This window comes from Priestia megaterium (assembly GCF_046599315.1).
Classification (GTDB): domain Bacteria; phylum Bacillota; class Bacilli; order Bacillales; family Bacillaceae_H; genus Priestia; species Priestia megaterium_F.
This window is the reverse complement of sequence record NZ_JBKIKC010000001.1, coordinates 222,181-279,851: the sequence shown is the minus strand read 5'-3', so window position 1 is coordinate 279,851 and position 57,671 is coordinate 222,181. Positions and strand designations below refer to the sequence as shown.

At 37.3% G+C, this 57,671-nt stretch carries 55 protein-coding genes and 3 pseudogenes (1 of these 58 running past the window's edge); 44 read left to right on the top strand and 14 right to left on the bottom strand.

Translation table 11 applies throughout. From position 1 onward, the window contains the following. Window positions 1-107: 107 nt before the first annotated feature. Window positions 108-635, bottom strand: coding sequence for a cupin domain-containing protein (locus ACLHDF_RS01645; RefSeq protein WP_413917302.1), 528 nt, complete (start codon window positions 633-635; stop codon window positions 108-110). Window positions 636-969: 334 nt separating this feature from the next. Here ACLHDF_RS01645 and ACLHDF_RS01640 point away from each other — a divergent pair, with 334 nt between their 5' ends. The 3 genes from ACLHDF_RS01640 (at window position 970) to ACLHDF_RS01630 (ending at window position 2,091) form a co-directional block, all read left to right on the top strand. After that, on the top strand, window positions 970-1,158 hold the full coding sequence (locus ACLHDF_RS01640; RefSeq protein ID WP_013058178.1) for a hypothetical protein: 189 nt from the start codon (window positions 970-972) through the stop codon (window positions 1,156-1,158). 159 nt (window positions 1,159-1,317) lie between these two features. Continuing rightward, window positions 1,318-1,494 (top strand): aspartyl-phosphate phosphatase Spo0E family protein, encoded by a 177-nt coding sequence (locus tag ACLHDF_RS01635; protein ID WP_413917301.1) that lies wholly within the window; start codon window positions 1,318-1,320, stop codon window positions 1,492-1,494. 207 nt (window positions 1,495-1,701) lie between these two features. Continuing rightward, window positions 1,702-2,091: a MerR family transcriptional regulator gene (locus ACLHDF_RS01630; protein WP_413917300.1), complete on the top strand. Its 390-nt coding sequence runs from the start codon at window positions 1,702-1,704 to the stop codon at window positions 2,089-2,091. Between the two features lie 80 nt (window positions 2,092-2,171). On the opposite strand, the gene ACLHDF_RS01625 is transcribed toward ACLHDF_RS01630, so the two are convergent. Then, window positions 2,172-3,227 carry an NAD(P)-dependent alcohol dehydrogenase gene (locus ACLHDF_RS01625; RefSeq protein WP_413917299.1) on the bottom strand — a complete coding sequence of 352 codons (1,056 nt, stop codon included), beginning with the start codon at window positions 3,225-3,227 and terminating at the stop codon, window positions 2,172-2,174. Window positions 3,228-3,425: 198 nt separating this feature from the next. Next, window positions 3,426-3,686, bottom strand: coding sequence for an HPr family phosphocarrier protein (locus ACLHDF_RS01620; RefSeq protein ID WP_413917298.1), 261 nt, complete (start codon window positions 3,684-3,686; stop codon window positions 3,426-3,428). A 934-nt stretch (window positions 3,687-4,620) separates the two neighbouring features. Between ACLHDF_RS01620 and iolE the strand changes: the two genes are divergently transcribed. The 16 genes from iolE to ACLHDF_RS01540 all read left to right on the top strand — a co-directional run bounded on the left by iolE (window position 4,621) and on the right by ACLHDF_RS01540 (window position 21,913). Further along, entirely contained in the window at window positions 4,621-5,514 is an 894-nt protein-coding gene (gene iolE / locus ACLHDF_RS01615; RefSeq protein WP_251392047.1) for a myo-inosose-2 dehydratase, read from the top strand. A gap of 20 nt (window positions 5,515-5,534) precedes the next feature. Continuing rightward, window positions 5,535-6,953 (top strand): sugar porter family MFS transporter, encoded by a 1,419-nt coding sequence (locus ACLHDF_RS01610; RefSeq protein WP_413917297.1) that lies wholly within the window; start codon window positions 5,535-5,537, stop codon window positions 6,951-6,953. A 22-nt stretch (window positions 6,954-6,975) separates the two neighbouring features. Next, complete coding sequence (gene iolI / locus ACLHDF_RS01605; protein WP_413917296.1) at window positions 6,976-7,833, top strand: 2-keto-myo-inositol isomerase; 858 nt, start codon at window positions 6,976-6,978, stop codon at window positions 7,831-7,833. 46 nt (window positions 7,834-7,879) lie between these two features. Beyond that, entirely contained in the window at window positions 7,880-8,722 is an 843-nt protein-coding gene (fba, locus tag ACLHDF_RS01600; protein ID WP_413918242.1) for a class II fructose-1,6-bisphosphate aldolase, read from the top strand. Window positions 8,723-8,862: 140 nt separating this feature from the next. Next, window positions 8,863-8,997, top strand: a complete 135-nt coding sequence (locus tag ACLHDF_RS01595) for a hypothetical protein (RefSeq protein ID WP_413917295.1) — start codon at window positions 8,863-8,865, stop codon at window positions 8,995-8,997. Window positions 8,998-9,172: 175 nt separating this feature from the next. Next, a complete protein-coding gene (locus ACLHDF_RS01590) occupies window positions 9,173-9,928 on the top strand; it encodes a DeoR/GlpR family DNA-binding transcription regulator (protein ID WP_413917294.1) in 756 nt (251 codons plus the stop codon). A gap of 598 nt (window positions 9,929-10,526) precedes the next feature. Next, window positions 10,527-12,449: a 3D-(3,5/4)-trihydroxycyclohexane-1,2-dione acylhydrolase (decyclizing) gene (iolD, locus tag ACLHDF_RS01585; RefSeq protein WP_413917293.1), complete on the top strand. Its 1,923-nt coding sequence runs from the start codon at window positions 10,527-10,529 to the stop codon at window positions 12,447-12,449. A 95-nt stretch (window positions 12,450-12,544) separates the two neighbouring features. Beyond that, a complete protein-coding gene (iolB, locus tag ACLHDF_RS01580; RefSeq protein WP_413917292.1) occupies window positions 12,545-13,363 on the top strand; it encodes a 5-deoxy-glucuronate isomerase in 819 nt (272 codons plus the stop codon). A 15-nt stretch (window positions 13,364-13,378) separates the two neighbouring features. Next, a complete protein-coding gene (gene iolC, locus ACLHDF_RS01575) occupies window positions 13,379-14,386 on the top strand; it encodes a 5-dehydro-2-deoxygluconokinase (protein ID WP_413917291.1) in 1,008 nt (335 codons plus the stop codon). Between the two features lie 24 nt (window positions 14,387-14,410). Then, the gene (mmsA, locus tag ACLHDF_RS01570) at window positions 14,411-15,868 is read left to right on the top strand and encodes a CoA-acylating methylmalonate-semialdehyde dehydrogenase (RefSeq protein ID WP_413917290.1); all 1,458 of its coding nucleotides are present in this window, start codon (window positions 14,411-14,413) and stop codon (window positions 15,866-15,868) included. A 112-nt stretch (window positions 15,869-15,980) separates the two neighbouring features. Further along, window positions 15,981-17,168 (top strand): MFS transporter, encoded by a 1,188-nt coding sequence (locus ACLHDF_RS01565; protein WP_413917289.1) that lies wholly within the window; start codon window positions 15,981-15,983, stop codon window positions 17,166-17,168. Between the two features lie 77 nt (window positions 17,169-17,245). After that, a complete protein-coding gene (locus ACLHDF_RS01560; protein WP_413917288.1) occupies window positions 17,246-18,283 on the top strand; it encodes a Gfo/Idh/MocA family protein in 1,038 nt (345 codons plus the stop codon). A 102-nt stretch (window positions 18,284-18,385) separates the two neighbouring features. Further along, entirely contained in the window at window positions 18,386-19,267 is an 882-nt protein-coding gene (locus ACLHDF_RS01555; RefSeq protein ID WP_251392060.1) for a sugar phosphate isomerase/epimerase family protein, read from the top strand. Window positions 19,268-19,522: 255 nt separating this feature from the next. Further along, window positions 19,523-20,575 (top strand): LacI family DNA-binding transcriptional regulator, encoded by a 1,053-nt coding sequence (locus tag ACLHDF_RS01550; RefSeq protein WP_413917287.1) that lies wholly within the window; start codon window positions 19,523-19,525, stop codon window positions 20,573-20,575. A 131-nt stretch (window positions 20,576-20,706) separates the two neighbouring features. Next, window positions 20,707-21,012: a hypothetical protein gene (locus tag ACLHDF_RS01545; RefSeq protein WP_413917286.1), complete on the top strand. Its 306-nt coding sequence runs from the start codon at window positions 20,707-20,709 to the stop codon at window positions 21,010-21,012. 169 nt (window positions 21,013-21,181) lie between these two features. Continuing rightward, on the top strand, window positions 21,182-21,913 hold the full coding sequence (locus ACLHDF_RS01540) for a nucleotidyltransferase domain-containing protein (RefSeq protein ID WP_413917285.1): 732 nt from the start codon (window positions 21,182-21,184) through the stop codon (window positions 21,911-21,913). Window positions 21,914-22,019: 106 nt separating this feature from the next. Here the strand turns inward: ACLHDF_RS01540 and ACLHDF_RS01535 are convergent, their stop codons facing one another. Further along, window positions 22,020-22,763 (bottom strand): SDR family NAD(P)-dependent oxidoreductase, encoded by a 744-nt coding sequence (locus ACLHDF_RS01535; protein ID WP_413917284.1) that lies wholly within the window; start codon window positions 22,761-22,763, stop codon window positions 22,020-22,022. 117 nt (window positions 22,764-22,880) lie between these two features. Between ACLHDF_RS01535 and ACLHDF_RS01530 the strand changes: the two genes are divergently transcribed. From ACLHDF_RS01530 to ACLHDF_RS01480, 11 genes are all read left to right on the top strand, one after another. Beyond that, window positions 22,881-23,723 (top strand): LysR family transcriptional regulator, encoded by an 843-nt coding sequence (locus ACLHDF_RS01530; protein ID WP_413917283.1) that lies wholly within the window; start codon window positions 22,881-22,883, stop codon window positions 23,721-23,723. 224 nt (window positions 23,724-23,947) lie between these two features. Further along, on the top strand, window positions 23,948-24,367 hold the full coding sequence (locus ACLHDF_RS01525; protein WP_413917282.1) for a GNAT family N-acetyltransferase: 420 nt from the start codon (window positions 23,948-23,950) through the stop codon (window positions 24,365-24,367). Between the two features lie 175 nt (window positions 24,368-24,542). Beyond that, a complete protein-coding gene (locus ACLHDF_RS01520) occupies window positions 24,543-24,854 on the top strand; it encodes a hypothetical protein (protein ID WP_413917281.1) in 312 nt (103 codons plus the stop codon). A gap of 149 nt (window positions 24,855-25,003) precedes the next feature. Then, on the top strand, window positions 25,004-25,531 hold the full coding sequence (locus tag ACLHDF_RS01515) for an RNA polymerase sigma factor (RefSeq protein ID WP_413917280.1): 528 nt from the start codon (window positions 25,004-25,006) through the stop codon (window positions 25,529-25,531). Next, window positions 25,515-26,594 (top strand): DUF4030 domain-containing protein, encoded by a 1,080-nt coding sequence (locus ACLHDF_RS01510; RefSeq protein ID WP_413917279.1) that lies wholly within the window; start codon window positions 25,515-25,517, stop codon window positions 26,592-26,594. Before ACLHDF_RS01515 ends, ACLHDF_RS01510 begins: the two co-directional genes overlap by 17 nt. Before the next feature lie 67 nt (window positions 26,595-26,661). Continuing rightward, window positions 26,662-26,925, top strand: coding sequence for a YesK family protein (locus ACLHDF_RS01505; RefSeq protein ID WP_413917278.1), 264 nt, complete (start codon window positions 26,662-26,664; stop codon window positions 26,923-26,925). 73 nt (window positions 26,926-26,998) lie between these two features. Further along, complete coding sequence (locus ACLHDF_RS01500; protein ID WP_413917277.1) at window positions 26,999-27,724, top strand: ABC transporter ATP-binding protein; 726 nt, start codon at window positions 26,999-27,001, stop codon at window positions 27,722-27,724. Beyond that, window positions 27,721-28,548, top strand: a complete 828-nt coding sequence (locus ACLHDF_RS01495; RefSeq protein WP_413917276.1) for an ABC transporter permease subunit — start codon at window positions 27,721-27,723, stop codon at window positions 28,546-28,548. The genes ACLHDF_RS01500 and ACLHDF_RS01495 overlap by 4 nt, the downstream gene beginning before the upstream one ends. A 17-nt stretch (window positions 28,549-28,565) precedes the next feature. Next, window positions 28,566-29,336: an ABC transporter permease gene (locus ACLHDF_RS01490; RefSeq protein WP_413917275.1), complete on the top strand. Its 771-nt coding sequence runs from the start codon at window positions 28,566-28,568 to the stop codon at window positions 29,334-29,336. 7 nt (window positions 29,337-29,343) lie between these two features. Then, window positions 29,344-30,021: a response regulator transcription factor gene (locus tag ACLHDF_RS01485; RefSeq protein WP_413917274.1), complete on the top strand. Its 678-nt coding sequence runs from the start codon at window positions 29,344-29,346 to the stop codon at window positions 30,019-30,021. Next, the gene (locus tag ACLHDF_RS01480) at window positions 30,009-31,481 is read left to right on the top strand and encodes a sensor histidine kinase (protein WP_413917273.1); all 1,473 of its coding nucleotides are present in this window, start codon (window positions 30,009-30,011) and stop codon (window positions 31,479-31,481) included. The genes ACLHDF_RS01485 and ACLHDF_RS01480 overlap by 13 nt, the downstream gene beginning before the upstream one ends. Window positions 31,482-31,705: 224 nt before the next feature. Here the strand turns inward: ACLHDF_RS01480 and ACLHDF_RS01475 are convergent, their stop codons facing one another. Beyond that, window positions 31,706-32,572, bottom strand: coding sequence for an alpha/beta fold hydrolase (locus ACLHDF_RS01475; RefSeq protein WP_413917272.1), 867 nt, complete (start codon window positions 32,570-32,572; stop codon window positions 31,706-31,708). A 255-nt stretch (window positions 32,573-32,827) separates the two neighbouring features. Here ACLHDF_RS01475 and ACLHDF_RS01470 point away from each other — a divergent pair, with 255 nt between their 5' ends. The 3 genes from ACLHDF_RS01470 to ACLHDF_RS01460 all read left to right on the top strand — a co-directional run bounded on the left by ACLHDF_RS01470 (window position 32,828) and on the right by ACLHDF_RS01460 (window position 35,527). Continuing rightward, window positions 32,828-34,285 (top strand): S8 family serine peptidase, encoded by a 1,458-nt coding sequence (locus ACLHDF_RS01470; RefSeq protein WP_413917271.1) that lies wholly within the window; start codon window positions 32,828-32,830, stop codon window positions 34,283-34,285. 528 nt (window positions 34,286-34,813) lie between these two features. After that, window positions 34,814-35,140, top strand: a complete 327-nt coding sequence (locus ACLHDF_RS01465; protein WP_413917270.1) for an FxLYD domain-containing protein — start codon at window positions 34,814-34,816, stop codon at window positions 35,138-35,140. 60 nt (window positions 35,141-35,200) lie between these two features. Further along, on the top strand, window positions 35,201-35,527 hold the full coding sequence (locus ACLHDF_RS01460) for an antibiotic biosynthesis monooxygenase family protein (protein WP_413917269.1): 327 nt from the start codon (window positions 35,201-35,203) through the stop codon (window positions 35,525-35,527). A gap of 636 nt (window positions 35,528-36,163) precedes the next feature. Here ACLHDF_RS01460 and ACLHDF_RS01455 read toward each other — a convergent pair. Continuing rightward, window positions 36,164-36,466, bottom strand: coding sequence for a TM2 domain-containing protein (locus ACLHDF_RS01455; protein WP_413917268.1), 303 nt, complete (start codon window positions 36,464-36,466; stop codon window positions 36,164-36,166). 399 nt (window positions 36,467-36,865) lie between these two features. Continuing rightward, the gene (locus ACLHDF_RS01450; protein ID WP_413917267.1) at window positions 36,866-37,141 is read right to left on the bottom strand and encodes a DUF4190 domain-containing protein; all 276 of its coding nucleotides are present in this window, start codon (window positions 37,139-37,141) and stop codon (window positions 36,866-36,868) included. 671 nt (window positions 37,142-37,812) lie between these two features. Between ACLHDF_RS01450 and ACLHDF_RS01445 the strand changes: the two genes are divergently transcribed. From ACLHDF_RS01445 to ACLHDF_RS01425, 5 genes are all read left to right on the top strand, one after another. Further along, on the top strand, window positions 37,813-38,070 hold the full coding sequence (locus ACLHDF_RS01445; RefSeq protein ID WP_413917266.1) for a hypothetical protein: 258 nt from the start codon (window positions 37,813-37,815) through the stop codon (window positions 38,068-38,070). A 90-nt stretch (window positions 38,071-38,160) separates the two neighbouring features. Then, window positions 38,161-38,466 carry a hypothetical protein gene (locus ACLHDF_RS01440; protein ID WP_413917265.1) on the top strand — a complete coding sequence of 102 codons (306 nt, stop codon included), beginning with the start codon at window positions 38,161-38,163 and terminating at the stop codon, window positions 38,464-38,466. Between the two features lie 342 nt (window positions 38,467-38,808). Then, complete coding sequence (locus tag ACLHDF_RS01435; protein WP_413917264.1) at window positions 38,809-39,021, top strand: hypothetical protein; 213 nt, start codon at window positions 38,809-38,811, stop codon at window positions 39,019-39,021. 329 nt (window positions 39,022-39,350) lie between these two features. Then, window positions 39,351-40,613: a SulP family inorganic anion transporter gene (locus ACLHDF_RS01430; RefSeq protein ID WP_413917263.1), complete on the top strand. Its 1,263-nt coding sequence runs from the start codon at window positions 39,351-39,353 to the stop codon at window positions 40,611-40,613. A gap of 176 nt (window positions 40,614-40,789) precedes the next feature. Beyond that, on the top strand, window positions 40,790-41,707 hold the full coding sequence (locus ACLHDF_RS01425; protein WP_413918241.1) for an iron-hydroxamate ABC transporter substrate-binding protein: 918 nt from the start codon (window positions 40,790-40,792) through the stop codon (window positions 41,705-41,707). A gap of 135 nt (window positions 41,708-41,842) precedes the next feature. Here ACLHDF_RS01425 and ACLHDF_RS01420 read toward each other — a convergent pair. The 3 genes and pseudogenes from ACLHDF_RS01420 to ACLHDF_RS01410 all read right to left on the bottom strand — a co-directional run. Further along, window positions 41,843-42,628 (bottom strand): annotated as a pseudogene (locus ACLHDF_RS01420) (phosphotriesterase); the annotation flags it as partial. A gap of 15 nt (window positions 42,629-42,643) precedes the next feature. Then, window positions 42,644-42,787 carry a hypothetical protein gene (locus ACLHDF_RS01415; protein ID WP_413917262.1) on the bottom strand — a complete coding sequence of 48 codons (144 nt, stop codon included), beginning with the start codon at window positions 42,785-42,787 and terminating at the stop codon, window positions 42,644-42,646. Window positions 42,788-43,016: 229 nt separating this feature from the next. Next, window positions 43,017-43,523, bottom strand: coding sequence for a CcdC protein domain-containing protein (locus ACLHDF_RS01410; protein WP_413917261.1), 507 nt, complete (start codon window positions 43,521-43,523; stop codon window positions 43,017-43,019). Between the two features lie 518 nt (window positions 43,524-44,041). Here ACLHDF_RS01410 and ACLHDF_RS01405 point away from each other — a divergent pair. Continuing rightward, a pseudogene (locus ACLHDF_RS01405) lies at window positions 44,042-44,818 on the top strand (SDR family NAD(P)-dependent oxidoreductase). Window positions 44,819-45,082: 264 nt separating this feature from the next. Here the strand turns inward: ACLHDF_RS01405 and ACLHDF_RS01400 are convergent. Next, window positions 45,083-46,482: pseudogene (locus tag ACLHDF_RS01400) on the bottom strand (MDR family MFS transporter). Window positions 46,483-46,661: 179 nt separating this feature from the next. Further along, window positions 46,662-47,333, bottom strand: a complete 672-nt coding sequence (locus ACLHDF_RS01395) for a MarR family winged helix-turn-helix transcriptional regulator (RefSeq protein ID WP_413917260.1) — start codon at window positions 47,331-47,333, stop codon at window positions 46,662-46,664. 598 nt (window positions 47,334-47,931) lie between these two features. Here ACLHDF_RS01395 and ACLHDF_RS01390 point away from each other — a divergent pair. The 4 genes from ACLHDF_RS01390 (at window position 47,932) to ACLHDF_RS01375 (ending at window position 54,143) form a co-directional block, all read left to right on the top strand. After that, a complete protein-coding gene (locus tag ACLHDF_RS01390; RefSeq protein WP_413917259.1) occupies window positions 47,932-49,146 on the top strand; it encodes a threonine synthase in 1,215 nt (404 codons plus the stop codon). 335 nt (window positions 49,147-49,481) lie between these two features. Beyond that, the gene (locus ACLHDF_RS01385; protein ID WP_413917258.1) at window positions 49,482-50,387 is read left to right on the top strand and encodes a TauD/TfdA dioxygenase family protein; all 906 of its coding nucleotides are present in this window, start codon (window positions 49,482-49,484) and stop codon (window positions 50,385-50,387) included. Between the two features lie 1,249 nt (window positions 50,388-51,636). Next, window positions 51,637-53,043: an MFS transporter gene (locus tag ACLHDF_RS01380; RefSeq protein WP_413917257.1), complete on the top strand. Its 1,407-nt coding sequence runs from the start codon at window positions 51,637-51,639 to the stop codon at window positions 53,041-53,043. Between the two features lie 224 nt (window positions 53,044-53,267). After that, on the top strand, window positions 53,268-54,143 hold the full coding sequence (locus ACLHDF_RS01375) for a YitT family protein (RefSeq protein ID WP_413917256.1): 876 nt from the start codon (window positions 53,268-53,270) through the stop codon (window positions 54,141-54,143). A gap of 201 nt (window positions 54,144-54,344) precedes the next feature. Here the strand turns inward: ACLHDF_RS01375 and ACLHDF_RS01370 are convergent, their stop codons facing one another. Beyond that, entirely contained in the window at window positions 54,345-54,518 is a 174-nt protein-coding gene (locus ACLHDF_RS01370; RefSeq protein ID WP_413917255.1) for a hypothetical protein, read from the bottom strand. A 599-nt stretch (window positions 54,519-55,117) separates the two neighbouring features. Between ACLHDF_RS01370 and fbp the strand changes: the two genes are divergently transcribed. Next, window positions 55,118-57,046 carry a fructose-1,6-bisphosphatase gene (fbp, locus tag ACLHDF_RS01365; protein ID WP_413917254.1) on the top strand — a complete coding sequence of 643 codons (1,929 nt, stop codon included), beginning with the start codon at window positions 55,118-55,120 and terminating at the stop codon, window positions 57,044-57,046. 56 nt (window positions 57,047-57,102) lie between these two features. Here the strand turns inward: fbp and ACLHDF_RS01360 are convergent, their stop codons facing one another. Further along, on the bottom strand, window positions 57,103-57,671 hold the 3' portion of the coding sequence (locus ACLHDF_RS01360) for a M48 family metallopeptidase (protein ID WP_413917253.1). 139 nt of this gene lie beyond the right edge of the window; 569 of the gene's 708 nt are visible here — the last part of the coding sequence; its start codon lies beyond the right edge, outside the window; the stop codon is at window positions 57,103-57,105.

Sequence of the window (57,671 nt, the reverse complement as noted above, 5' to 3'; positions counted from 1 at the left end):
CACCGATTTTCTAGCCAGCTTCTTTTAGTCAATATCCTATCTATTTACGCAGCATTAGCTCTGAAAAAGTCTTCCAATAATGCATAACCATAAGGCCTTGTTCATCTTTAATGTTCTTCAGCTAAGGCATTTGCTTTTGTCACATGAACCGTACCAAATGGATGGTTTGGAGGAGCATATATGGAGTAAAGTTTTAGCGGGGTGATACCGGTATTGGTGACATCATGCCATGTTCCGGCGGGTATAAATATGGCATCATCATCGTAGACCTTTCGCTTAAAAGTTAGATTGTTTTTACTTTTGCCCATTTGAACAATTCCTTGTCCTTGTTCAATACGTAGGAATTGATCAACGTTAGGATGGATTTCTAAGCCGATATCTTCACCGGGTTTGAGACTCATTAACGTCACTTGTAAATGTGTCCCAGTCCATAAAGCAGTGCGGTAGGTATTGTTTTGCTTTGATGCTTCATTAATGTTAATAACAAATGGTCTTGGTCCGTAGTCCTTTAATTTACCATTTCTTTGCTGAAAATGTTCATTGTTGTGATAGTGATTCGGCAAATAATAGCTATATGGCTGCCAGCTGTAATACACTGGATTTTGCCACTGGTGATAATAAGGTGTATAGTGCATACTGATTCTCCCCTTCTCGTTTAATTTTCTTTTCATCCTATGCTTTTGTCAAAACGGTTGATACCATTTGCCTTTTTGTCCATGGTCTTTATCCACCTATTTTTGTTGAAATCATATGAGTAAAGAAGAAGCGCCGAATGAGTGGTATAAGAGCAAGAGTTGGAACGTGGAGATTCTGTGATTAACGATTTATCTGAGCCTTTTGATTGTTGTAAGACTATTAAAAAATAACGTTATCACTTTAATGCAATAATTCATTAGATTTATATCGTATGAAAACGTTTTATTTGATATAATTTTAGTAGATGAAAATTATTTTAAAGGGTGACGTTCATTGAAAGAAAAAAAACTTCAAGAATTAACTGAACATCTTAATAATTTATTCAACAATTTAATTCATGGATCTATCACAGAAGGTGAATTTAATGAGCTGTCTGAAGAGCTTTATAGGAAGCAAACGAGGCTGCGCTATGAAATAGAGTGTGAGAAAGGTTCGTATTACAGAGAATATTTTAGAGGCTAAGGATTTGCATGAGGATTTATAAGTATAGTAATGTATTTACTTCATAAAAAAACACAGCTGTTAAAGCGTTAAAACTCGCTATTCACCCCCAAAAACCTGTATGATAGGTTTAGGATTACCGCATATGAGCAATATGTATAGTAAAAAGGGTGTTGAGCTGTGAAGTGGTATAAAGGCGTTGTCATGCAAGTCTTAATGGCGGAAATCGAAACAGCAAGAGAGCATATGGTTATGTTAGGACTTACAGAAGGTTCTACAAGTCGTAATACAGTTCAAATCAGTCAAACCCTGGATTATTTGTTAAATGAACTAAGTAAAGTGACGGCCGCAGATTAAATAGTATTCTTTATATAAAAATGAAAAGAGCTGCCGAGTTCAAGGCGGCTCTTTATAAGTTGCCTTAACGTTTACTTTAATGTTTATAATACTATTAAAGCGAAATATATAGTTAAAAGAGACTCAGTTGAAAGAGCCCGTAAAATGGGAAGCTGAGATACATAAAGAAAACAGCGTATCAAGAATAGCGATGGAGGGTATAGTGAAATGGAATATCATATTAAAGAGGCTGCTGCAAAGGTAGGGCTACCTACGCATACGCTTCGATACTACGAGCAGCAAGGGCTTTTACCTTTTATAAAAAGAGATGAGAACGGAAACCGTATTTTTAGTGAGTCCGATATAGAGTGGCTGGAATTTATTATTTGCCTACGAAAAACGGATATCGCTCTTTTAGAATTACGTAAAATTGTTGAATTAACACAAGAAGGCGATGATACAATCGGTTTACGCAAGCAGATATTTGAAAAGCATAGAGAGAAAATGATGGAAAAACAAAGAGAGCTGGACGCAGCTTTTAGAAAAGTTGAAACGAAAATTGATTACTACGATAAATTAGAGCAAAAGTATCAAGACGAACTTTCATCTAAAGCTTAATTTAACATTTGCTTTTCTTATTTTATAAAGACGCAAAAAGCGGGCAGCTAATTCAATTAGCTGCCCGCTTTCTCTTAGGCTTACAGTGTAGAGATATCAATAACAAATCGATAGCGAACATCGCTGCGAAGAACGCGCTCGTACGCTTCATCTACTTGATTAGCATCGATAACTTCAATCATAGGAGCAACACCGTGTTCAGCCGCAAAATCAAGCATTTCTTGTGTTTCACGAATGCCGCCTACAAGTGAACCAGCAATGCTGCGACGTCCCATGATGAGGGAGAATACGCTGTATTGATCTGGGTTAGCAGGTGCGCCAACGTTGACAAGCGTTCCATCTACGCGAAGTAAAGATAAATATTGATCCACGTTTAAATTAGCCGACACCGTGTTCAAGATAAGGTCAAAGCGACCGGCTAATTCAGTGAACGTCGTCTCATCACTTGTCGCAAAATAATGATCTGCGCCAAAGCTTAGAGCTTCTTCTTTTTTATTGTTAGAACGGCTCAATACTGTAACTTCAGCACCCATTGCATGTGCAAATTGAATCGCTACATGTCCAAGACCGCCCATTCCCACGATCGCAACTTTTTTGCCAGGACCAGCATTCCAGTGCTTTAATGGAGAAAATGTCGTAATCCCCGCACATAGAAGCGGACTTGCTGCATCCATACTCAAGCTATCAGGAATACGAACCACGAACCCTTCTTTTACGACGATTTTTTGGCTGTATCCGCCGTATGTAGGGTTTCCATCGTAATCCAACGAATTATACGTTTGAACAACGCCTTTTGTACAGTATTGCTCGTCTCCGTTCAGGCAGTACTCGCACTCTCCGCAAGAGTCAACGAAGCATCCAACGCCCACGCGATCACCAACCGCGTATTTTGTTACGTTTTCTCCCACGGCTTCAACTACTCCCGCGATTTCGTGACCAGGAACCATTGGGAACATTCCGCCGCCCCACTCATCAAATGCGCTATGAATATCAGAGTGACAGATACCGCTAAACTTAATATCAATTAAAACGTCGTCTGGTCGCAGTTCTCTGCGTTCAATTGTCGTGTTCTCGAATTTTGCCTTTGCATGTGGCGCACTTAGAACACGTGATGTTGTTGTATGTTGATTACACATAATTAAAAACACAATCCTTTCGTACTAAACATAATCAGTTTGCTCATACAATAAAGTTCACCGACTATATTTGATATATTTAAAAGCTACAAGATTAGCTTAAACGTTAAAGTCGACTTTAAAGCAAGACCTTTTTTGAAAATATTTTTTTCTATGATTTTATAAAAAAAGGAGAGGGAGAAATTGCAAAGCAGCTTCCTATCTATGTTTAGTTAAAAGAAATTTTTCAAGGGTGCAGGCGGCGGCCTGTTCATCAACTCCATCTGTCAGTAACGTTATTTCATCTCCTTTCTTAACAGCCAAAGCCATTACTTTCATGATGCTTTTTCCATTTGCAGATTTTCCATCTTTCGCAAGAAAAATTTCACTTTGAAACGAACAAGCTTCACGCGCAAATAAAGCCGTATGTCTAGCTTGAAGTCCACCGGAAAGCTGCACCGTCATTCTTTTAATCAGCATACTGTTTCTCCTTTTTTTGGGTTTTTAAAAGCTATAAAACTAGCTTAAACGTTAAAGTTGACTTTAATGCAAGAGGTAATTTTAATAAAAAGGGAAGAAAAGCTGAACCTGATGTCAATATCCATAGTCATTCCACTGCGGGTATGAGAGGATGGGAAAAGAGCCTGATGCCGCTTTTAAAGAACAGCTTCCATCACTCCTTTTGTTGGATAAGCAAAACGTGTGAGAAGAGATTCTGAAAAACAAAGAAAAATGATGAAATACTAAGCAAATGAGAATATTTGCCGCTTTTAACAGACATGTGTACGTTTTCATGCTGAATGTTTCCGTTTCCACTGACTTTGTCAAACGCTAGACAATTGTTGATAATAGAGCTATATAAGAGGCAAAGGGGACGATGAAATGAAAAAATCTATTTCAAAAGTAGAACAGTTCATAACTGAATTCAAAACGTCAATGACAAGCTACGGAGAAGCCATTATAAAAGTAAAAGGAAACTGATGATAAAAAGAGTAGGCTATTCTTTTTATATATTTATTCCATAAAGTCATATTAAATAATAATACTATTAAAATAAGAAATATAACTTTGCTGATAAAAGCTTTGTCTACTGTTAGAATAACGGTAAATAAAGCTTTTTTGTATGGTTATATAAGTGGATGCTATCTCTTTTATAAGTGGCATTTTTAGGCTGAATAAACTTTTAGGGCGATGCGGTATATAAAAAATTCTGAAATTTTATTATTGACTGAAAGCGTTTTTAATATTAATATTAATTCAAACTTAACCAATATTTAACCAAAACATAACAAGGGAGTTCGTTTATCTGCAAATGAAATCGATTTCATTTGTAAAGTTATAAGATTGGTAAGTTTTACTACTATCTATTGTTAGTGAGGCAACATTACACAATAAGGGGAAAAGAGGAATCAAAATGGGAAATGAAAATATTCTGTGGGGAATTGCTCCAATCGGCTGGAGAAATGATGATATTCCTGAAATTGGTGCAGAAAACACATTGCAGCATCTTTTAAGCGATATCGTCGTAGCGGGCTTTCAAGGAACAGAGGTGGGAGGTTTTTTTCCTGAACCAAGCATATTAAACAAGGAGCTTAAGCTTCGAAATTTAAGAATTGCAGGACAGTGGTTTAGTAGTTTTATCATTCGTGATGGCATACAGGAAACGTCAAGTTTATTTCATAAACATTGTCAGTATCTGCAGGAAGTTCATGCTGACGTGGCGGTCGTATCAGAGCAAACTTATAGTGTTCAAGGAATTGAAAAGAATGTTTTTGCTGAAAAACCATATTTCAGTGATCAAGAATGGGAAGCATTGTGTACAGGATTAAATGAGCTCGGAAAAATCGCAGCAGAATACGGTTTACATCTTGTCTATCATCACCATATGGGAACAGGTGTACAAACATTAGCTGAAATTGATCGGTTAATGGATGGAACGGACGCAAATCATGTTCATCTCCTATATGATACAGGACATATTTATGTTTCTGACGGAGACTATATGGAGCTATTACATAAACATATAGATCGTATCAAGCACGTTCACTTTAAGGATGCAAGAAGAAACGTACTGGAGCAATGCAAAAAAGAAGGGAAATCATTTTTGCAATCATTCCTAGCAGGTATGTTTACCGTGCCAGGTGATGGATGTGTAGATTTTACAAACGTGTATAAAGCGTTAGTTGATTATAATTACAAAGGATGGATTGTAGTTGAGGCTGAACAGGACCCTTCAATTGCGCATCCACTGGAATATGCTTTAATGGCCCGCAAGTACATTAACGAAAAGTTAGTTATTCATTCTTAAAATAAGACGGGGGAATTAGCATGGGTAAACAGGGAAATCAACATTCATTTTTACGTACGATTATTTTAGTCTCTACGTTTGGTGGACTGCTTTTTGGATATGACACGGGAGTTATTAACGGGGCATTGCCTTATATGTCTGAATCTGATCAATTGAATCTTAACTCTTTTACTCAAGGTCTTGTAACGAGCGCTCTTTTATTTGGTGCTGCATTCGGTGCGGTAGTAGGGGGGAGGCTATCAGATTATAACGGGCGGCGAAAAACGATTTTGTATCTTGCTATTCTGTTTTTTGTCTCCACAATTGGATGTGCGATTTCACCAAACGCAGCCATTATGATTCTTTGCCGTTTTCTATTAGGACTTGCTGTAGGCGGCGCATCTGTTACCGTACCGACATATTTAGCTGAAATGTCACCGGCTGAAACCCGAGGGAAAATGGTAACTCAAAATGAACTCATGATTGTTACTGGCCAGCTTCTAGCTTTTACGTTTAACGCGATTATCGGAAATATGCTAGGCGAAACCCCTCACGTTTGGCGTTATATGCTGCCAATTGCTGCAATTCCAGCTGTCTTTTTATTCTTTGGCATGCTTAGAGTACCAGAAAGTCCCCGCTGGCTTGTGTCAAAAGGGAAAAATAATGAAGCGCTAACGGTTCTTCAAAAGATAAGGGAAGGTAAAAGAGCCAAATCAGAGCTGCAGGAGATTGAGAGCGCTTACGATCAAGAAGCAAAAGTGGAAAAAGCAACGTTTAAAGACTTAACAACACCATGGGTGCGAAGAGTCGTTTTCCTTGGTATTGGAATTGCTGTCGTGCAGCAAATTACCGGCGTAAACTCCATTATGTATTACGGCACTGAAATTTTAAAAGATGCAGGTTTTCAAACAGAAGCGGCTCTTATTGGAAATATTGGAAATGGTGTGATATCTGTTTTAGCAACTTTTGTAGGGATTTGGCTGCTAGGTAAAGTTGGACGCAGGCCAATGCTTATAACGGGATTGGTGGGAACTACCACTGCCCTACTGCTGATTGGTATATTTTCTCTTGTATTTGAAGGATCTGCGGCACTTCCATATATCGTATTAGCCTTAACGATTACGTTCCTCGCGTTTCAGCAGGGAGCTATATCTCCGGTAACGTGGCTAATGCTTTCAGAAATCTTCCCTTTACGACTAAGAGGCTTAGGGATGGGTGTTACCGTATTTTGTCTGTGGGGAATTAACTTCCTTGTAGGCTTAACGTTTCCTGTTTTACTAGCCAGCATTGGCTTATCCACTACGTTTTTTGTCTTTGTAGTACTCGGAATCGGAGCGATTCTATTTGTTAAAAAGTTTTTACCAGAAACGAAAGGGCTTACACTTGAAGAATTGGAGCAAAGCTTCCGAAGTTATGATAATGAAGGCTCTGACGTAATGAATGATAATAAAATTATTTAAGTGAAGAATGGAGAGAATGACTATGAAATTATGTTTTAACGAAGCGACAACATTAGAAAATTCAAATCTAAAAAAAGACCTGGAGTATTGTAACAAGCACGGATATGATTATATCGAAATTCGTACAATGGATAAACTGCCTGAGTATTTAGAAAGTCACTCAATGGATGATTTAGCGCAGTTTTTTAATACAAATCATATCAAACCACTAGCGCTGAATGCTTTAGTCTTCTTTAATAACCGCAGTGAAAAAGAGTATAAGGAAGTTATAGAAGAGTTTAAAAGTATGCTAGAAACTGCTCAAAAGATAGGTGCTCAATATATCGTAGCCGTTCCTTTAGTAACAGAACAAAAAATAGTAAAAGCAGAGATTAAAGATAGCTGCGTACAAGTGCTGAATGAATTATCGGAATTGGCTGAACCTTACGGAGTTAAAATCGCCGTTGAGTTTGTAGGTCATCCTCAGTGTACAGTTAATACGTTTGGTCAAGCTTATGATATTGTTCAAGCTGTAAACCGAGATAACGTAGGCTTAGTTTTTGACTGCTTCCACTTCCATGCGATGGGGTCAAAATTAGAAGACTTAAAACAAGCGGATATTTCCAAAATATTTATCGTTCATATCGATGACACGGAAGATTTTCCTATTGGCTTCTTAACAGATGAAGATCGAGTATGGCCAGGTCTAGGAGCAATTGATTTAGACGCTATTTTCTCAACATTAAAAGAAAAAGGCTATAAAGACGCGGTATCTGTGGAGCTATTCCGTCCTGAATATTATCAATTAAGTGCGGAAGAAGCAATTAAGACAGCTAAAGAGACAACCATCAAGGCTATCTCGGCATATTACAGCTTTGAAGCAACAAAATCATATTCATGATAAGGAGTGTCAGTCGGTGACGTTAGTATCTTCAAAACTAGTATCAATGAAGGATATGCTTCATGCTGCTAAAAAAGGAAACTACGCGGTTGGTCAGTATAATATTAACAGTCTGCAGTGGGCACAGGCTATTTTACAAGCTGCCCAAGAGGAAAAAGCTCCTGTCATTGCAGCGGTTTCAGACAGGCTTGTAGATTATTTAGGCGGTTTTAAAACCATTGTGGGGATGATCGAAGGTCTGTTAGACGAAATGAACATTACCGTTCCTGTCGCGCTTCACTTAGATCACGGTATGAGTGTAGAAAGATGTAAAAAAGCTATCGACGCTGGATTTAGCTCGGTCATGTTTGACGGTTCTCACTATCCAATTGATGAAAATATTGCAATGACTAAGCAAGTAGTAGACTATGCTGCTGCTCAGTATGTCTCCGTTGAAGCTGAAGTTGGAACAGTCGGAGGCATGGAAGACGGGCTTGTTGGCAACATCGTGTACGCTGATCCCGCTGAATGTCTGCGTCTTGTAAAAGAAACGGGAGTCGATGCTTTAGCGGCTGCTTTAGGTTCAGGTCACGGACAGTACCAAGGTGAACCACAGCTAGGCTTTGATGAAATGAAAGAAATAGCTGATTTAACAGATGTGCCGCTAGTTTTACACGGCGGTTCCGGTATACCAAACTACCAAATTCAAAAAGCAATAGCTCTTGGACATGCGAAAATTAATGTGAATACTGAGTGTCTTCAGGCCTGGACGCGTGCTGTTCGTCAAACATTGGAAAGCGACAGTGTAGTGTATGATCCGAGAACAATTCTTACACCGGGAAAAGAAGCGGTTATAGCGACTGTAAAAGAGAAAATGAGAGAGTTTCATACAAGTAATAAAGCTCAATAAAAAAGAGACTGGGCAAAAGCATTTTAGTTGAAGCAAGATCCGAACGATGAATGGAGATTCTTGATAGAGAATCCAACTCGTTCGGATTTTTTCAGGGTGATGGTGAACGTAGGTTTCAGGTCTGTAGTTGCTTCTAGCTGTTGGTTGGAGGGCAAGGCGAAGACTCCTGCGAGAAAAGCGGAAGAGGTGAGACCCCGCAGGAGCGTACGCTACGAGGAGGCTCACCGGCCGCCCGCGGAATGCGAAGCCTTGCACGGAAATCAACAGCGGTGTAACAAGCGATCTATACTAGCTCATGTATCCAATTTGTTTGTCTTTAGCTAAGAATGATTTAGTTATGTCTCAATCTCTCTTTGTTTTAGCAGTTACTCTTCTAGAAAACACCTTTTGTAAGGGTTATAATAGTAAGTAACAAAAAAACGAAAAGAAAGATAAACGAAGGAGGTAGAAATGTTAAAAACGAAGCGAATTCAACAAATTCAAGAGTATGTTTTTGAACATGAATCTGTCTCATTAGATGATTTGGTTTCGGTGTTTGAAGTCTCTAAAAATACGATTCGACGCGACGTTCAAAAGTTAGTCGATGAAGGATATATAAAAAAAGTATACGGCGGAGTAGCTGTTAACCATGTGAAGCTTGAATCATTTAATGAGAGACAAACAAGAAATCAGTTTCAAAAGCGTTTAATTGCTAAAAAGGCGGCTCAGTATGTAGAAGACGGAGATGTCATATTTATTGATTCAGGAACTACTACGTTAGAAATGATTGAATTTCTAAAAGACAAATCGATAACGATTGTTACCAATAGTTTAGATGTTATCATCAAAGCCTTGCCTTTTGATACGCTAAAGGTAATTTCCACGGGTGGTTATCTTGAGCGTGAAACTCAATCATTTTCTAGTTTTAACCATGCCAATCCTGTAAAGAACTACAACTTCGATAAAGTATTTATGGCTTCTACGGGTATTTCCATATCAAATGGCGTTACCAATTCATCGTCCGTTGAAAGTGAAATTAAAGAAACCGTCATAAAAAGAAGTACAAAAGTGTTTTTATTAGCGGATCATACGAAATTTGATAAGTATGCAATGATTACGTACTGTGAGCTGCATGAAGTTGATTATTTAATCACAGATAAAGTGGACGTTAGCTATCAGCACTATGCACAAGAAAATGAGATTAACCTTATCATTGCGCAGGAATAACTGTTTTTCAGTTACTGTACATATGCTTAGATCTAGAGCCAGTAGGCATACAAAGAGGTATGCCTAGTCTCTTTTTCCTCTGTTCGCGCCCATCTATAAAGCGATTACAATTAATAAAAATATAAACTAACAAAATTTTTAAAAAAGTGTTTACAAAGTAAACTGAATATTATAAACTAGGTTCATAGATAAGAAAGCGCTTTTAAAACTTGATGAAATCGATTTCATCAAGTGGAGTTAAATAGTTTAATAGAATTGATTTTACAGGTAAGACAGAGTATGAAAAAATGATGGGAAAGTTAAGAATGAAGTTTGGAAAATATTTTTTTAACACCAAATGAAATCGATTTCATTTGAAAGTGGAATTTATGATCAATTTTCGATCTTTTTTCAATCTTCAAGCGTTAAAAAATGCAGGGAGTAAAAGCATTTTTCTCCTCCCTAAATAGCAGCTGAAATCAAGGAGAAAGCTAGGAAGCAAGAGGGTAGAACCCCATCTATCAAATTTTATGAAATCGATTTCATTTAAAAAAGAAGAAATAGTGTAAAAAAATCAATCTGTTAATGATTAATTTCAGAAGATAAGGTAGGAAGGTATATGAAAACGATAAGGTTAACAACAAGTCAAGCTTTAGTAAAGTTTCTAAATCAGCAATATGTAGAGTTTGATGGAAAAAAAGAACGTTTCATCAAAGGAGTATTCACCATTTTTGGACATGGAAATGTGGTGGGTATCGGGCAAGCGCTGCAGGAAAACCCAGGGGAGCTTGAAGTATATCAAGGAAGAAACGAACAGGGAATGGCTCATGCTGCAGTAGCTTTTGCAAAACAAAAACATCGAAAACAGATCATGGCCTGCTCTTCTTCCGTTGGTCCAGGCTCAGCGAATATGGTTACATCGGCTGCGACAGCTACTGCAAACAATATTCCGGTGCTGCTTTTGCCAAGCGATGTGTTTGCGACTCGCCAGCCGGACCCGGTTCTTCAACAAATTGAACAAACACATGATTTATCTCTTTCTACAAATGATGCTTTCCGGTCCGTCAGCAAGTACTGGGATCGAGTCAGCCGTCCAGAACAGCTGATGTCGGCTATGATCAATGCGATGCGTGTATTAACAGATCCGGCAGACACAGGGGCCGTTACAATCGCACTGCCGCAGGATGTACAAGGGGAAGCGTGGGATTTTCCAGAAAGCTTCTTCCGCGAGCGTACCCATCTTATTGAACGCCGCGAACCTTCGCGAGAAAGTATAAGAAATGCAGTGGAGCTGATTAAAACGAAGAAAAAGCCTCTTCTTATTTTAGGCGGCGGTGTTCGTTATTCAGAGGCTGCGGATGCATTTGCTGCATTTGCCGAAAAGTTTCATATTCCATTTAGCGAAACGCAAGCTGGAAAAAGCGGGCTTGAAAGCAACCATCCTCTAAATCTAGGAGGAGTCGGCGTAACAGGTAATAGTGCTGCTAATAAAATAGCACAATCGGCGGATTTAATTATTGGTGTTGGAACACGCTTCACAGATTTTACGACTTCTTCAAAGCTGTTTTACGCTGAAACGGATGTGTTAACCATTAACATTTCTGAATTTCACGCGTCAAAACTGGAGGCTACTAAAATTGTCGCGGATGCCAAAGTGGGTCTTGAAGCTCTTTCGGCTGAGTTAGAAGGCTACAAATCAGGCTATGAAACTGAAATTGAAGAAGCCAAATCAGAGTGGAATCAAGAGCTGAATCGTCTAAAAAATATTGCATACACAGGTGAAGAATTTATTCCGGAAATCAAAGGGCATTTTGATCAAAGCCTGTCGGAATATAAAAATAGCCTGAGCACAGAACTTGTCCAAACGACTGTGCTTGGCAAGGTAAACGAACTAATTGCACCTGATTCTATTATTACATGTGCAGCAGGAAGCCTCCCGGGTGACCTTCAGCGTATGTGGATCTCAAATGAACGTAATACGTATCACCTTGAATACGGATATTCATGTATGGGCTATGAAATTGCCTCTGCCTTGGGTGCTAAGATGGCTGAGCCGAATAAAGAAGTGTATGCGATGGTAGGAGACGGAAGCTACTTAATGCTTCATAGTGAGCTGGTAACCAGCATTCAAGAAGGAATTAAAATAAATATTGTTCTTTTTGATAATTCCGGCTTTGGCTGCATCAATAACTTGCAGATGGATAACGGAATTGAAAGCTTTGGCACAGAATTCCGTGTTCGTAATCCACGGACGGGGCAGCTTGATGGAGATATTATGCGCATCAACTTTGCTCAATCTGGAGCTGCGTACGGAGCAAAAACATATGAAGTGTATACAATGGAAGAGCTTGAATATGCCATTGAAGATTCCAAAAAGCAAAGTGTTAGTACATTGATTGACATTAAAGTTCTTCCAAAAACAATGACGGACGGCTACGATTCTTGGTGGCATGTAGGAGTAGCAGCCGTATCTGAAAGCTCAGATGTTCAAACGGCGTTTGAAGGCAAAGAAAGCCAGTTGCAAAAAGCAAGAAAATATTAATTCCTTAAAAAGATAGGAAATTCAGTTCGCTTGATTAAAGAGCGTCCCTGACATAAACACGTTAAAAAATAAGAAATAGAAAGGTGTGGAAACGAATGGCGGATTTAATCGTACCAACAAAAACAGCTGACAGCGATGGAAACGTACTAAGCATCACGCCAGAATCTGCGGGATGGGAGTACATTGGCTTTGAAGTTTATTCATTAAAAAAAGGTCAAACACTTAAAAAGAATACGGAAAATCAAGAAGTTTGTATTGTAATCTTGACCGGTAAGTCCAACGTTTCTACGAAAGAAGAGAAATGGGAAAACATCGGACAGCGAATGGATATCTTTGAAAAAATTCCTCCGTACTCCGTATATGTATCGAATGATGATCACTATGAAGTAGAAGCTGTAACCGACTTAGAAATTGCGGTGTGTGCAGCACCTGGAAAAGGTACATACCCTGCTCGTTTAATTACGCCGGAGGATGTGGGTGCAGAACATCGCGGAGCAGGAAATATCGCGAGACAAGTCCATAATATTCTTCCTGAACAAAAGCCGGCCGATAGTCTGCTAGTAGTGGAAGTGTTTACGCCGGAAGGAAACTGGTCAAGCTATCCGCCTCATAAGCACGATCAAGATAACTTGCCGCATGAATCGTATTTAGAGGAGACGTACTATCATAAAGTCAACCCAGGACATGGATTTGCAATTCAACGAGTATATACGGACGATCAATCTCTAGATGAAACAATGGTCATTAAAGATGGAGATGCAGTCTTGGTTCCTAAAGGGTATCACCCGGTATCTGCTCCTCCAGGTTATGAAGTTTATTATTTAAACGCCATGGCTGGTCCTGTTCGAACATGGAAATTTAATAATAGCAAAGATCATGAATGGATTATGGATGAAAAATTAGCATTAAAGTAAGGAGACGACGTGATTATGAGTTATTTAACATTCGATTCACAAAAGCGATTTGACCTTCTTGCAGTAGGAAGGCTTTGTATCGACTTAAATGCAAATGAATTTAATCGCCCGATGGAAGAAACGATGACGTTTACAAAATACGTAGGAGGATCTCCTGCTAATATCGCTATTGGTCTTTCTAGGCTTGGAATGAAGACAGGCTTTATTGGAAAAGTGTCAGATGACCAAATGGGCCGCTTCAGCACCAGATATTTAAATCAAAATAACATTAACACTGAAGGTATTGTAGTTGATCAAACAGGAGCCGTAACGGGGCTGGCCTTTACTGAAATTAAAAGTCCTGAAGAGTGCAGCATCCTGATGTACCGTGATAATGTGGCAGACTTAAAGCTTGATCCAACAGAAGTTTCTGAAGAGTATATTAAGCAATCAAAAGCGCTGCTCATCTCTGGAACGGCTCTTGCTAAAAGTCCTTCAAGAGAAGCCGTGTTTCTTGCTCTTGAATATGCGAGAAAACATAGCGTGGTTGTATTCTTTGATGTTGACTACCGCCCGTATACGTGGGAGTCAGAGGCTGAGACTGCCGTCTATTATAATTTAGCAGCTGAGAAATCAGACGTGATTATCGGTACGCGAGAAGAATTCGATATGATGGAAAAGCTTTTAAATTATGAAGAATCGAATGATCAAGTTACAGCTGAACGATGGTTTTCTCATCATGCAAAGATTGTCGTAATCAAGCACGGAGGAGAAGGATCGATTGCTTATACAAAAGACGGTCAGTCTCATCGAGGCGGCATCTTTAAAACGAAAGTGCTTAAAACATTTGGAGCTGGTGACTCCTATGCATCTGCCTTTATCTACGGGTTAATGCAAGAGTTTACAATTCCTGAAGCTATGAGATTTGGCGGTGCTTCTGCTTCCATTGTTATTTCGAAACACAGTTCTTCAGATGCGATGCCAACTGTAGAAGAAATTAAGCAGTTTATGGATACAGCTGAAGAAGTTCTGCAACAAGCGTAATCGAAAATTGAGAGGAGAATGAACATGACACAAACAACAGTAAAAACAGTGAAAAACTATATTGGCGGCGAATGGGTGGATTCATCTACAAGTCTGACAGAACCAGTTTATAACCCTGCAACGGGTGAAGTCATTGCAGAGGTGCCTCTTTCAACAAAAGCAGATGTAGATCAAGCTGTACAAGCTGCGAATGAAGCATTCAAAGGATGGTCAAAAACAGCGGTGCCAAAACGTGCGCGTATCTTATTTAAATATCAGCAGCTACTAGTAGATAACTGGGACGAATTAGCGAAGCTTGTGACGATTGAAAACGGAAAAAGCTTTAATGAAGCGCGCGGAGAAGTACAGCGCGGAATTGAATGCGTAGAATTTGCAGCAGGTGCTCCTACGTTAATGATGGGAAAACAGCTTCCTGATATTGCAACAGGTATTGAGTCTGGCATGTATCGTTATCCAATTGGTGTTATTGGCGGGATTACACCGTTCAACTTCCCAATGATGGTTCCTTGCTGGATGTTCCCTCTTGCGATTGCTTGCGGTAATACATTTGTATTAAAGCCTTCTGAGCGTACGCCGCTTTTAGCTGCAAGATTAGTAGAATTATTTGAAGAAGCTGGATTGCCAAAAGGCGTATTAAACATTGTAAACGGCGCGCATGATGTGGTAAATGGCCTTCTTGAGCATAAATTAGTGAAAGCAATTTCGTTTGTAGGTTCACAGCCAGTAGCTGAATATGTGTACAAAAAAGGTACGGAAAACTTAAAACGTGTTCAAGCATTAGCAGGTGCTAAAAACCACTCAATCGTATTAAACGATGCTGACTTGAACGTAGCAACAAAACAAATTATCGGAGCTGCTTTCGGCTCAGCAGGTGAACGCTGCATGGCAGCATCTGTCGTAACGGTGCAAGAAGGCGTGGCAGATGAATTAATTTCACGACTCGTTCAAGAGTCAAACAACATCGTCATTGGAAACGGATTAGAAGAAGATGTTTTCTTAGGACCGGTTATTCGTGAAAACCATAAAGAACGTACGCTTAGCTATATTGAATCTGGTGTAGAAGAAGGAGCTCGCTTAGTTCGTGACGGTCGTGAAGATCATGCGGTAAAAGAGAATGGCTATTTTGTTGGACCAACTATTTTTGATAACGTTACACAAGAAATGAAAATCTGGCAAGACGAAATCTTTGCACCGGTGCTTTCTATCGTACGTGTAAAAACGTTAGAAGAAGCAATTGACGTTGCCAATAACTCTCGATTCGCAAACGGAGCTTGTATCTATACAGACAGCGGCGCAAGCGTACGCGCGTTCCGTGAAAATATTGAGTCGGGCATGCTAGGAGTGAATGTAGGGGTGCCAGCACCTATGGCGTTCTTCCCATTCTCAGGCTGGAAAGACTCTTTCTACGGCGATCTTCATGCCAATGGTACAGACGGCGTAGAGTTCTATACAAGAAAGAAAATGGTTACGGCACGCTACTAAGAATTCACTTATCATACTATGGGATACTAGCGACATTTGCTAGTCCCCTGTAGTACAATCTAATGAAAAATAAAAGTCGGTTTTTTCGTAGTAACAAAATGGAAGTGATTAGTTGAATGCTATAAGTACCGTCAAAAATAAGTATCTTTTTGCAGCTGTTTCGTTTATCTTTTGGTTCTCGCAGTTTATTTACGTACCTATTTTGTCTCCTTATATGGAAGGGCTAGGAGGCACGTATGCCTTTATTGGTTTAGTGTTAAGCAGCTATGGACTCATGCAGCTGTTATGTCGCCTTCCGTTAGGGATCTTTTCAGACTTTGTGAAAATGAGAAAACCGTTTGTTATCTTCGGCATGGTAGCCAGCATGTCAAGCTGCCTGCTATTTTCGTTGACTGATAGCTTAATAGGCGTGTTTATATCACGCTGTTTGGCTGGATTGGCAGCGGCAACGTGGGTTGCCTTTACGATTTTATATTCAAGCTACTTTGAACGTGAAAAAATAACCCGTGCTATGAACATCATTTCGTTTATAGTGGTTTTGGCCCAGCTTTTAGGCATGAGTTTAAGCGGTTACATTGTAAGTGAGTGGGGATGGCACGCTCCGTTTTGGATAGGAACGATTTTGAGTATAATAGGCGCCGTTCTTTCCCTTTTCATTTACGAACCTAAAGAGAGCGTAAGCCGCTCGCCTATAAAGCTTAAGGAATTAATCAGCGTAATGAAAGAGCCGTCGCTATTAAAAATTTCGCTGCTGTCTATTTTAGCACACAGCGTTATTTTCACTACCATGTTTGGTTTTACTCCTACGTACGCATTAAGCGCAGGATTTAGAGAGAGTGAGCTGAGTTTGATTGTCTTTTCCTTTATGATCCCTCATGCAGTTGCTCCTCTTATTATGGAGAAGCTATTTGTTTGGCGATTTGGAAAATGGACGATCTTGAAGGCGGCATTTTTTCTGGCTGCATTCTTTACCTGTATGATACCTATGACAGAAAATAAAATCTTGCTTTGTGTCATTCAAAGTTTGAACGGGTTTTCATTAGGATTAGTATTTCCTCTTATGTTAGGAATGTCTATTGAAAAAATAGCTGTAGAAAAGAGAGCTACGGCGATGGGAGGATACCAAGCGCTGTATGCGTTAGGAATATTCGGGGGTCCTTTTGCTGCGGGAATATTAAATTCTTGGATGGGACTTAAAGCAGGCTTCTTTTTTGCAGCAGCATTAGGGTTAACCGCTACCGTTTTTGCAGCGGCATGGGGTAAAAAAACAGCGTCATATAAAATGTTTAAAGCAAAATAAAACGTATGGCAGTAAGAATCTATTTCTATTTTTGAGCACTATTTTTTAAGTTCACATATTAAAGGAGGCCATAGATTATGGTATTAAAAATTGGCGTTATTGGAACAGGAGCAATCGGACAAGATCATATTAGAAGAATTACCAATACATTATCAGGCGGCAAAATTGTTGCGGTTACGGATGTAAATCAAGAACAAGCAAAAGCTGTTGTAAAAAATCAAAACTTGGATGCCGTTATTTATGATGACGGACATGAGCTGATTAAGTCAGAAGATGTAGATGCAGTTATTGTTACTTCTTGGGGACCGACGCACGAGGAGTTCGTGCTTGCAGCGATTCAAGCTGGAAAACCTGTATTTTGCGAAAAGCCGCTTGCTACGACTGCTGAAGGCTGCAAAAGAATCGTTGACGCTGAGATTACACACGGCAAGCCATTGGTGCAAGTCGGCTATATGCGCCGCTATGATACAGGGTATCGTGCTTTAAAGAAAGTGATTGAAAGCGGGCAAATTGGTGAAGCATTAATGGTTCACTGCGCACACAGAAATCCTACGGTACCTGATACATATACAGGCGATATGTCAATCGTTGATACATTCATCCACGAAATTGACGTTTTGCGCTGGTTATTAAATGACGATTATGTATCTGTTCAAATCGTGGCACCGAGAAAAACGAGCAAGGCACTTGAACATCTGCAAGATCCAATTATGGTGCTACTAGAAACAAAGCAAGGCGTTCGAATTGATGCTGAGGTCTTTGTAAACTGCCAGTACGGCTATGATATTCAATGTCAAGTAGTAGGAGAAACAGGAATTGCCTACTTACCTGAACCTTCAAGCGTCGTTTTACGCAGCGAAGCAAAGAAATCTACTGAAATTTTAGTAGATTGGAAAGATCGATTCATCGACTCTTATGATACAGAACTTCAAGACTGGATTAATTCAACGCTTAAAGGCGAAGTGAATGGACCAACAGCATGGGATGGTTACGTTGCGGCCGTTACTTCAGATGCTTGCTTAGAAGCGAAAAAATCAGGGAATATTGTTCCTATTTCTTTAGGCGAACGTCCTGGTTTCTATCATAAAACATTAAGCGCAGCAGGCAAAATGTAAGCGTAAGAACGCTCTGTTTATGAAACAGCTTACTTATAGATCACATTAAAATACTGGGGGATGGGCACGTCTAGTGTGCATAAAAGAAAGGGGAGCTTTAAATTGCGTTTAGCATATGATCCGTCACATTACCGTGACAATACAAGTTTAAAAGATACGATTGATACAGTTGCAAGATTAGGTTATGAATACGTAGAGTTATCACCGCGCAAAGATTTTATTTGGTTTTATGAATACCCAAAAGTTGATAAACAGCGTATAAAAGACTTAAAAAGATATTGTGCCGATGCCGGTGTGAAAATTTCTTCTGTGCTTCCGGTGCAGCAATGGTCTTCACCAAATGAGCAGGAACGTGAAGCAGCAGTAAGGAACTGGAAGCGTACAATCGAAATTACTTCTGAGCTGGAAGTAGATTTAATGAACAGTGAATTCAGCGGAGACAAGAGCCGGCCTGTTGAAAGCGAAGCGGCTTTTGTTAAATCAATGGAAGAGCTGATGCCGATTTTTGAAAGAGAAGGAATTAAGCTTAACCTCCAATCGCATCCAAATGATTTTATCGAATTAAACACAGAAGCTATTGCAATGATTCGTGCGCTGGATAAAGACTGGATTAAATTAGTTTATTCTGTCCCTCATGCTTTCTTTTATGACGATGGCATTGGCGATGTAGCGAAGCATATCGATGAAGCAGGTGATTTGCTTGCACACGTTCTGATTGCTGATACGCTTAACCATAAAGCAGCGTTTGGACTTCGCTATATTGTAAATCCGCCTGATGCGAATGTAACGATTCACCAGCATTTAAATCCTGGTGAAGGAGAAATTGATTTTGATGCATTGTATCGCAAGTTAAGAGAAATTAAATTTGATGGCATCGTAACAAACTCTGTATTTGCCTACCCTGATCGACCAGAATGGTCAAACGAAGTAACGTTAAAGTCGATTAGAGAAGGATTAAATATTAAAGAAGGCCTAAACATTTAACGTGATCGACTGAAGTGATGCGAAACATAAAAAGATATGTTTTGCATCACTTTTCATGGTTTATGCTTGAAATAAGATCAGAACTTGTGGGCATAGCTAGTTTAAAATAGTCTTAATTGTGTTCTATTCAGACCCCCACCATAATGATAAAGAGAGGCTTTATTATGCCAGTAAGGTATAATAGAGATGGATGCAAAACGGATAGAACTTTTCATTATAAAATGTTAATTACTACAGATAAAGGTGAGTGAATGTATGTCAGTTAAAATGAGTGATGTGGCCAAACTAGCTAATGTAGCTCCAGCTACTGTCTCGCGAGTTCTTAGTCAGCCCCACCTAGTAAGCAAAGAAACGCAGGAAAAAGTCTTAAAGGCCATTGAAGAATTAAATTATCAGCCCCATATTATCGCTAGACAGTTCAGGAAAAAAGAAACAAAAACCATTTTAGTAGTTGTTCCTGATATTACTCACCCGTTTTTTTCGGAAGTTCTTAAAGGAATTCAGCATACGGCCATTAAAAGCGGCTACCGAGTGATTTTAGGAGATACAGAAAACGATATTGAGCGAGAAGGAGAGTTTGTTGATTTATTATTCCAAAAGCAAGCGGACGGCATGATCTTGTTAACAGCCCGCATGGATAAAGATAGAATTGAACAAGTCTCCAGACAGTTCCCTACGGTTCTTGCGTGCGAATACATTGACGGCTTAGATATCTCTACCGTATCTATTGATAATATTAGCGGGGCGCGAAAAATAACGGAGCATTTAATAAGCCTTGGGCATACCAAAATCGCGCATATCACGGGCCCTATGAATGTTATCTTAAGCCGTGACCGATTAAAAGGGTACCGCCAAGCTATGATTAGTCACGATTTACCCGTGGATTCCGCTTTTATTCAAGAAGGAGATTTCAGCTTAGAGTCCGGTTATCATCAAATGATTCGCTTATTATCGTTGGAACAACGACCAACTTCCGTATTTGTTTTTAACGATGAAATGGCGATAGGAGCGATAAAAGCCGCAAAAGACAGCGGGTTAAAAGTGCCTGAAGATATAGCTGTAGTAGGGTTTGATAACTCAAAAATGTCGGATATCATTGAACCTCATATTACAACGATTGAGCAGCCTAAATATGAAATTGGAAAAAAAGCGATGGAATTATTGCTTGGATTAATGAGCGGAAAAGCGTTAGAACGAAAAAAGTTTGTATTAAAAGATGAACTAATCGTACGCGAGTCTTGCGGAAGTAAATCTACAGTGAAAAATTTTATACAGCTTGAAGGCCCAGCTGCGAAACTTAAGAGTTAAATAGTGTGATTCAAGCGCTATGCTATGACGTTTTCTGCTGAAAAGTAAACAAGAGAAACAATCATTTTTGCCTTCTCTTGTTTACAGCAAAGTGAAATTAATAATCTGATAAAAAAGAGAAGGTGGCTTTAGTGAGGGTTACGGGAACGGTATTCAAAAAAAGAACATATCCAAAGCATCACTATAAAAGAATGGATCACCTCTCTTTTTTGGAGGTGAAAGATAACATCCAGTTTGATGGCGATGTGCTGAAGATCATTCCTGTTCTTAGTCAAAAAGCCATGGAATCTTGGAATATAGGAGATGAAATTGATGTGGAAGGTGAAATGAAGTATATTCGCATCATTACTTCATTAGGAAAGCTCAGCCTGCTGCCTGTCCCTGTGTTTATTGTAAAAACAATTAGGGAAATAAAACCTTCTTCTGTAACTAGTTAAGTTGTCAGCCATTAAACAGTTGTTGGGGATCATAAACCGCATTTACATTTGAATGGAGATTGAATTCTGAAATTTCTTACAAAATATATATTCATTCAAGTCTATTTTTAAAAGGGATTTCTACCTTCTAGCCAGAAAAATAATACATATCATTTTCTGGAGGAATACGATGAAAGAGCTAAAAAGAGTAGGGCCACTACAAGCAGCTAAACAATTTATTTTCGCCCATTATCCTAATTGTCAAGGCGCATTACTCGCCGGGAGCGTAATTAGAGGAGAAGCTACGCACACGTCTGATCTTGACCTTGTTATTTTTGATGAGAGTCTTACTTCTTCTTTTAGAGAGTCTCTCATTGAATTTGGATGGGCAATAGAGGTTTTTGCCCATAATCTGACTTCATACCAAGCTTTTTTTAAAAGCGACTTCGAAAGGGCTAGACCTTCACTACCGAGAATGATTTCCGAGGGAATTATTTTAGTGGATAATGGGATTGTCCAATCTATAAAAAAAGAAGCGAAACAATTACTAGAAAAAGGCCCAGAAAAATGGACAAAAGAGACAATTGAACTAAAAAGATATTTTATAAGTGATGCCTTGGATGATTTAATTGGTTCTTCAAATAAAAGTGAAGCACTTTTTATTGCCAACACGCTCGCTTACATAACGCATGAATTTGTTTTAAGAACAAATGGTCATTGGATTGGGGATTCTAAATGGATTGTACGATCTTTGAATCACTATAATGAAAGCTTCAGTAAAGAGTTCGTAGAGGCATTTGATACCTTTTATAAAACAAGGAATAAAGATAAAGTGATTCAACTAGTTGATAAAGTGTTAGAACCATATGGAGGCCGGCTATTTGAAGGATTTTCACTTTGGAAAAAGCGATTAAATGAGTAGCATAGTGCTTGTTAAAAGCTAAGTTTATATATCGTAACCCCACTACTGTTTCTTGCTAGTAGCGGGGTTTGTGGTTTAGGAATATTCACGTATGCTATGTGTGATATTAAAGAGTTTGTCCGTTATCAATCGTGAACACTTGGCCCGTCACAGATTCTTGCTTTAGCTGAAACAAAATAGCATCTGCAATATCTTCAGGGGAAGAAATGCGCTGAAGAGGTAAATTTCCTGCAAGCTGATACATCTTATCTTCGTTACCAGACCACCATCTTGTGTCGACTGCACCAGGAGAGATGCAGTTTACACGAATATCGGGTGCCAGTGCAATTGCTAACGACTTAGTCATCGTATGAATCGCAGCTTTACTTGCTGCATAGGGAATAGATGACCCGATTCCAGTTGTACCCGCAACACTTCCTACATTAACAATCGCTCCTGACTTTTGCTTTTTCATATGTGGAGCGACTGCTTTTACACAGTGAAACATGCCTTTTACGTTTACAGCATATAAGGAGTCCCATACATCATCAGTTGCAGACTCTAAGTCATTCATAGGAATTTGAGCTGTAATACTAGCGTTATTCACCAATCCGTCTAACCGTCCGAATTGGACAATCGTTTGATGGATCATTTCATTGACTTCGTGCTCGACGGCTACATTCGCTTTAAAAGCAAATGCCATATTTCCTTTTTCTACAATTTCCTCCACAACTTTTTTGGCTTCTTTTTCTGAGGCACTGTAGTTTATAACAAGTTTTGCGCCTTTGTCGGCTAACTTTAAAGCCGTTGCTTTGCCAACACCAGTGCCACCCCCGGTAATAATAAATACTTTATTTGTAAAATCATTCATTTCTTTAAACCTTCCTTTCTCTTAACATCTTTTATTATATATTCGATCAAAAAAAGGATATAATAGGTAATACTAAGAGAGGTATCATTTAAAATGATATCAACGGAGGAATTAGGAGTGGAAAGCCCAGACTTACGAATTTTTAAATGTGTTGCAGAAACAAAATCACTATCAAAAGCTGCAGAGGTATTAGGATATGTTCAGCCGCATATCAGCCAGCGAATGAAAAACTTAGAGGAGGAGTTAGGTACTAAATTATTGACACGTACGAATAGAGGAGTCACGTTAACAGATGAAGGGGAAGCTTTGTTTAACTATGCCCAGCGTATTTTACGTTTAATGGACGAAGCTAAAGCAGAAGTTAATCCAAATAAGTTTAGAAAATCTTTAGTCATTGGCGCTTCGCAGACGGTCTCTGCTATTAAAGTTCCTTCTTTATTTTCGTCTTTTCTTAAAGAATATCAAAATATTGAGGTTAAAATAAAAACAGATAGAAAACAAGTCTTACAAGAAATGCTTTCGTACGGAGAAATTGACGGACTTTTTCTTAGCGGAACTTATAACGAGGCGCAGTTTGATTCAGTTTATCGCTATGTAGAAAAGATGGTACTCATTTTACCTCCATATGAAGATAGAGAAGAAAACGCCCAACCAACGCTACTCATCAATAGTGATGTGAACTGCATCTATAGAAACAGACTATTAGCATTTTCTAGAGAACATCATATAAACAAGGGAAATATCATGGAATTTGATTCATTAGAAGCTATTTTACAAGGTGTCCGTGATGGACTTGGAATGAGTGTAGTGCCAGCTAGTATAGTAAATTCTCGTAGTGATATGCAAAGCATTCAATATCAAGAGCTTTCAGAAGACGTTCAAATTGATTTTGTGGTAAAGAAAGGGAAGCAGCGCTCGCAAAGTCTTAAAAAGTTTATTAGCTTTTTAGGCAGTCTATAAATCGAGTATTTATCTTAGGTTCAAATCGTATATGATTTGAACTTTTATTTTTGTCTACATTTTGATTAAAGGTAACTCCTTTTAGAATCTACTTATATATATTGAATATATGTTTTTTATAGCCTGAATACTCGTCATGATTTGAAAGATAAATGGATGATACACCAAGGACTTGTATTTTAAAGACCGAAATAGTTTATATAAAAAGAAAAGGAGTAGGTTCTATGAAGGTTTCCCTGTCAAATCGTATAGAAAATGTTGAATGGTCGAGGATGAAAGAAATTTATCACTCCGTAGGGTGGAAGAAACATGATGAAGAAAAGATCAAAAAAATATTTCAATCAAGCCATGCGGTAGCGATCGCTTATGACGAAGATAACATAGTAGGGTTTGGCAGAGCTCTTTCAGACGGTGTGTTTAATGCTGCCATCTATGACGTTGTGGTTGAAGAGCATTATCAGAATAAAGGAATTGGACAGCAAATTATAAGAAACCTGCTTACTCAGCTCAATGATATTTCCTGCGTTCATCTTGTTTCTACAGCGGGTAATGAAGAGTTTTACAGAAAAGAAGGGTTTCGTAAAATGAAAACCGGCATGGCTCGCTATTTAACCCCTGCCTTAGCCGAAGAATATTTAGAATGAGTTATGTCTAAGATTATCAACCAAGTGATATTTTTGAGTATGTGCCAAATGAATAAAGAAGGGGGCGTAGAAAAATTTATGTCCTCTCTTTCTTTTTGAGGGTGAGACTTTGTAATCTTTGTATTTTAACCTAGTAATATATGGTATTATTTTCTTTGGTTAGGAGGTATTTAAAATGAGTATCCCAAAGGAAATTAAGCCGATTGTATTAACGGTTATTTTGCTAGCAGCTGCGTTTGTTGTGTTTTTTGCGAACTGGCTGTTTCCGCAAAATTCAATTTTTCCAAGCAGGACGGGTGACTTGACCATTCCGCTGTGGCTGTTTTTGGCGATAGACATGGGCTTTATTGTTGCGTTAGTTTTAGGAGTTCGAACGAAGAAGCCAAGCGTTGTGTGGTTTAGCATTATCGCTAACAGTATCTTTTTTGTTTTGCTTTCTGGCGTGATGTTTTTATTAGCGATTGCAAATGGAATTTCTGAGCCGTAAGCCGTTGGTTAACTAAAAGTTTTATAGATTGTGATAGTAAAAGCTTTCTTAATTAGGAGAGCTTTTTTATTTTTGTAAATAAAAACCACAACTTTTTTCTCTAGATTACGTCTAAGTAACGAATATTAGTTAAAAGGATGGTCAGGACATTGGAAAATACGAAAAAAGAAGAAATTGAGCGTTGGTATGATGAACATAGTGACGCCTTATTAAAATTTATTTTGATGCTCGTAAAAGATTATCAGCAAGCTGAAGATTTGACCCATGAAACATTCGTAAAAGCCTATCTTTCCTATGATTTATTTCAGCAAAACGCTAGTGAAAAAACGTGGTTATTTCGTATTGCTCATAATGTAACCATTGATTATTTTAGAAAACAAAAGCCTACTAGTCTTTTAAAAGACTTTCTTCTTTCAAAAAAGGATCATGCTCGTTTACCTCAAGAAATGATTGAGCTTAAAGAAACCTCTTTAGAACTGTATCAAGCGTTAGGAAAGCTCAAAGATTCACATCGTAAAGTTATTTTACTGCGCAAAGTTCAAGATTTTTCCGTTAAAGATACAGCTACTATTTTAGGCTGGTCTGAAAGCAAAGTGAAATCAGCGCAGTTCAGGGCAATTCCTGCTTTAAGAAAGCAGTTAGTAAAGGATGGATATGTATATGAAAAAACCGTTTAATTCTTATATAGATGACAATTTACTAGAAAAATTAAATGAGGAGTTGATTTGGAAACCAACGAGAAAACAAAAGCACAAGCAAAGGCTTTTAGAAACAATAAATCAATTAGAATCTTCACAACCCGTAAAGTCTAAAAGCAATCTATTTTCTATAAAACAAAATCATCTTCTAAGAAATGTTATATATTTTGTTATTGCATTTTTTATTTTGAGCGGTGCATTCATTAGTTCAGCATTTGTTTTTCCAGCAATGGCGCAGGTGGTTGCTAAAATTCCTTATTTAGGACAGCTTTTTAAGCAAGAGCCTGTATCAGATGTATTGTATCAAGAGCTTGAGAAAAAAGGATATAAAACGGCTAGCGTGGGGCAGACTTATTATGGAGGAAAAAAAGAATTAATTGTATCGGTAGAAGGGTCAGAGAAGTATTTTAATAAAGTACGAGGAGATATCACTGACATTGCAACCAACATTTTATCGAAAAGGCAATATGATGCCTATACTTTTAAAACTGAAAGAATGGAGCCCTATGTCTATACAGAACCGAATGCACAAGAGAAGAAAATTGAAAAGATTCAAACCGATATTTCTACACAGCTAAAGAAGCATCATTATGACTTTTTAGTAGCTAACATTAGTTTTAGCTCTCCACCAAGGGTAGAGGTGGAAATTCCTAATACAGAAAAGAGAGTGGAAGAAATAAAAGCCGTTATTCACGCTGTTTTGGCTGAAAATAAGACAGAGAATGCTTCAATAAAAATAAAGAAAATAAACCTTCAGAAACGTGACCAAGACAATCGGTGGGGAAATATTATTACTGATGTGGGTGAAGATTTACTAGGAAAAGAGAAATATCATGTAAAGATGGTAGGCTATTCTGTTCATCCTGAACCACAAGTGCTTATCTACACTTCATTAAGCATTTCCCAGGACAATAAAAAATTTGCGAGTGAACTTGAAGAAATGATTAATGAATTTCTTGAAACAAAAGAAATGAAGAATAAAGTGAAAGATGATTCTTATCAGGTGTTGATTTACGGAAAAGGGAAGAAAAAGCTAAATTAAACACAGTATCTAAGTATCTTTCTCTATACGTTGATTAATAACAGGTATCTTGAAAGGTTGATAGATTATGATGATAGGCGGTCCTTTACTTATCGCACTGATACCAGGTGTACTTATACTTCTGTTAACCTGGCTGTTCAGAAGAATGAAATGGAACAAGGTGGTTAGAGTGCTTCCTTCCATGTTAACCGTTATTGCTGCTGTTGTTCTTTTTTATATTGGTTATGTAAAAGTAAGAGGCTTTGAAGGTGCTGGCTATTTGCTTTTATCCATATGTTTACTTTTGTTCGCGATTGCATCCTATATCATCGCTAAAAAGCCTGTAAGATAATTTTTATAAACTTTATAAATTCTTTATAAATTCTTTATAAATCCCTTCTATACTACGTGTAGGAGGGATTTATATGAATAATATCATTTTAGATGTAAAGAGTGTTTCGAAAAAAGTAAAGCGTCGTCACTTAGTGAAAGAAGTATCTTTTCAAATTAACAAAGGAGAAATATGCGGACTATTAGGGCCAAACGGTGCTGGTAAAACAACATTAATTCGTTTGTTGACGGGGTTAATTAAACCAACTGGGGGAGAAGTTTTCATTAATAACAAACATATTCTTTCACAAAGAAAAGAAGCGCTGCAAAGCGTTGGCGCAATTGTGGAGTCTCCGATCTTTTTTCCTTATATGACGGGAAAAGAAAATCTAACAAATTTAGCTCGTCTGCATTCATTTTCTACAAAACAAGAAAGGAAACAAAGAGTAAAAGAAGTGCTTGAAATTGTGGGATTAACCGGCAGAAAAAACGATAAAGTTCGAACGTATTCTCTTGGGATGAAGCAAAGACTTGGAATTGCACAAGCGCTGCTAGGTAACCCGGACTTATTAATATTAGATGAGCCGGCTAACGGCTTAGATCCAATGGGCGTACGTGAACTGCGCGAGCTGCTTTTTACCTTAAAACGTGACTATAACAAAACGATTCTGATTTCTAGTCATTTGCTGGATGAATTACAGCGAGTATGTGATCAAATTGTTGTGGTGAGAGAAGGAGAGCTAATATGGGACGGGGCTTTGGAACAGCTGGCTTCCGGTAAAAATCTTGAAGATGCATTTGTAGAGCTGGTGTCGCAATGAAGGAGCTGTTACTAGCGGAGTGGGAAAGACTTTGGAAAAGAAAAGTGACGTGGCTGACCTTTCTATTAGTGCCGGTGGTGCTGTTAATCGCTTCTTCCTATCTCCAAAAACAAAATGGAGCACTCACAGTGGATTTACCACAGTATACATTTGCTGGAAACTTTCCTGTACTGAGCTTAGCCGAAATGTTATTCACCGTTTTTAATGCCATGTTCTTAATTTTTATTACGCTTGTCGTTACCGGAGAGTACCGATCAGGGCAGCTGCGAATGGTCATGATACGCTCGTATTCGTTTAAAGAAATCATCATAGCGAAAGCCGCAGTGCTTCTGCTGTTTAACTTACTGTTTTTTATTACGTATTTTTGCATGAGCTACGCGATAGGCTTTCTGATGTTTGAACACCCGCAAAGCTACTTTGTGTTTTATCACAACCATGTTTTCAACATAAAAGAAGCGCTGCTATATAATCTTTCATTCTATGGATATGCTTATTTAACAACTATTGCGATATGCTCTGTTTTGTTTTTTATCTCTGTTATCAGCAAAACGACCACTACGGCTGTTGGAATTGGTGTTGCTTTTATACTGATCTCGTTTTCGTATCCTACGTTATTAACCGGGTTTAAGCAGTGGATAAGTCAAGAGCTCTTTGGACAGCTGTTTTTTACTTCCGTACCGATGATTCAATGGCAGGGTATTACAGTCATGATGGCAGAAAAACCGCAGTTTGTAGGCTGGAATCTGGGTATCTTAGGTTTTTATATTCTATTTTTTAGCGGCCTAACGTTTTTAGCTATTCGAAAAAAAGAATCATTTTTATAAAAAGGAGAGAAGAAATTATGACAGGACTTTTTATCAGTGAATTAGAGCGAACGTTTAAACGAAAAAAGACAGCGGTTGTATTAGCCGTGTACGCAGGGTTACTTGCTTTTATTTGGTTCTTTTTATTTCAAATGGGAGGCATTTCTTTTTTTGATGCAGACCATGCCGTGAAAATTGATTCCTTAAATTCGGCACCTTTGTTTCTTCGAGAGCTATCGTTTGTTATTACGTTTATCGTCATTCCTATGTTTGTTGCAGATAGCTTTAACGGAGAGTACACGTCGGGAGCTCTACGCATGGTATTAATTCGACCGCATCATCGTTTGAAGCTGTTTTTCATGAAATGGACAGTTCAATGTTTACTGATCTTTCTTATTCTTTGTATCACTTGGGTAGTGGGGACGTGCCTTGGAAGAGTAGCTATGCCTCATGTAAACGAAACAACGTTTTTGGGAGGACAGACTGTAGGGACTGTCGGAGCATTTTTATATTCACTAAAATTTTATGGGATTTGTTTTTGCATCTTCATAGCGGTTATCAGTATGGCCAGCATTATGAGTGTCCTAATGCCTAACTCTATTTTATCCTGCGTGGCAACCATTGGCGCTTTAATTGGAAGTGTCTATGTTTCAGATAAACTAAGCTTCTTTTTCTCCGTAACAGATTCTGTTTTTCATGAATTAAGCAGTTCAAACTCTGAATTTTTAGTAAACCTATTATTTCCAATTTTACTCATTAGCCTTATAATAAACCTAATCGTATGGAAAAAGAAAGAATGGGTAGGGTGAGTTGGAAATGAGTCAAACAATTTTACTAGTGGACGATGAAAAAGATATTATTTCATTTATGAAAGATGCGCTGCAAGATGAAGGATATGATGTGCTGTTCGCTTACGAAGGACAGGAAGCATTAAAAAAGTTAAAAATAAATCCAGACTTAATTGTGCTGGATGTGATGATGCCAGGCATGGACGGCTTTGCTCTTTGCGAACTGATCCGAAAAAGCATATCATGCCCCATCATCTTTTTAAGTGCAAAACAAACGGAGCAGGATCGAGTAAAAGGACTATTAGTGGGTGGAGATGATTATTTAGTTAAACCTTTTAGCATGAAAGAACTAAAAGCCCGGATTTACGCTCATCTGCGCCGAGAGCAGAGAATCAGCAGTAATTCTTATAACAGGCTTCATTTTGGAGAGTTAACCATTGATTTAAACGGATATCAAATTCTACATAACAATGAAGTGATTCCGTTTACTTCGAGAGAATTTGAGATCATTCATTTTTTGGCTCTTCATCCAGGACAGGTTTTTACACGTGAGCAGCTGTATGAAAAAGTTTGGGGCTACGACGCGGAAGGAGATTCGTCTACTATTACGGAACACGTGAAGAAAATCAGAGCAAAACTATTAAAATATGACGAAACACCCTACATCTCGACCGTTTGGGGCATTGGCTACAAATGGGTAAAATAAAAAAATGGATGCACCGAGCAACGTTAAAGGCACAGTTTGTTTTATCTTTTCATTTGATCTTGCTGTATAGCTTGCTCGCTACGCTTTTAACGTGGGGCGTTGTGATCACAGTTAACTGGGTTCTTATGCCCGGAGCACTAAATCCCGCGAATTATTATGAAAAAAAAATTCCGGGTATTCTTCAGTTCGTGAAAGAAAAAGAAGATGCGCTCCTTTCTAAAGATGCTAAAAACCAAGTAGAATCTGTTATTCCGCTAGAAGGAATGGATTATCAAATTATAAATAAAGAAGGACAAACCGTGTATGGATCCATGTCCACTTCATACATTAAGAGTAAACGTGATTTTTATTCTCAAGTCAATACCAATATACATGCAGGTAAGTACATTATAAAGGTTTATCCGCTTTTTAATTCAAAAGACGAAATAAATGGGGCCATTGCGTTAAGATATCAATTAAATATGGCTTCGACTAATCCAAATATTAAATGGATTGTTGCGCTTGTAACGTTTTTATCGTTAGCCAGTCCGTTTCTTTACCTTTATTTGTTTGCTTATTTGTTTGGAAGACGATTTAGTAAAAAAATTGAACGGCCTTTTAACGAGCTTATGACAGCCGCAAAAAATATTCAGCATAATAATTTGGATTTTTCGCTGTCCGTGACTCAAGACGCAAAAGAATTAAGTCAGCTCTTACATGCATTTGAAGAAATGCGAAAAGAATTAAAGCAATCGCTATCTAAACAATGGCAGCTAGAAGAAGACCGGAAAGAAATGACTGCTGCGATTGCTCATGATTTAAGAACGCCTCTTACGATTATTCATGGCCATACAGAAATTTTAGTAGAAGGAAGCAAAAAGGACCCAGAGAGGCTCAATAGATATTTACATACCATTTACACGAACACGCTTCGATCTATTCAACTATTAAATCAGCTGCAAGAAGTCTCGGTCATAGAAAATCCGGGATTTACTGTAAAACGAGAACCTATCGATATTAATACATTTGTGCATGAGAAAGCAGACGAATTTCAGCTTTTATGTCAAAAAAAAGAGATTACATTTTTATCTTCGATTAGTGAAACGCAAGCACCAAACCAATTTTATGGAGATCCTCAGCGCATTTCTCAAGTGTTAGATAATATCATTACAAACTGTATTCGATATACTCCTGAAAGAGGCCAAATAGTTTGGAATACCGTGATTCATCACAACGAAGTGATATTCGAAATACATGATACCGGTCCTGGCTTTGCGTTATCGAATAAAGAACAGCTATTTAAAAAGTTTTACAGAGAAGATGCGTCAAGGGCAGGCGGACATGGAAACTTGGGGCTAGGTCTTTATATTGCTCATTCCATTGTGAAAAATCATGGAGGAAGCATCACGGCTGATAATAAGGATAAGGGAGGGGCTTTAATCAAAGTCGTTCTTCCGATGGGAGAAGAAGTAAACTCGTAAAAAAGAACCCTGTAAAAAGAGGGTTCAAAAAGGGTAAGTAAGAAAGAAAAATGTACATATGTTCCTTTGGGGGGAATCTGTACAATAATATTTATACCCCTTATACACTTATCAAAACGCTTAAACATAACCCAATAATATAAAAATAGCTGATAGTAGATTTTATAATCTATAAAAAGGACTGCAAAGCGTTTTTATCCAGCACTTTGCAGCCTTTTTTTATTTTATTTGCGTAAAAAGTCTCTCATAAATCCATTCACTTTTTCCGGCTGCTCATGTTGAGGAGCATGTCCTACACCATCTAAGCGGTGAATCGTTACATGTGGAACGTACTCTTCAATACCATCTAAATTACTGTTTTCAAAAGCTTCGTCCGCATTTCCCCATATAATTAAAGTGGGAGATTGGAACACTTTAAGCGGCAGTGCAACAGGTTTATGAACACGCTCTTCAAATGGATAGAGAGAAGACGCACGGTAGTAGTTAAGCATGGATTTCATTGCATTCGGCTGATTCCACGCCTCTACATATTTAGCTTCTTCTTCTTTTGTTAAATAGCCTTTTTTAATGCCGGGCTCCGTTAGCATGTTTCTTAGTTTTTCACTATTATTTGCTAATAACTCATCTTGAGAATTTGGCTCTTGGAAAAAGCTCATATAGCTGCTAGCTTCTCGTTGAGCAGGGTTTTCAGCAAGTTCTCTTATAAATGTGTAAGGGTGCGGTGCATCAAACATAACTAATTTTTTTATATACTCGGGATACGTATAAGCAAATGCCCATGCAACGGCGCCGCCCCAATCGTGTGCCACTAACACACATTCTTTTTCACCAAATGCCTCAATTAATTGTTTTACGTCTTCCATTAGAAGGGGCATGCTGTAAGAAGAAATTTCTTCTGGTTTGTCTGATAAGTTATAGCCTCGCATATCTACAGCTACCACGCGATAATCTTTAGAAAACTCTTCTAACTGATGGTGCCATGTATACCAAAAGTAAGGAAATCCGTGTAAAAACAGCATAAGTTCACCTTCACCTTTTGTCACGTAATGAAGATTCACATCATTTACTTTTACATAACCGTCTTTAAACATGTTACTCATCCTTTCGCTTGTAACCTTTACTATAAAGCAACTGTACTCTTTATTATTTGATGCATCAAATAATAAGGTTCCTTTAGACGATAAATAGGCTATAAAACTCGTTAAAAATCCTTATTTTGGTTATTGTTTGTGAAATATAACCCCATTCTTATTTTAAAAATCATAATCTATTAGAAAAACTTGGAATTTAAAAGAGGATGTAATAAGATAGATATGATAAATATTTCCATATATAGGAGGAGACATATGCAAAAGAAAATTCTACATACGGTGCTTTCGCTTGCAGTAGGAGCTGGAATACTTTCCGTTGGTGGAGTTCCTACCCAAGCCGAGAGTCAAGATCAAAAGGTAAGTAACAGATACGCAATCGCTTTTAAAAATGGATTACCAGACAACTATCAAGAGATTATCCAAAAAGCTGGTGGTAAAGTCACTAAATCGCTTCCTGAGGTGGGAGGAATAGAAGCTCAATCTGAACAGGCTTCTTTTCTTAACAATTTAAAAGGAAATTCTTCAATCGAAGCTGCTAACAGAGAAATTCCTCTAACCTTGGACAAAACAGCAGTTAGTCCTTATAACTATCAATCTAGTATTATCAGCTCACAGAGTTCAGAGAATTATTGGGATTCTCAGTGGGATATTCAACGAGTGACAAACGGCGGAAAATCTTATGATATAGAAACAGGCGGGTATAAAAATAAAGACGGCAGTACAACTCATAAAGCGGTGGTGGGAGTTATTGATACAGGAATCGATGAATCTCATCCTGATTTAAAAAATAATATACTGGGTGGACGTAATCTTGTGCCTGCTGGAATGGATGAATCTGAAACAGGGGATCCCGCGGATATAAAAGATCGTAATGGACACGGTACGCATGTTGCCGGAATCATTGGAGCAAATGGAAAAGTAAAAGGAGTGGGACCAGAACTTGGAATACGCTCTTATCGCGTACTGTACTCAGAGCAAGCTCTTGGGCTGCCAGCTTGGATTATAGACGGAATTATCGCCGCAACAAATGATGAAGTTGATGTTATTAATATGTCTCTTCGTTTTTATAATAACAACAAGATGACTATTGAAGGAGAAAGCTATAAATCGATCGCTGAAACGCTGCTTTGGAAAAGAGCCATTCAGTATGCCGTGAAAAATGGTGTAACGGTCGTAGCCGGTAGCGGGAATGAAAGTTTGAATTTGGATAATAAAAAAGAAGTAAACGACTTTTTAAATAACATGTATGAACCATATGGAATAAGTGTCAAAGGGCCCGCAACTGTTGTACCGGCACAAATGCCAGGAGTGATTAATGTGTCAGCTTCCACAAAATGGTCAACTCAGCAGCTTGCTTTCTATTCTAATTATGGAAACAGCGCCATTGACGTAGCGGCTCCAGGAGGAGATTTTGGAGAAAAATATGCTAAAACCAATGATCCTGCAGCGGCTGATCCAAGTAATTTAATCCTAAGTACATGGCCTACTTATTTAGGGACTTCCTACGAGCTGAACGCCGGTACTTCTATGGCCACTCCTCAAGTAGCTGGAATTGCAGGAGTTCTTAAAGCGGCTCACCCTGAATACAAACCTGCTCAAGTAACAGCACGCATTAAGCAAACAGCTTTTGACTATGGAAAAAAAGGACACGACGCTTTATTTGGTTCAGGAGAAGCAAATGCCTATAGAGCGTTAAAAGATATAAAGAACTAGCGCTTGTAATGAATACAGCAAAAACCTCTCTAAAAGCAATTTTTAGAGAGGCTTTTTTAAAAAATCACCGGCCTTGGCAATTCCTAAATTAGATTCAAAGTCAGTAATGTAAATACAGGCATTCGTATATTTGTCATATGAAGTAAAACTGCTTCTGGGAGTACTACTGGCAATCTTGTTAATTCTAGCTGGATGCAACAAGGAAACGGACACTGCTCAGCATAAGAAAAAACAAAAGAAGAGAAAATAAAAATAGTAGAAGAAAAGAGTTATACACTTGTAGATTCCGTCACTCATGATCATGTACTGAGCTATTCTGCGGTTATAAAAAACGAAAGCAACAAAACCCTTAACGTAAACGATACGACTATAAAGTATGTAAATAAGAGTGGAAAAGTAATTGACCCGCATATCATTCCAAATGACCCTGACGTTCATCTAGCCCCTTATATTTTAAAACCGGGCCAGAAAGGATATATTTCAGCAGAAGGAATTATTAACAAAGAGCCAGATACATATGATGTAAAGGTGAATATTAATCCTATAAAACCGGCAAGCGATGTAAAAAGATTGAAGGTTAAAGACGACGCAGTCAATCAGGAAAAAGATAATCATATCTTACATATCACAGGGACAGCTACAAACAATACAAAAGAACCTATCGAGTATATGATGGTTGGTGCAGCCGTATACGGAAAAAACAATGAGTTTATAGGAACTACATTTCAATCGGAAGAGGCGCAGCTAACTCCTGGAAAATCAATTTCTTTTAACTCGATTTCGTCTCAAATCCCTGACAAAGAACTAGCAAAAGTGAAAAAATATAGAGTAGTAGCTTCTACGTATCAAGAGTAAAAGAGTCTTCATGTTAGACTCTTTTTGCTATTAACCCGACTTTAAAAGGAGGAAATCAATATGACTGGAATCGCTAAAACCCCCGAACCGCCTTACTATGCTGTTATTTTTGCTTCTGAAAGAACGGAAGGTGAGAAGGGATATGGAATAATGGCAGATAAAATGGTAGAGCTTGCATCTAAACAAAAAGGCTTTTTAGGAATAGAATGTGCCAGAGATAAAGACTTAGGAATTACTGTTTCGTACTGGGATTCTTTAGAATCAATAAAAATGTGGAAAGAACATTCGGCCCACCGCGCAGCACAGCATAAAGGGAAAACAGAATGGTATCAAAATTTTTCGCTTAGAGTGTGCAAAGTGGAGAGGCATAGCTTCTTTGAGATGTAAGGAGTGATGTGTACTGAGCGTTTTCTAGTGGTGGCTGTTGGGGAAGATTTGACTTAGAAAGTTACTCATCGGAGCAATTAAAGAAAAAGAGCAAATTTTTTTGGACTGCGTTTATTTCTAAACGAAGCGAAGGGCTAAAGAAAATAGTAGATGCTGATTATCAAAGAAAACTTTTATGATATTTTATATTAGATCGGAAATACTGGTATATGGTTGGCTGTTTTAAAAAAGAATGCTGTAAGGGAGATAAGCCGTTATGTTTTTTATCATTATAGGATTTATAGCCGTCTTTATCACTTTGTGTTCGTTGGAAGCAAAGCTAAGAATGATCGTCAAACAAAATGATAGAGTAATTGAATTACTTGAAAAAAAGAATAGGGGATAAGGAAAACACTAATTAGTTCAACGTTTATGATATCGTTCCCTATTTTTAATTAAGACGGGTGTTTTATTTAAAAGAAACGATTAATGTCTAAGAACAAGCAGATTCTCAATTACGCATTGACTTAATAGCATACAAAAAGAACAAACAGCATTCGCTGTTTGTTCTTTTTGATGTTCACTTTATTACTATTTTTAAATGAACGTACTTTAAATATATGATCTATTATAGAAAAAGAGCTAGTGTCCCTCTAATTAGTTATTTAACGTTTTCACTAATTGAATAGCTTCAAATTCAATCTCTTCGTTTTTCTTTTCAATTGCTCCTCCAATCATAAACACATCAATGAAAGCCCAGATTCCTAATCCACCAAGCGTTAAAGTCATCGCGATTGCCATTCCAACGTTCCCTGCGTAGTAACGATGTCCGCCTAAACCACCGAGAAAGAACCATAAAGCATAAGCAATTCCTTTTGACTTACCTTTTTTGTTCATTTCTGATTGAACCATTGCTAGTTGCTCGGCTGTTAAATCTTTCTTTGCTAGTAAGTTATTCAAATTTTACTTCCCCCGAATATTTATATATATTTTTTCAACGAGTAATAATATACCACATATAGGTGACTCAAGACTTACTTAATTTCCATATGGTGTATTACACTCTTCTAATGTAACAATTTGTTCCTATACAAACGCTTTCTTACTATTAAGTGGTTTCGAGTGTACTTCGTTATATAAAAGAACAATGGTTAATGGGGAACATAGCTGAAGGTTAAGTTATGTTCTAAACAGTAAACTAAGCCATTTCTTTTCTGCTAGACGTGATAGATAAGTAGCCAAAAAGCCTAGAAACACCAGGTCTCTAGGCTTTTAAAGCTCGTAATACCGCTCTAACGTAGATAAGATCATGATTTTTTTATGCTTTTTGTCTCTACTCATACTGAAAACTTAATATTTCTACTCCATCGTCGTTCCTGCAAATACAAACGTAATAATTCCTAATACAAAGAGTAGCTGAGAAACCACTCCTACTATACTGCAGATAAGTCCGGAAATAGCGAGCCCTTTACCGCCTTGATTGGTAGCGGCTATTTCATTTGATGCTTTCTTATAGAGAATAATGCCGATAATACCTGTAATAAACCCGATGATCGGAATAAAAATGGACAGGACACCTAGAGTTAGAGAAACAATAGAGGTGGTATTTACTTGAGGTTTTGTATTAGTTTCCAATGTATTCACTCCCTATGAATTTTACTTTTTTGATTATACCATAAAAAGGAATATAATCCTTTTATTTAGTAAATAGGAAAATTTTTAGATATATGCGAACTCGTCTATAATTCTATGCGTGGTTTCATCAAAAGTATGAAGGGATGTACAAAAAGAAACTTAGCTTTTTGACGTTCCTATAGGATAACCAGCTTTATAGAGTATATTCATTCAAACAAAGTAATAAAAGGCAGCCTATTTAGGCAGCCTTTTTATGATGTAGTTTCTAGTAAACACTATGTGTGTTTTTTTAATTGTTGCACTATCTATTTAACCAGGGCTACAAAACTGTTACTTCATTATACAGTCATCCGCTTCTTATAAATGTTCGGTAAGTGAACCATAAAAAGAAAATAACGCTTTTAAAATAATAAAACCTTTTATAATTAGATTAAATATGTAAAAATGTTATGTATTGTCATTTATTTTTTATGGATAGGAAAGGACATAGTATGTTAAGACAATTTGTTTTAAGCCTGAGTAGCGGGCTTCTTGCATGTGGACTTACCGCATGAAAAAGTAACAATGAGACAGTAAAACTAAAAAAGGAACTGAAAACCATCTCTATTTCTCAATCGAAAGGATACAATGGTTTTTATGGTGACTATTTCTACTCTTCACAAGATCAAAAGGTGACAGAAACGATAGAAAGAGCTATTGAATCGGCTGCTCCAACTAATAAAGATGTGATGATTCTAAGACCTATGTACGATATTTATATGGAATACAAAGATACTTCCCATAAAGAAATGCATTTAACCTTAACAGACAGGGGAGAACAGGGCTATTTATCAACAAATAATTCAAACAAAGAAACACCAACAAGATTTTATAAACTAAGCAAACAAGATCTCAAAAATATAACCGACATCATTGGCGATAAAGCTTAATTTATGGGGATTTTTACAAAAGTTAATTGTGTCCTCTATACACATGTATTATAGTAAAAGATGCAGTTTTAAAATGAGAAAGGAGATTATATGGGGAATTTGTTTACACATGCTTCAAACGTATCAAAAACCGCTTTTCTTGCTACACTGGTTTTGTATATCATTATTATAGCGTCTTTTATTCCGTCAATTGTATTTGCGGGGAATGTATTTGCTATACTAATCAAAATAGCAGCAGCACTTATAATCTTAGTGACAATCCTAGGGATGATTTATTCTTTCTTCATTAAAGGCGGCCAAAAATTTCTTTTTTTACTGTTACATGCCGCTTCTTTATTCATTGTCTTGTTTAGTATCTCTGCTTTTATGATAGCTAAAAGCGCTGAGTTGACATAGTGAAGAGGAATTACATATGCAAAAAGGCAGGAGGAATCCTGCTTTTTTATTTTTAGCTATATATGTGCAATCGCTATGCTCTTATACTACCTGAGCTCAATGTTTACTACTCTATCTTCCTGTTCTTCTCACGGTTGCTTGGTCTTCATTCTGCCAGATTGATTTGATTAAGCTCTTTCCCATCCTTATTAATATTCTAACTTTTATAGCCGCGCCGGACTTGTTTAACAAGAAAAAAAGAAGGAAAAGAAATAAATAGGAGATGTGATAATTTGGAAATATCCATAACCTTAGCAGCGGGTATGTTTTTTTTTATCCTGTTATAAGAGAGAGGAGGATAATATGACGAAATGGTATAAGCATGTGCTGACCTCTTTTGCTGTAGGAGTTTTAAGCTTTGTATGTTTTATGATTTATAGTAAAGTAGCAGCAAATGCCAATCTACATTTGAGTCAGGCGTTGTTTATTTCAATTGGTATAGGTATTGGTTCAGTTCCAGTATTCTTTTTTGTAGAGTATCAAAAGAACAGAGAGAAGAGAAAGTTTCATAACTAATTTGTTTATCAAATGCCTAAAAGTACTACTCTCAAGGCTGTTTTATAGAATTGTCTTGCTTGCTATATTTATAAATAGGCAATATAGGTTTTACCTAGACCCATCTGAAAAATAATTAAAAGAATAAATTATAATAATTTTTAAGAAAATTTTAATAACTCGCTAAGAAACTTCTAATTTCCTGTTTATTTTTTTGTAAGTTGTCTCCTTTAAGATAGAAGTAATCGAGTAGCCCACCTTATTTTGAATGGATGAAAGCTAAATAAGGTTGTATGACGAAAATACGAATGGGTAACCTCACTACTTAAAATGGAGGCTGATGTACACTTATGAATCTAGAGGTTTTTCGAAATTACTCCTTGCATCATTTGAAGAAAGATATACTATCAGGTATTGTTGTAGGTATTATAGCCATACCTTTAGGGTTAGGATTTGCGATAGCTTCTGGAATATCGCCTGTTACAGGACTTTATACAACAATTGTAGCGGGATTACTAATTGCTATTTTAGGTGGATGTAGGTTTCAAATTGCGGGACCCACCGGTGCGTTTGTTCCTGTTTTATTAGGGATTGTGTTGCAATATGGCTATGAAAATTTATTGATTGCCGGCTTCATGTCCGGAATTCTTCTCATTATCTTTGCGCTATGTAAGGTAGGAGCTTTAATCAAGTATTTTCCTTCGTCCATTATTGTAGGGTTTCAGTCAGGAATTGCGCTGATTATTTTTAGCGGACAGATCCCAAACTTCCTTGGGTTACATGCTATTGAAAAATATCAGTATTTTCATTTGAATATAAAAGAAATCTTTGGTAACTTACATTTTATTAATATCTACAGTGTCATTACAGCAGCATTGTGCTTACTAACGATTTTAATTGTTCTTTATTTTTCACCGAAATCACTTGGTATCTCCTATTTGCTTGGAATTATCGTATCCACTGGCTTGGCATCTTTTTTCTTTTCAAATCAGTTTGAAACGATTGGTTCAATTTATGGAAAGATACCTAGCCATTTCCCAGCGCCAACGTTTCCGGACATAACCATGGAGAGGGTCTTAACTCTTTTACCTTCTGCTTTTGTGATTGCTATACTTGTAGGATTGCAGTCTTTACTGACAGCTCGCGTTGCAGATGAAATGACGAAATCAAAGCACAGCAGCAAAAAAGAACTGATTGGTCAAGGAATCGTAAATATGGTTACGCCGCTGTTTTCAGGTATTCCGGCAGCAGGAGAAATTGCAAGAACCGTTACCAATATTAAAAACGGCGCTTCCTCTCCAATTGCAGGAATCACGCATGCTATCTTTGTTTTGATTGTGCTGCTGTTGCTAGCTCCGTATGCTTCATATGTTGCACTTGCGAGTCTCGCGCCAGTTTTAATGGTCGTAGCATGGAATATCAGTAAAAAAGAACAGTTCTCAAAGGTCATAAAAGAAAAATCATTTCATTCATTGGTTTTACTCACGACCTTTTCGTTAACGGTTTTTACAAACTTGACAATCGGAATAGCCGTTGGATTATGCCTGTCTGGTGCACACTTTATGATAAGAAAGAGCAAAGAAAAACAAAAGTTATTAAGAAAAACGAGTTAATACGAGTATTACCGTAGTTTAATAGTTATTTTAAAGCTAAATAAGTTGATCAATTTTACTAAGTGCGATGAATTAAGTAATAGAAAAGGCCTCTAAGCCAGAGGCCTTTTTATGTTATTTGATAATGATTGATAAAGATTGTCAAATAACATAATGTGAAAAAGGAGAAGATTAACCTGAAGAAGCTATTTTTTATACCATTTCTACTTGTACTGGCTATCATCGTTAGCGCTTGTGGAAACAGCGAAACGACAAACGGTAAAGATAAGGGAGACACTAAAAGTGAAACAATTACATACAAATCAGAAACCGGACCTGTAAAGGTTCCTAAAAACCCTAGAAGAATAGTGGCCCTTAGTAATGGCCCAAATGTGATAGCTTTAGGAGGAAAGCTCGTTGGAATTGATGAGTGGAGCAGCATGAACCCGCTTTTTAAAGAAAAGGTAAAGGGAGTAGAAGTAGTATCAGAGGATGACCTAGAAAAGATCATGGAGCTGAAGCCTGACTTAATCATTGCTGGATCTGAAATGAAGAACATCAAGAAACTAAATAAAATAGCTCCTACAGTTGTCTATACTTGGGGGAAATTAGATTATTTGAACCAGCAAATAGAAATTGGAAAACTTTTAAACAAAGAAAAAGAAGCGAAAGAGTGGGTCAGTGATTTCCAAAAACGGGTGGCATCTGCAGGAAAAGCGATACGTGAAAAAATTGGTGAAGATGCGACTGTTTCTGTGATTGAAAGCGGCAATAAAGAGTTTTATATATTTGGAAATAATTATGCGCGCGGAACAGAAATATTGTATCAAGCAATGAAACTAAACATGCCTAAAAAAGTAAAAGAGAAAGCACTTGAATCTGGCATCTATACGTTTTCTTCGGAATTACTTCCTGAGTTTGCTGGGAATTATATTATCTTGAGTAAAAGCACGGATGGTGATAATTCATTTTTAAAAACAAGTGTGTGGAAGAACATACCTGCGGTTAAAAACAATCGTGTATTTGAAATTAATACGAAAGCTTCGACCTACAGTGACCCAATAACGTTGGAATATCTTTTGGGATTTTTTGAAAAATCATTTCTCGAAAAATAGGATATTTTATTTAAAGGTCAGCCTAATTTTACAGAGGTTAGAACCTGCTTGGAATATAGGTTAGATATAAACTGAATGGATACGCCCTCTATAAATTTTTTATTCAACTTATAGAGGGCGTATTGTATGTCTTCATTACTTTCCTTCAAACCAACAGCGAGCGTTATCGAAAAGCATATGCTGAATCTGCTGTTCCGTTACGCCTTTTCTTTTTAATTCCGGCACGACTTCTCCTAACACAAATCTCATCGACCATTTTGGAAAACGTTCCTCGATTACGCCTTCTGGAAACCAATCCATTGTACAGCAGTAGTCTTGTGATAGAAACATGCGGTTTGAATATCCTTGTTTAGCTAATTCAAAGACCGTTTCATTTCTGTTTTCAATTGAGCATTCTCTTGTCAGGCCGTATCGGTCCATTCCAATAAAGGCACCTTGATTTAAGATATTTAAAATATACTCGAGGTTATCCGTATCGCCTGTATGTCCAATAAGAATTTGATTTGGATTAGCTCCTTCTTCGAGTAAGATGTCAAGCTGCTTTAAGCCTGTTCCGCTTGCAGGATGTGAATGCGTCATAATCGGCACGCCCGTTTTTTTATGCGCCCGTGCTACGGCACGCATTACTTTTTCTACATCAGCTGTTACACCAGGTGCATCTGTGGCGCATTTTAAAAACCCAGCTTTAATAGATGTGTTTTGAATACCTACTTCTATATCTCTAACAAACAGCTCTGCCATATAGTCAATGCTTCGAGTTTGAAAGTGGGTAGGGATGTAGTTATACGTATAAATTCCTGTAGCTGCGATGATTTGAGTGTCCGTTTTACAGGCAATTCGTTCAATAAAGCGAATATCGCGCCCTTGTTCCATCACCGTAGGATCGCAGATTGTTTTAACTCCGAGTTTCTTCGCACGATTTACTTGTTCTACTGCTTATTCAACTTCTTGTTCCTCATCATATAAATGAGGAAACTGTGCATAAACAGATTCAGAACGAACGCGCATATGTTCATGAATTAACGTTAGCCCTAGTTCTGACGTATGGACTGGGCCCGTTACAGAATTGATAAATGTCATGTTACGCTTCCTTTCATAATATACCTGTAAATCAAATAGTGGGTGATTAGGTACAGTTTTAATTTAATCTGCTTTATTTATATAGAGACTACTGTTATAAAAAAGATATATTGCGTTATACAACATATATGTTATCTTACACAACACGTGGGAATTTTACTCACTATGACAAAAGACCCTTCTTTCCAAGCAGAAAGAAGGATCTTTTAGTCACAGGTAATATTCGTGATTACCCAGCATTTACGCTGTAACTATCCCCGTTTAATTTACGGAATTTTAGATAGCTGCCAATTCTCCAAATAACAATATATATAAAAGCTAGTGTCATTGTTAAGACAGTGAAATCTATGGAATCTAAGCCTTTGAAGTATTGGCTTAATGCCATTCTTATGAAGATAATAGCGATAATCACATATTTAAAATTTTTATTTGGCTTTGAATAAATGAAGCCATCTTCTCTTACTTCAAAGTCTGTTTGGCTGAGCATAATGAGTCCAAATATAATACCTAATAAACCAGCAATCATCATTTCCCAGTAGGGAGGTAAGTGAAATGGTTGGCCTGGTATGTGCATCATCTGACTTAGACTAAGTGAAAATGCAATCAATATGAAAAAAATAGGCGCTAATATACCAAGTCCATTCTTTTTAATGGGCTTATTTTTCTTTTTTATTTTTCTCCAAATAATAAATCCTATAAGAGCTACAACAAATATATAAATAAGTAGCATTTCCATCGTAATTTTGCCTCCTTTTTTGTTTCTATGTTCGTACAATCCAATATTTAGTATAAACAATAAAGGGAAGAGGTAAAAGTGTATTATTTCATTTTTTACACATGAGAATTCTCACTATTTTTATCATTGTTGCTTTAAGATCTTTGAACATGCAGAATTTAATACACCTCATTAACTATTTATTTCTTTTTTACCACAATATGTTAGAATTATGGAAAACGAGAAAGCTTAAGGCAAGCAGATTCTATTTACACGTTGCCCTAGTTATAGAGGTAAATGAGTTGAAGTTAGGAAATCAGTTACAAAAATTAAGAGAAGAACAAAAGATGACTTTATCTGTTCCACATAATCAAGTTAGTAGCTAGCTTATCATGCACGGGCACCTAATACGCTCATTGGGTGCTCTTTTTATTGTTTCGAAGCAGGTATTAGCCTATACAAAGCTAAATAACTCTTATGACTGGTGTTACTAGATTTAATTTGTTCGGATTTCATTGAACGCAAAAGGGGAGAAATACATGTTTGAAGAAAAGGTAGGTATTATTACAGGTGGAACGTCTGGAATTGGTTTAGCTACAGCGGAATTATTAGCCAAAGAAGGTATGTCTGTTGTTATAGCCTCTAGGAATAGTGAAAAAGGAGAAGAGGCTCTTTCTATATTAAGAAAGTGGTCTCCTCAATCTATTTTTATTAAAACGGATGTAACGAATAGTCAAGATGTAAAAAATCTTGTTAGCCAAACATACTCTACATTTGAAAAAATCAATGTTGGCTTTAACAATGCGGCTAACAAGGAGGTTTCCTCTAATGCTACGCATGAATTCAAAGAAGAAGACTTTGATCATTTAATTAACGTTACATTAAAAAGTGTATAGCTTTGTATGAAATATCAGCTGCAGGTAATGACCAAACAAAACAGCGGTGTCATTGTTAATACATCGTCAATGGATGCTATTTTATGTTCAGCAGGGACTGGCGTATATGCGGCTGGGAAAAGCGGTGTGATCGCTTTAACGAAGTCAGTTGCTCAAGAATATGGCCATCAAAATATAAGAATTAACTCTCTGTGCCCCGGTGCATTTCGGACATCTATGCTAGAAGAAAAATTTTCAGCTCTATCTTCAGGGGAAAAAGTAAAGCTCAAGGAATCCTATCAAAAGCTAAACGCGTTAGGCAGAATTGGTGATCCGCTTGAAGCGGCAAAAGCAGTAAAATGGCTTCTTTCTGATGATGCATCTTTTGTTACGGGCCAAAATATTATTGTAGACGGTGGAATTGGATTTAGGTTTGAATAAGTTGGAGGGGTTAAAGGTACTGTTTCTTACTCTGGATAGATGACCTCAGGGTAACTAATTAATAGTGTATGAAATATTTTAAAGGGAATTTACTCATAGCTAATAGAAATAACCTTTTCTCAGACGAAATTCTCCGGTGATTATGTTCATGGAGATAATAAAAAGCAGACAGTTTATAAACTGTCTGCTTCTTGTATACATGCGTTAACTTAGAAATCATTGCAGCGAAACCTTTTCTTGACAGCCAACTAAGCCAATAATCTATTATTCTTCTGATTTTGAAGATAGCACTTCTTTTTTTAGAAAGAAGCATAAAACAAATGCAATGATTGTAAGCACAAATGCGTAAGTATAGATATGCTGAAATGATTCAATAAATAAAACTTTAATTTTCATAAATAATTCTGGAGTAAGACCATTTGGAATTCCTCCTGCTGCTAGGCTATTCATATTATCTGCCATACTTTTCGGCAGTTCATCGCCTAAACTACTTAGCTTTGAAGTAAGTGTGGAGGATAATAGCGTACCAAACATACTTACTCCCACAGTTGCGCCGATAGACTGAAACAATGGAACTGTTGCTAATGCGATCCCTTTGTGTTCCTTTTCTACAGATTCTTGAACAATTAGATTATCTCCGCCAAACATGACCCCTAAGCCAAGCCCCGTGATGAAAAAGAAAATGATAACCTGTAGGGTAGTGGTGCTAATATTTAATTTGGAAAATAAATAAAAACCAATAACAGGCATAATGAAAGAAATCACGAATAATTCGCGATACCGCACTTTTGTTAATAGAAACCCAGAAACGATTGAGGTTGCAACAGCACCTACCATCATGGGCAAAGTTAAATACCCAGATTCCGTAGGGGTAAGGCCTAATACATTTTGTGCAAAGTAAGGGAAAGATGAGAATGAGCCCATTAATCCACAGCCTACAGTAAAAACAAGCAGTGATAATACTAAAATATTACGATTTCTAAATAGATGCAGCGGTACGATAGGTTCAACCACTTTTGATTCTACCCAAATAAAAAGACCAATTAAAAGTACGCCTACACATAGTAGCGAAATGATGAATGGAGAGCTCCACGTATACCCTTCGTTCTCGACTAAAACAGGCGTAATTAATAATGAAATGATCGCAGCTACTAGAAGAATGGCTCCAGCCCAATCAATTGTTACTTTTTTTCTTTCATGTGTTTCTTTTAACCCACTTGCTAAAAAAATGACTGCTATTAATCCCACTGGAATATTCACGAAAAAAATCCAATGCCAGCTCGCTTGATCTACAAAAAAGCCTCCCATTAGCGGCCCTAAAAGCATAGGGATAAACATAACTGGACCCATAAACGCTTGAACTTTTGCTCGTTGTTCAATAGGGAACAAATCACTCGATATCGTCATGGCTAATGGCATTAGGCCACCCGCGCCAAGTCCTTGAATTCCTCGTCCAATTAAAAGCATAATCATGGAATGAGAAAGCCCGCATATAATGGAGCCACCAATAAAGAAAGCCATAGAAGCGAAGTAGACTTTTTTCGACTAAATAAATCGGCTAATTTTCCTAGTATAGGCATGAAAGCAGATAGCGCTAGCATATAGATGCCTGCAACCCAGCCATACATAGATAATCCGCCAAGATCACGTATAATCGTTGGCATGGCTGTATTTACAACCGTTTCATCAAGCTCAGAGAAAATAATCCCAATCATTAATCCAGTCATTACTAATATTTTATTGTTTTTATTATTTAAAACTTGTTCTCCAACATTTGAGATGTTTTCCATATTGCGATTCCTCTCATGAAATTATTAGAAATAATCACTAAACAGCATGTGAATCATTTCTCGTTATTATCTCTATTATTTTCTCGGGGGTTTCTATTTCTGAATCTCGGTGTTCTAGATTCAGTACCGTCTCCCCAAGGTCCGCGCCCAAAGCCCCTTGGCCCGTGCTCTGGATCACCACCAAAGAATCTATGGTGAGGTCCAAATCCTCGTAGGTCATTATGACGTCGAAATTCTTGGCCTTCATCATGACCTTGTTTTAACATTTCTTCGTCTAAATAAGTAATTAACTTTTGCATTAAATGTGAAAGAGTATCTTGCTCTTCTTCTGAAAGAACATCAAAGATGCCTGAGTTATTGTTTTGTTCCTCTGTAGCCTCGATAGCCTCTAGTCCAGCTTCTGTTAGCTCAACGGAAAGTACTCGCCGATCTTTCTCAGATGGTGTACGAACAATATAACCTTTTCTTTCTAACTTACTAAGTAATTCACCTATTGACTGAGGTCTCATGTCCAGTAAGTACGACAGCTCTTTTTGTGTAGTTTTAGGCTGCAATTTTAATAATTTTAATATCCGTCCTTGCCCTCGGTGCTGATCGCCTAATGCTCCAGCATCTCTTCTGTTGATAAAGTAGTATCGCTGATATCTTGCCAGCTGTCTCTGGAACCTGAAAAATCGATCAATTAAATCTTGCTCGTGTAAATATTCGTTATCTCTTTCATTCATGATAAAAGCCTCCTTGCTAATTTAACGTTAGAATTATCTGCACAAAAAATTTTATCCTCTTAATAAGATAGCAATGACCTATTTTTTTAAAAAAGATAAGGTACCTTACAAAATAATAAAGGTACCTTACTAAAATGTCAATACCTTATAAAAAAGACACTTTGACAAAGTTAAACATATGTATAAAAGCTGGATAGAGTTCTGTAAGTAGACGCATTGCCGAATAGTTTAAGAGAGGTCTTGCTAAGTAAATTTCGTTCTGAATAATAGTAAAGTTTTCGTTGCTGAAATCCGAAGGGCAGTCACTGCTTCTTATATAAATGCATTTGCTAAAAGGTCTAAAATAATTAGTCCTATAATTAAAGTATGAATTATGTGTGGTTTTCACGTTTTTATTTAAAATTACTGAGATTAATCCTAGAAAAGTAATATAACTAACGTAGAAAGAAGCATAAAAACCCTAATTTAATAGGTTTTTATACTTTTTTAATATTCAATAAAATGATGGGTAAATTATACCTTATAATTCTGATAAAAATAATATAAATTATATTTTATATAGAGTATTATGTTTATAGAATTTAAAGGAGTGTGTATGATGCCGTTTAGTTATGTGTCTCACTTATATTGTCCTAAATGTAAAAAAGAATATAGTACAAAAGAAAAACATCAATTATGTGAATGCGGCTCACCGCTATTGGTAGCGTATGATTTAGAGAGGCTGAAAGCTAACCTAACTCCAGAAGCTGTTCAAAGCAGGGAAGCGAATTTATGGAGATATCATGAACTGCTTCCGGTAGAAGATCCAAAAAACGTAGTTTCCTTAGGTGAAGGGATGACTCCGCTTATAAAAATGCCTAAGCTAGGTAAAGAAATGGACATTCAAAACTTATATATGAAAGATGAAGGCATTATTCCAACCGGGTCATTTAAAGCTAGAGGCGCCGCTGTGGGTGTATCAAAAGCAAAAGAACTGGGCGTTGAACAGTTAGCGATGCCTACAAATGGTAACGCCGGAGCTGCTTGGTCGCTTTATTCGTCACGTGCTGAAATAAAAGCAACCGTTGTGATGCCAAAAGATGCGCCTGTCATTACAAGAAATGAGTGTGCTGTCGCTGGAGCTGACCTTTACTTAGTAGATGGACTCATCAGTGATGCTGGCAAAATTGTCGGTGAGGCTATTAAAGCTTGGGGTCTTTATGACGCTTCTACGCTTAAAGAGCCGTACCGAATAGAAGGTAAAAAAACGATGGGCCTAGAAATTGCTGAACAGTTTTCTTGGAATCTTCCTGATGTGATTTTATATCCAACAGGAGGAGGCGTTGGTTTAATAGGGATATATAAAGCGTTAAATGAATTAAAAGAGCTTGGCTGGATTAAAGGTGAGCTTCCTCGTTTAGTGGCGGTACAAGCTGAAAACTGCGCGCCTATTGTAAAAGCATGGAATGAGAGAAAACAAGAATCTGAATTTTGGCCAGATTCTTCAACCATTGCCTTTGGTATCAACGTACCAAAAGCGATCGGAGACTTTCTTGTTTTAAAGGCAGTATACAATACAAATGGATGTGCTATTGCAGTTGAAGAAGATAAGATTGTTGAAGAGCAAAAAAAGGTTGCGCAGCTTGAAGGTTCGTTCATTTGCCCTGAAGGTGCTGCTACATTCTTAGCTGCACGCCGTTTACGAGAAGAAGGATGGATTAAAGAAAACGAAACGGTTGTTGCTTTAAATACAGGACTTGGAGTTAAATATCCAAATACAGTAGATATTGAAGTACCTATTTTAGAGCGAAATGGCAGCCTTACTAAAAAATAAAGTAAGAAATACCTAAATAGATCTCCGACTTTAAACAGCTTAAAAGGAGATCTATTTTTTAATTTTATCTTATTTACATAAAAAATAGCAAACTTAAAATTTAGATTATTTTAAATATATTGACTTATATATGTTGGTCATCTATTATTCAATTAAACAAATTGATTTACTATGAATTAAAGCTGAATGCTACCAGGCAACTGGGGCCAGACTATCGCTCAAGCGAATGGACTGGTCCTTTTTGTTTTTTAGGAACACGGCTATATTCGAGAAAATGAATTTGTTATTAAAAAATGAAAGCTCTCTTTTTAGGGAACTTACGAGGAGGACGTATCATGAGTACAGTTAGCAAAAGCGCAGCAAAAAATTCGGTTTTAGAAGTACAGCCTATCGCTGGTCACATTGGAGCAGAAATAAAAGGAGTGCATTTATCTTCGAATTTAGATACCGAGACAGTCAGTGCCATTAACAAAGCTCTACTAAAATATAAAGTGGTCTTTTTTAGAGGACAAGGGCATATTGACGATGCTGAACAAGAGGCTTTCGCTAAGTTATTTGGTGAACCAGAAGCACATCCTACCGTTCCTATAAAAGAAGGCAGCAATTATTTATTCGAACTTGATTCCGAACAAGGAGGACGAGCTAATTCTTGGCATACCGATGTAACGTTCATCGATACATACCCAAAGGCATCTATTCTTCGAGCCGTAGTCGTTCCAGAAGCAGGAGGGGATACAGTTTGGGCAAATACAGCAGTTGCCTATCAAAATCTCCCTTCAGAGCTTCGTCAGCTAGCTGATCAACTTTGGGCAGTGCATACGAATGACTATGATTATGGCGGAAGACATCCTAATCGTTCACAAGAAGATTTGGAACGTCATCGTAAAGTATTCGCTTCTACTGTCTATGAAACAGAACATCCAGTTGTAAGAATTCACCCCGAAACGGGAGAGCGTACGTTAGTGTTAGGACATTTTGTAAAAAAAATCAAAGGGTTATCTTCTTCGGATTCCAATCATCTTTTTTCGGTTCTGCAAGATCATGTCACAAGATTAGAAAACACAGTTCGCTGGCATTGGAAAGCTGGTGATATTGCTATCTGGGATAACCGCGCAACCCAGCATTATGCAATTAATGACTACGGAGAAAAGCATCGCGTTATGAGACGAGTTACCTTGGTTGGTGAAGTGCCTGTGAGTATCGACGGGCAAACGAGTATTACTTATAAAAAAGAAAACTAAAAAATAGGGTTCTATCTTGTATCAGTATGTTTCTTTGAAAGCAGAGGCAGGTGAGATAAAAGTTTCGGACCTATAAGAAGGGACTTATAACATGTTATAAGTCCCTTCTTAGGGTCTTTACACAAAGTGACAGGTATAAAGGTGACCTCAGTTAAAGAAGTGTGACTTATCATAAAAAGTAATTCCATGAAAATAAAACCTGATTTTATCGTCTTTGAGAATGTAATAAAGTCCAAGAATATAGCAGTTAGTTTCTCTCTCATTTTAAATAAGAAGATGAGAAAAATCAGTAATTTTCAAAAAATACAGCACTCAGTAGATTATAGATCATTTTTATTTATCATAAATAAAATGTAAAATATTAATAATATGTAAATAATTGTAACGATCGTGAAACTTTATATTCAAAACTATACGGTTATATTTAGGTTTAAAGTTCGTCTTATGGGGTATCTAAAAAAAGAAAGAGGGCATATTTACAGCTTGAAAAATAGCTTGGTGAGGAAGCTGAGCTCATTTGCTATATTACTCTACTTGAAGAATATGCCAAAAGTCACTTGTAAACCAGCTTGCTTTTATATTTTATAGTAGAAGACTTACATGAAGCTATGAACGATTATTCGGAGAAAGGAGCTGAATTTTTATCCCTAGAACCCCAGCCAACTCTTGAAGTTTTGTTCTATGGATCAAATCATATATTGTTACAACTGTTAGAACGAGCAAAAGGTTAAATAAACTAAAAAGAGCTTTATGTTTATTTTTAGTCTACCTAATTTTTGTAAGAGAAACGGTGTATTCATTGTAAAAATGAAGCCTATCTCTAACAGATTATAACAATAATTGTCAGATAATCTGAGTGGAAATTACTGCCGAGCACATTATAAACTAAATGCATTATTTTTAACGACAAGATACTATTTCAACGAGTGAAGCCTCATAGAAAGCGTTTTCTATGTTTGGTAAAGATTGCTTCTTTAGTAGAGATGGATTGCAACTTGATTTAGGCTGAAATAAAAAAAATATTTTATTTTTAATTAATTTCTTTATCAACGTTCATTCTTCAGCATTTTGTTGGCTCTAACCCCCTTAGCTATAGCCTTTTTTATATTTAACGTTACATGAATATTTTTCGTTTTTTACTTAAAAATAAGTAGTATACCAAGGCAATTAAGTGTGAAATAAAGTAAGTCAAATTTGACTTTACTACTCAGTCTTGTATAATCGTATACCGCGGAGGTGACGTGATGAAATGAAGTTTAACAAGAAAAAAATTAACGTCGTAGATATTGATAAAGCTAAAAAAAGCGTCTTTGCTACGGGAGTAGGAAACGCGATGGAATGGTTTGACTTTGGCTTGTATTCATATTTAGCTGTTATTATTAGTCAAAACTTTTTTAGCGCAGTTCAAAATGATCAGCTCAAATTAGTATTCACATTTGCTACATTTGCGATTGCCTTTTTAATGCGTCCATTAGGCGGTATTATATTCGGTAAAATTGGAGACAAGTTAGGAAGGAAAGTCGTTTTAACCACCACCATTATTTTAATGGCCTTTTCCACATTACTCATTGGGTTATTACCTACATATGATCAAATCGGTGTATGGGCACCCATCCTTTTATTAATTGCACGAATTATTCAAGGCTTTTCAACTGGTGGTGAATATGCTGGTGCGATGGTGTATATTGCAGAATCGTCTCCAGATAATAAGCGTAATATGCTTGGAAGTGGATTAGAAATCGGTACACTTGCTGGGTATATCCTCGCTTCACTGCTAGCTAGCTTACTATTTCTTCTTCTGTCAGATGAACAAATGGCCTCATGGGGCTGGAGAATTCCCTTCTTATTAGGTTTACCTTTAGGACTAATTGGTTTTTATTTACGAAGCAGTTTAGGGGAAACACCTATTTTTGAAAATGAAATTTCTAATTCAGAAGATGAAGTTGAAGAAGAAAGCTTCCTCTCTATTTTAAAAAATCACAAAAAAGATGTGTTTGTTTGTTTTGTAGCCGTGGCTTTCTTTAACATTACAAACTACATGTTATTATCGTACATGCCGTCTTATTTAAATGAAATCATTGGTTTATCAAACACGGTTGGTACGGTATTAATTACGGCGATCATGATTCTAATGGTGCCGCTTGCCCTTCTGTTTGGAAAACTGAGTGACAAAATCGGGAACAAGAAAGTTTTCTTGATTGGATTAGGCGGATTGAGTCTACTATCAGCTTTTTCGTTCTATTTAATCAACTTAAACAGCTTAATCTTTGTTTCAATTGGTATCCTTATCCTAGGTATCTTCCTTGCTACGTATGAAGGAACAATGCCAGGGACGCTGCCAACAATGTTCTATACAGATATTCGCTATCGTACATTAGCGATTACGTTTAATGTTTCGGTTTCTATATTTGGAGGAACGACGCCATTAGTTGCGACATGGTTAGTTCACGCAACAGGCAATCACTTGGCTCCGGCGTTCTATCTGACTATCGTGAGCATCATCGGATTTTTCGTGATATTATTCTTGTTTGCGAACACGGCAGGAAAATCACTGAAAGGTTCATATCCAACGGTTGCTTCTAAATCCGAATATAATGAAGCGGTTGAAAACCCGAAAGATGCATTATGGTGGCACACGGAGCAAACAGAAAAATAAGTTAAATGATAAGCAGTCCATTCATTCCTAAAAATGCTGCTTGAGATGTGAATACTCATAAGAGCCTTTTCTTCGAATGGAGAAAAGGCTCTTTTCATAAATAGAGGTTTACTTTTACGTCAGAAAATGACGCTACTTGAGATTCATAAGCCTCCTCAGTTCAAATAAAGAGAATATTTGTGGTACACTTAAACAGTAAAAAACATTTAAAAGTGAGGAATTATATGAACACAATTAAAAAACACAACAGGCCTAAGCGGCTAAAAATTGCTTTCCGAGCATTAATGGTCATTATCGGAGGGATTATTGCAGCTTACGGCTTAGAAACTGTCTTAATTCCAAACCATGTTTCAGATGGAGGGGTAACAGGCATTAGTATCGTTGCTTCAAACCTATTTGGCTTGCCGCTAGGGGTTCTCATTGCCGTTATTAACATTCCTTTTGTGTGGTTAGGGTATCAACAAATTGGGAAAAGTTTTGCCATCTTTTCAATCCTCGGAATTGTCTCATTAGCTGTCGGTACAAGCCTCATGCATCACACTCCAGCGATTATTGAAGGAGATACACTACTCGTAACCGTTGTTGGCGGTATTATTCTTGGTTTTGGAATGGGAATCGCACTGCGTAATGGCGGAGCCTTAGATGGAATCGATATGTTAGCTGTGCTGCTTTCTCGAAAATTGCCGTTTGGAACAAGTGATCTTATTTTGTTCTTAAATGCGTTTGTATTTATTTTTGTTTCATTAGTATTTGGCCTGCAAGGCGCGATTCTTTCTGCGATTGCATACTTTATTGCATCTAAAGTTATTCATATCGTAGAAGTAGGGCTAAGCGGCTCGAAAACCTTCCAGATTATCACTTCTCAGCCGGCATTAATGGTAGAGACAATACGTGATCGTTTAGGTCGAAGCGCTACATACAAAGAAGCTTACGGCGGTTATTCTCATGAAAAATTCAAGGAAATCACATGTGTAATCAACCGTTTAGAAGAAAGCAAAATGAAAGAAATTATCAACGAAATTGACCCGACGGCTTTTGTTACGGTATATGACGTAGCGGAAGTTAAAGGCGGTAATTTCAGAAAGAATAATATTCACTAAGCTGAATAAATCCGTACATTTGTACTAATACTCTACAACAGCCATCTTTTTAGTTTCGGTTGTGGAGATAAGAAAAGCAGCGTGACCTATCGCATCCGCTGCTTTTTTTATTTTTATAATAAAATCTATTTTGGTAAATCTAGCATTCGCATTATAAATTATGTACTTATCAAAATAATCCTTCATGTTCAGAGACCATTTTTAAAGCTGGATATTCTGAAAAAGTGAAACGGTCAGAACTGCGGTTGATAAGGTACCTGCGGATATTAACGTGATAATTTTTCCTTTGTTTTTTTCTTTCGAAGATTTTACAATTTCTTTTGAGACTGCACTCCATATTAAAATAGATGCAATAACTACTATTAAAAGCCACATACGATCATCTCCTTAGTGAGTGAACCAAATTTATACAGTGAACACAGATAGCCTAAGTATATCATATGTTTTTGTATTAAATTTCCTTTCTTAATTTAGTCCTTTAACAAAGCCGAAAGAAAAAATCTCTGAACGTAAAAGAACAGAGATTCCAACAGAATGATGGTTCTTATATAATACAAAGGATGACTTTTCCTGTTTCAGAAAGGTCATATTTATCGTAACATCAGCAAGGATTTGACGCTGTGAGTTTTCTCACAGCCAGGGAAGAAAAAGTCTGTTATTGTATAGAAGTCGGAGTGATCTTTCTTGATTATGTGCGCTTCTTTCATATGTATCGAACCTGCTGACTGAGATCAGCAGGTTTTTTTATGTGATCAGCTAGTTTTGATCTTTAAACGGGAAAGACCGGTTAATCTTTATAGACAAATAGACTTTATACCATTTTACCTATACCTAAAATAGGTTAAAATAAAGGGGTGAGGCATGAAGAGGAAAGAGTTAAATAAGAGGTGCGTAACATTATAATCACAATTTATCTTACTAAGTTATAACGGTGATTATACTAAATGGTGAACGTTGAAAGGGGATACATAGTTTTGAACACAAAATATCTAGATTTACTTGCACAAAAGTATGATAGTGAAGAAAAAGTGGTAACCGAAATTATTAACCTTGAAGCTATTCTTCATCTGCCAAAGGGGACCGAACATTTTGTCAGTGATTTACACGGCGAGTATCAAGCTTTTCAGCACGTGCTGCGAAATGGTTCAGGGAATGTAAAAGAGAAAATTAAAGACCTTTTTAAAAATGTATTATCTGACCAAGAAATCAATGAATTTGCTACATTGGTGTATTATCCTGAAGAAAAATTGCCGTTGATTAAAGCGCAGTTTAGAAACAAAAAGGAACTCTATCAATGGTATACAGAAATTATTGATCGTATGCTTAGTCTCATTTCGTACGCTTCTTCTAAATACACGCGTTCTAAACTGCGTAAAGCATTGCCAACTCAATTTGTGTACATCATTGAAGAGCTGCTATACAAAACGGATGAATTTACAAACAAAGAACAGTACTACACGAAAATTGTTCAGCAGATTATTTCTTTAGGACAGGCTGATAAGCTTATCGTAGGTCTTGCTTATACGACGCAAAGATTGGTTGTTGACCATCTCCATGTAGTAGGGGATATTTATGACCGCGGGCCGGAGCCGGATAAAATTATGGATACGCTGATCAACTATCACTCCGTTGATATTCAGTGGGGAAATCACGATGTGCTATGGCTAGGCGCTTTTGCGGGTTCAAAAGTGTGTCTCGCCAATATTATCCGTATCTGCGCAAGATACGACAATCTAGATATTATTGAAGACGTATACGGAATTAATCTGAGACCTCTGCTTAACCTGGCCGAGAAATACTATGATGATAATCCTGCTTTTAGACCAAAAGTGAGCTCGAGTGACAAATTATCAGATCATGAACGACTGCAAATTACTAAAATTCATCAGGCCATTGCGATGATTCAGTTCAAGCTTGAAAGTCCGATTATAAAAAGGCGTCCTTTCTTTAATATGTCAGAAAGACTTTTACTTGAAAAAATTGATTATGACAAAAACGAAATTACGATATATGGAAACACGTATCCGCTAGAAAACAGCTGCTTTGCAACAGTTAATCCGGCGCAGCCTGATCAGTTATTAGAAGAAGAAGAGCACGTAATGGAAAGATTGTTACTTTCTGTACAGCATTCGGAAAAGCTAGCGAGACATATGAAGTTTCTAATGAAAAAAGGCAGCCTATATTTGAAATACAACGGAAACTTATTAATACACGGCTGCATTCCTTTAGATGAAGAAGGAAACATGGAAAAAATGACGATTGAAGATAAAACGTATGCAGGCCGAAATTTACTTGATGTGTTTGAACATTATTTACAAGAGGCTTTTGCACACCCTGAAGAAACGGATGATTTAGCAACAGATATGGTTTGGTACCTGTGGACGGGAGAATATTCATCACTCTTCGGGAAACGAGCAATGACGACGTTTGAAAGATATTTTATCAGTGATAAGGCAACGCATAAAGAGAAAAAGAATCCATATTACTATTTACGGGAAAATGAGGAAGTCTGCCGAAACATCCTCGCAGAATTTAAGTTGAATCCAGATCATGGCCATATTATCAATGGTCATACGCCAGTCAAAGAGATTGAAGGAGAAAATCCAGTCAAAGCAAACGGAAAGATGATTGTTATTGACGGCGGTTTTTCAAAAGCGTATCAATCTACAACAGGCATCGCTGGATACACGTTATTATATAATTCTTACGGCATGCAGTTAGTCGCTCACAAACACTTTAATTCAAAAGAAGAGATTTTATTAGAAGGAACGGACGTCTTGTCTGTAAAGCGATTGGTCGACAAAGAACTAGAAAGAAAAATGGTTCTAGAAACAAACGTCGGAGAAGAATTGTTAAAACAAATTTCTATTTTGAAAGATTTAAGAAAATATCGCTATAGTTAAAGATAAGAAAAGAGCAGTATGCCCTGAAGGCTGCTGCTCTTTTTTATTTAGCGGTGCTACACCGTCATTTCCCAGCTGGACATTTCCAGCCAGTTCTCTTGTTCACGATAATCGGGCATGATTTTCCCAACCAGACGCCAAAAGGACCGGTCATGATTCATGTGACCCATGTGGCACATTTCATGAACCACTACGTAATCAATTACGTGCTGAGGTGCCATTGCGAGTCGCCAGTTAAAGGTTAACTGGCGCTTAGAATCACACGTGCCCCACGTTTTTTTGCTATCTGAAATCGAGACGGAGCGCGGCTTTGTCTTGAAATGCTTTTGATAGGAGGCGATGCTTTTGGTTACTAGCGCTTTACATTGTTGATAGTAAAAGCGTTTGAGCGCTTGTTTTATCGCTTCATCGTCGCGCTGCTTGAGATAAATCTGCAGCGTGTCAGCTTCAAACACTACAGAATCCTTTATAATGCTAGAGTCGTGATGAATCTGTATCGGATGATTTTTTCCTAAATATAAAAAGCTTTCTCCGTGTTCATAGACTTTCTCTTTTGGTCCATGCGTTCTATCTTTCATTTCGGTTATTTTTTGCTGAATCAATGCCCAGTTGTTCTCTAATAACG

Excerpts from the sequence above, each read along its gene's own strand:
- ACLHDF_RS01645 (WP_413917302.1), bottom strand. The coding sequence starts at position 635 with ATGCACTATACACCTTATTATCACCAGTGGCAAAATCCAGTGTATTAC.
- ACLHDF_RS01630 (WP_413917300.1), top strand. The coding sequence starts at position 1,702 with ATGGAATATCATATTAAAGAGGCTGCTGCAAAGGTAGGGCTACCTACG.
- ACLHDF_RS01625 (WP_413917299.1), bottom strand. The coding sequence starts at position 3,227 with ATGTGTAATCAACATACAACAACATCACGTGTTCTAAGTGCGCCACAT.
- ACLHDF_RS01620 (WP_413917298.1), bottom strand. The coding sequence starts at position 3,686 with ATGCTGATTAAAAGAATGACGGTGCAGCTTTCCGGTGGACTTCAAGCT.
- iolE (WP_251392047.1), top strand. The coding sequence starts at position 4,621 with ATGGGAAATGAAAATATTCTGTGGGGAATTGCTCCAATCGGCTGGAGA.
- ACLHDF_RS01610 (WP_413917297.1), top strand. The coding sequence starts at position 5,535 with ATGGGTAAACAGGGAAATCAACATTCATTTTTACGTACGATTATTTTA.
- iolI (WP_413917296.1), top strand. The coding sequence starts at position 6,976 with ATGAAATTATGTTTTAACGAAGCGACAACATTAGAAAATTCAAATCTA.
- fba (WP_413918242.1), top strand. The coding sequence starts at position 7,880 with ATGAAGGATATGCTTCATGCTGCTAAAAAAGGAAACTACGCGGTTGGT.
- ACLHDF_RS01590 (WP_413917294.1), top strand. The coding sequence starts at position 9,173 with ATGTTAAAAACGAAGCGAATTCAACAAATTCAAGAGTATGTTTTTGAA.
- iolD (WP_413917293.1), top strand. The coding sequence starts at position 10,527 with ATGAAAACGATAAGGTTAACAACAAGTCAAGCTTTAGTAAAGTTTCTA.
- iolB (WP_413917292.1), top strand. The coding sequence starts at position 12,545 with ATGGCGGATTTAATCGTACCAACAAAAACAGCTGACAGCGATGGAAAC.
- iolC (WP_413917291.1), top strand. The coding sequence starts at position 13,379 with ATGAGTTATTTAACATTCGATTCACAAAAGCGATTTGACCTTCTTGCA.
- mmsA (WP_413917290.1), top strand. The coding sequence starts at position 14,411 with ATGACACAAACAACAGTAAAAACAGTGAAAAACTATATTGGCGGCGAA.
- ACLHDF_RS01560 (WP_413917288.1), top strand. The coding sequence starts at position 17,246 with ATGGTATTAAAAATTGGCGTTATTGGAACAGGAGCAATCGGACAAGAT.
- ACLHDF_RS01550 (WP_413917287.1), top strand. The coding sequence starts at position 19,523 with ATGTCAGTTAAAATGAGTGATGTGGCCAAACTAGCTAATGTAGCTCCA.
- ACLHDF_RS01540 (WP_413917285.1), top strand. The coding sequence starts at position 21,182 with ATGAAAGAGCTAAAAAGAGTAGGGCCACTACAAGCAGCTAAACAATTT.
- ACLHDF_RS01535 (WP_413917284.1), bottom strand. The coding sequence starts at position 22,763 with ATGAATGATTTTACAAATAAAGTATTTATTATTACCGGGGGTGGCACT.
- ACLHDF_RS01525 (WP_413917282.1), top strand. The coding sequence starts at position 23,948 with ATGAAGGTTTCCCTGTCAAATCGTATAGAAAATGTTGAATGGTCGAGG.
- ACLHDF_RS01520 (WP_413917281.1), top strand. The coding sequence starts at position 24,543 with ATGAGTATCCCAAAGGAAATTAAGCCGATTGTATTAACGGTTATTTTG.
- ACLHDF_RS01510 (WP_413917279.1), top strand. The coding sequence starts at position 25,515 with ATGAAAAAACCGTTTAATTCTTATATAGATGACAATTTACTAGAAAAA.
- ACLHDF_RS01505 (WP_413917278.1), top strand. The coding sequence starts at position 26,662 with ATGATGATAGGCGGTCCTTTACTTATCGCACTGATACCAGGTGTACTT.
- ACLHDF_RS01500 (WP_413917277.1), top strand. The coding sequence starts at position 26,999 with ATGAATAATATCATTTTAGATGTAAAGAGTGTTTCGAAAAAAGTAAAG.
- ACLHDF_RS01495 (WP_413917276.1), top strand. The coding sequence starts at position 27,721 with ATGAAGGAGCTGTTACTAGCGGAGTGGGAAAGACTTTGGAAAAGAAAA.
- ACLHDF_RS01490 (WP_413917275.1), top strand. The coding sequence starts at position 28,566 with ATGACAGGACTTTTTATCAGTGAATTAGAGCGAACGTTTAAACGAAAA.
- ACLHDF_RS01485 (WP_413917274.1), top strand. The coding sequence starts at position 29,344 with ATGAGTCAAACAATTTTACTAGTGGACGATGAAAAAGATATTATTTCA.
- ACLHDF_RS01480 (WP_413917273.1), top strand. The coding sequence starts at position 30,009 with ATGGGTAAAATAAAAAAATGGATGCACCGAGCAACGTTAAAGGCACAG.
- ACLHDF_RS01475 (WP_413917272.1), bottom strand. The coding sequence starts at position 32,572 with ATGTTTAAAGACGGTTATGTAAAAGTAAATGATGTGAATCTTCATTAC.
- ACLHDF_RS01470 (WP_413917271.1), top strand. The coding sequence starts at position 32,828 with ATGCAAAAGAAAATTCTACATACGGTGCTTTCGCTTGCAGTAGGAGCT.
- ACLHDF_RS01460 (WP_413917269.1), top strand. The coding sequence starts at position 35,201 with ATGACTGGAATCGCTAAAACCCCCGAACCGCCTTACTATGCTGTTATT.
- ACLHDF_RS01440 (WP_413917265.1), top strand. The coding sequence starts at position 38,161 with ATGGGGAATTTGTTTACACATGCTTCAAACGTATCAAAAACCGCTTTT.
- ACLHDF_RS01435 (WP_413917264.1), top strand. The coding sequence starts at position 38,809 with ATGACGAAATGGTATAAGCATGTGCTGACCTCTTTTGCTGTAGGAGTT.
- ACLHDF_RS01430 (WP_413917263.1), top strand. The coding sequence starts at position 39,351 with ATGAATCTAGAGGTTTTTCGAAATTACTCCTTGCATCATTTGAAGAAA.
- ACLHDF_RS01415 (WP_413917262.1), bottom strand. The coding sequence starts at position 42,787 with ATGACATTTATCAATTCTGTAACGGGCCCAGTCCATACGTCAGAACTA.
- ACLHDF_RS01410 (WP_413917261.1), bottom strand. The coding sequence starts at position 43,523 with ATGGAAATGCTACTTATTTATATATTTGTTGTAGCTCTTATAGGATTT.
- ACLHDF_RS01395 (WP_413917260.1), bottom strand. The coding sequence starts at position 47,333 with ATGAATGAAAGAGATAACGAATATTTACACGAGCAAGATTTAATTGAT.
- ACLHDF_RS01390 (WP_413917259.1), top strand. The coding sequence starts at position 47,932 with ATGCCGTTTAGTTATGTGTCTCACTTATATTGTCCTAAATGTAAAAAA.
- ACLHDF_RS01385 (WP_413917258.1), top strand. The coding sequence starts at position 49,482 with ATGAGTACAGTTAGCAAAAGCGCAGCAAAAAATTCGGTTTTAGAAGTA.
- ACLHDF_RS01380 (WP_413917257.1), top strand. The coding sequence starts at position 51,637 with ATGAAGTTTAACAAGAAAAAAATTAACGTCGTAGATATTGATAAAGCT.
- ACLHDF_RS01375 (WP_413917256.1), top strand. The coding sequence starts at position 53,268 with ATGAACACAATTAAAAAACACAACAGGCCTAAGCGGCTAAAAATTGCT.
- ACLHDF_RS01370 (WP_413917255.1), bottom strand. The coding sequence starts at position 54,518 with ATGTGGCTTTTAATAGTAGTTATTGCATCTATTTTAATATGGAGTGCA.